Origin of the sequence: Streptomyces sp. NPDC059582 (genome assembly GCF_042735715.1) — a bacterium.
Classification (GTDB): Bacteria; Actinomycetota; Actinomycetes; order Streptomycetales; family Streptomycetaceae; genus Streptomyces.
In genome coordinates this window covers 1-57,671 of the sequence record NZ_JBHWCC010000017.1, presented here as the reverse complement: position 1 = coordinate 57,671, position 57,671 = coordinate 1, and the positions used below count along the sequence as shown (strand labels likewise).

The following is a 57,671-nucleotide window of genomic DNA, read 5'->3' as shown; positions in this document are numbered from 1 at the left end:
AGTTCCGCGAGCGGACGCCCTATCCGTCGGGTCTCAAGGGCTACCTGGTGCCGGAGACCGACGACGAGACACTCGCCGGTCTCGCCTCTCGCATCGAGGACCTGCTCGGCGACGGGGAGACCGACCGTTGCGTCGAACTCGCCCTGGCCACGACGGTCTGTGCACGGCAGATCGCGCCGCGCGCCGCGGAACTCGACCCCGAAGTCGACGACCTGGGCGAGCTGATGGACCACTGCCACCAGGACATCCAGGAGGCGGCGTCCGCCGAAGACCGGACCCAGGGCTGAGGCGCGGTCGCTCTCAGGCGGCGCGGGTGATGGTGACCTTGACGTGCTTCATGAGCGGCTGGTCGCTCTGGACGCTGTAGTCGCCGATCGCGCACAGCACGTTCATCTCCGGCATGTAGCCGGCCGCGCAGCCACGGGGGATGTCGTAGGGGATGGCGAGGTATCCGTCGAGGTGACGCCGGCTGCCGTCCTTGGCGGTGGCGGTGATGTCGACGGGGTCGAACTCGCCGACGCCGCGCTCGCGCATGTCGTCCTTGTTCATGAACACCAGGGTGCGCAGGCCCTTGACGCCCCGGTAGCGGTCGTCGTCGGAGTAGATGGTCGTGTTCCACTGGTCGTGGGAGCGCATGGTCTGCAGGGCCAGGGTGCCCGCGGCCGGGACGACGTCGGGCAGCGGGGCGGTGGAGAACTCGGCGAGCCCCGTGCCGGTCAGGAAGACCAGTTCGCGGGCCGGCTGCTTGATACGGAAGCCGAGCGGCAGACGCACCCGGCGGTTGCAGTCCTCGAAACCGTCGAGGGCCTGGGCCATGGTGTCGCGGATGCGGTCGTAGTCCTCGACGTACCACTCCCACGGGGTGTCGCTCTCACGGAGGGTGGCGCGGGCCATCCCCGCGATGATGGCGGGCTCGGAGAGCAGGTGCCGCGAGGCGGGGCGCTTCATGCCGATGGAGAGGTGGACCATGCTCATCGAGTCCTCGACCGAGGTGCTCTGGATGCCGCCTCGCTGGTGGTCCTTCTCGGTCCGGCCCAGACACGGCAGGATGAGCGCCCGGCGGCCGTGGACGACGTGGCTGCGGTTGAGTTTGGTGCTCACCTGGACGGTGAGGTCGCAGGCTCGCAGCGCGTCGTAGGTGTACGGGGTGTCGGGCGCGGCGAGCGCGAAGTTGCCGCCCATGCCGACGAAGACCTTCACGTCGCCGCGGTGCATCGCCTGGATGGTGCCGACGGTGTCGAGGCCGTGCTCGCGCGGCGGGTCGATCCCGCAGACCTCGGCGAGCCGCGCGAGGAACGCCTCGGTGGGCCGGTGGTCGATACCGCAGGTCCGGTTGCCCTGGACGTTGCTGTGCCCGCGCACCGGCGACGGTCCGGCGCCCTCGCGGCCCAGATTCCCGCGCAGCAGAAGGAGGTTGACGATCTCGCGCACGGTGTCGACGCCGTGTTCGTGCTGGCTGACGCCCAGGCACCAGCTGATGATGCTGCGGTCGGCGTCGCCGTAGATCCGTGCCATTTTCAGGATGTCGGCCTGGCTGACCGCGGACTGCCGCTCGATCTCCTCCCAGGGGGTCTCCTCACACACCTCGCGGTACTCGTCGAAGTACGCCGTGTGGCGGTCGATGAACTCCTGGTCCAGCGCCTTCGGATCGTGTTTGGCCTGTTCCAGGACCGCCTTGGCCACACCGCGCAGGAGCGCCATGTCGCCGCCGATGCGGGGCTGGATGTTCAGGGTGCTGGTCCTGGTCGTCTTGAACAGAGCCATGTCCATGAAGTCGTGCGGCACGATGGTGCAGGTGGCGGCCGCCTCGACCAGCGGGTTGATGTGCACGATCTGGGCGCCGCGGCGGTACGCCTCGGCGAGCGCGGTGAGCATCCGGGGCGCGTTGGACGCCGCGTTGACGCCCATGATGAAGAGCGCGTCGGTGGCCTCCCAGTCCTTGAGGTCGACGGTCCCCTTTCCGGTGCCCAGGGACGCCTGGAGTGCGCGACCGCTGGCCTCGTGGCACATGTTGGAGCAGTCGGGCAGGTTGTTCGTGCCGTATTCGCGGGCGAACAACTGGTACAGGAACGTGGCCTCGTTGCCGAGCCGGCCCGAGGTGTAGAACGACGCCTGGTTCGGATCGTCCAGCTCGCGCAGGGTCCGGCCGACCAGTTCGAACGCGTCCTGCCAGCCGATCGGGACGTAGTGGTCCGACTCGGGGTCGTAGACCATGGGCTCGGTCAGCCGTCCCTGGTCCTCCAGGTCGAAATCGCTCCAGCCGAAGAGTTCCGCGACCGTGTGGCCGGCGAAGAACTCGCGGCCCACGCGTTTGGGGGTCATCTCCCAGGTGACGTGCTTGATCCCGTTCTCGCAGATGTCCAGATGCAGGCCCTTGATGTCGTCCGGCCAGGCGCATCCGGGACAGTCGAATCCGGTCCGCTCGTGATTCATCCGCATGATCGCCCGTGGCCCGTCCACGAGGGCGCGCTCCCGCGCCAGTACACGGGTCACGCTCTTGGCGGCGCCCCAGCCGGCCGCAGGGTGGTGGTACGGACGGAAGTGCGGTTCTTCGGTGGGAACGGGCCCTACACGGGGTTCCAGCCTCTCCTGGTCCTCGCGGGAGCTCACCTGGTCTCCGTGGGAGGCGTTGTCACCGTGGGAGGCATGGGAGGCGTTCAAGGCACTCACCCCTTCGCCCGTCCTGGGCTGGGTTCGACGGCCGTCGCCCCCTCAGGCTATGGCGGGTGATCCCATGGCGCACCGCGACGGTTGCCGACGGTCGCTACACCGTGTCACCACCTCGGCTACGATGCCCGAAAACGGGTGCTTTCCACCCTTTCTCGTGTCCCGCCCCGAGGAGCAGGAAATGACCAGCGAACCCGCGCCGATCAGTGACGCCGCCCGGCACGCCCTCGAGCAGGAGCTCGCCGACGTCCGCACGGAACGCGCGACGGTCGCGGCCGCCCTGCGGGACCCCGACACGGTCGGTGACCGCGCCGACGAGGCCGACGAGTTGCAGCGCGCCGACGAACTCGACCGGCTCGACGCCCGGATCGCGGACCTCACCCTGCGACTTGGCCAGGGAGCGGCGGCCGGGCCGCCCGCCACCGACCTGGTGGGCGTGGGCAGTACGGTCACCGTGCGCTTCGCGGGCGGCTCGGTGGAGACCTTCCAGATCGGCGAGGTGGCGTCGGCGTCGGACCAGACGCTGGTCACGTCCGACAGTCCCCTCGGGCGCGCGCTGCTCGGCCGCCGGGCCGGCGACTCGGTGCGGTACGCCACGCCCGCGGGAAAGGTGACGGCGGTGGTGGTGTCCCTCGGGACGCCTCCCGAGGGACAGGAGTGATCCCTGCTCGGCCCCGGGCTCAGCCCTGGTAGCGGGTCGGCGGGAAGGGGTCCCGGGCCCTGCGGGTGACCTTGCCCGTCGGGAGCTCGCCCGAGTCCGCCTCACGGTCGATCTCGTTCTGCTCCGCCCAGTACACGGCCTGCGGGTCCGGCGGGGTCCCGGCGGCCAGGTCGACGTCCCGGCGATCGCGCTCCGTCCGCCGTTCGAGCTCGTCCTGGTCGGGTCGCAGCGGCATGCCCCTGCCACGGCCGTAGTCCGGGTTGCCCTCTACCGCTCGGTTGGACTTGTGGTGGTGTCCCATGTGTCCGTCCTCCTCCGGTGCGCACCCGGGCCTCGATCACCCTCGGTACAGACCGAACGCGTGGCCGGCTCCTGCGGACCTATGTCTCCGCAAGGGGGAACAGCGTCTCCGCTCCCTGGTCGCGCACCATGCAACGAGGATAGTCGCGTCGCTCCGCCGGCACGCGGCAGGCGGTCGCGGCAGGCGGTCGCGGCAGGCGGTCGCGGCAGGCGGTCGCGGCAGGCGGTCGCGGCAGGCGGCTGACCGTAGGCCCGCGCCGTAGATCCTCGCCGTGCGCCTTCGCCGGATCCCACCCGCGGGATCAAGGCCGCGGCGTCACGCCGTCCCCGCGCTCGCGGCGGCGGACGGGTCGAGCACCACCACGGCTTCGTCCGTGTAGACCAGGAAGGTCAGGGTCTGGCGGAAGTACAGCTCGATGTCGGTGGCGTCGTGCGCCGTGTAACCGATGGCGAGATCCTCGCCGAGCCGCAGTTCGTAGTCGCCGCCCCGGGTGCTGAGCAGAAAGGCCCCTTCGATGGCCGGCGCCCAGACCGGCTGGCCGTCGAGGATCCGGCCCAGGTGCGCGACGACGGGATAGCCGTGGTCGGAGGTCTCGCTGACCGCCGTGTACGCCTCGGCGCCCAGCAGCAGCGAGTACGGACCCTGGACGCCGGCCAGCCGGAGCGTCGTCAGGGCGCGGCTGACCGCGTCCGGATAGTCGCGCGGCTCCGCCGGAAAGCGCAGCACGGGGTTGGAGGTGCGCCCGCGCAGTCCGTCGATGCGCGCGGCCGCGTACCCGTCGAAGACGGCCTGGTCCTCGGCGAACGCCATGGTGCGCGCGGCGTCCTTGACCGGCTGCCAGTCGGAGTCCTCGGCGCCCCGGTCGACGTCGTCGACGGCGGCCCGGCTCACCGTGAACGGCACCCGCAGTTCGACCAGCGGCTGGGCCTCGCGCAACCGTGCGCTGACGCCCTCCGGGCCGTCGATCCCGGTCAGATGGCCCGTCCCCACGGCCGCCAGCTCGGGGCCTTCGGGACCGGAGACGTCCACGACCCGTCGGCCCGCGAGGTTACGGCGGAAGGTTCGGCGCGCCTCGTCCTCGATCTCGGTCCAGGCCGCGGGGGTGATCGGGGCGAGTTCGCGATGCAGATTGCTGACGGTGTCGGGCGTGGTCATGTCCGAGCTCCTTTGAGGCTGCCGATGCCCAGTGAGCCACCCGTCCTCGCCGCGCCGACGGGCGCGTCGGGAAGATCGTCGAGGAAGGTGGCGGTCGGCACGTGGAACAGGCATCCGGTGATCGCGGTCGAGAAGTCGAGGATGCGGTCGTGCGCGCCTCGGCCGTCGCCGAGGAACATGTTCCTCAGCATCTGCTCGGTCACGTCCGGTGTTCGCGCGTAGCCGATGAAGTATGTGCCGAACTCGCCCTCTCCGATGGTGCCGAACGGCATGTTCTCGCGCACGATCTTTCGCTCGTTGCCGTCCTCGTCGGTGATGGTGTTGAGGGCCACGTGGGAGTCGGCGGGCTTGACGTCGTCGGGGAGTTCGACGTTGGCCGCCTTCGTCCGCCCGATGACCTCCTCCTGCTCCTGCGACGACAGGGCGTTCCACGCCGTCAGGTCGTGCAGGTACTTCTGCACGATCACATAGCTGCCCCCCGTGAAATCGGGGTCCTCGTCGCCGATGAACACCGCGTCGACCGCGCGCCGCCCCTCGGGGTTCTCACTGCCGTCGACGAAGCCGAGCAGGTCCCGCTCGTCGAAGTACTTGAAGGCATGGACCTCGTCGACCACCGTGACCGCGCCGCGCAGCCGCTCCCCGATCAGCCGGGCCAGTTCGAAACACAGGTCCATACGGCGGGCTCGCAGATGGAAGAGGAGGTCTCCCGGGGTCGCAGGGGCCCGGTGGCGTTCACCGGTCAACTCCACGAACGCGTGGAGTCCTTGTGGGCGCGGTCCGTCGAAGAGCCGGTCCCAGGCCGCCGATCCGACGCCGACGACACAGCTGAGCTGGTCGTCGGGGGCGCGGAAGGAGACCGAGCGGCGCAGGCCCGAGACGTCCTCCAACAGGTCACGGACCGTCTCCTCGCGCCCCGGGGTGATCGTGACCACCAGGAACACCGTGGCCCTGGCCGGTGGGGCGATCACGGTCTGCGGCTCCACCACGAGCGGCTCCTCGTCAGCTGTGTAAAGGGTCTTTCACGCACGAAAGGTCTGTCGCACACGAAACGGCCCGTCCCTCTTCCATCCTGCTGGGTCCCGGGCGAATCAGCACGGGGACCGTGGGACGGCCGCCCATGGGCGGCCGTCCCGGCGAAGCAACCCGACGCCATGACTGGGCATACCCCTTGCCGTACAGCCCTGGGGTATATACGGAGCATGCCGATTTCACGCCGGTTCGTCCCGTCCTGGCTTCGGCACGGCCGGCGGCACACGGTCGGCGGTGCGCGGCACGCGCTCTCCCTGCGCGGCGCGCTGACCCTGCACGACGTGGACGGGGCGGTGCCCTTCGCCGCGCGGGCCGCCCTGGCGATGGGGCTGGTCGGCGTGCCGATCGTGCAGGCGGGGCGGCCCGACCTCGCGGTCTACGCCATGCTGGGCTCCTTCACCAGCACGTTCGGCCGCAATCTGCCCTACTGGCGCCGGGCCCGCGTCCTCGCCCTGGTCGCCGTGGCGATGACCGCCTGCGTGGGAGGCGGTACGGCCCTCGCGGTGTGGGCCCGTCCGACGGCGGGCGGAGCCGGCGCCGCCGTGGTGGTCGCGGCCACGGCGCTCGTCGCGGGGCTCGCGAAGTTCGTCTGCGACGTCACCCGGCTGACCGGTCTGGGTGCGGTGCTGCTGCTGTTCGCGTTCGCGGTGGCGGCCAACAAGTCGCCCACGGGCGCCGATGTGCTCCCCTGCACCGCGCTCGCCGCCGCGGGAGCGGCATTCGCCTGGCTGCTGGCGGTGTCCGGCCGGCTGGTGCATCCGGACCGGCCGCAGCGGCTGGCGGTGACCACGGCCCTGCGCCGGCTCGCCGACATGCTGGAGGCGTCCGAGGGCGCGGCCGTGCCACGGCAGATCCGGCACCGGGCGACGGTCGCCGTGCTGCACGCCTACCACTCCCTCGGGCTGCCGCCCCCGCCGCGCGCACAGCCGACCGAGCCCGGCCGCGACACGGCCCTCGTCCAGCTGACCGACCTGTCCTGGACCCTGCTGATCGACTCCGCGCGGCGTCCGCCGGAGGATCCCGCCGCCACGGTCCGTGGCCTGCGCCGGCAGGCCCGCCTCCTCACCGACCGGTACCGCCGTACTCCCCCGGTCCTGCCCGAACTCCTGCTCCTCACCGGTGCGCCCACGCCACCGACGCCACCGACGGTCGCGCGGGACAATACGGCGGCCCGGCCCTCGACACGGACGTCCGCGGCGCCGACGTCCACAACGCGGCCGACCGCGGCACAACGGTCCGGGACACAGCCGCCCGGGGCACAGCCGCCCCCGGCGCAACCGTCCGGCGCACCACCGTCCGGGGCGTCGGGCGATCCCGCCGCCGCGCGCGCCACCGAACTGTTGATCGGGCGTCCGGGCGGCCCCGACCGTCTCGTGGCGCTGACCGTGCCCGCCCTGCGGATGACCGTCGGCACCGGCGTGGCGGGCGGGCTCGCCGTCCTGCTGCACCTGGAGCACGGCTACTGGGCGGCGATCTCGGCGGCCGCCGTCCTGCATTCGGTCAACCTCCGCACGACGGCCCAGCGTGCCGTCCAGCGGACCCTGGGCACGGCCGTGGGGCTGGTGCTCGCGCTCGGGGTGCTGGCCGCCGACCCGGAGCCGGTGGCGCTCGCGCTGGTCATCGTGGTCCTGGAGTTCCTGCTGGAGTACGTCGTGGTCCGCAACTACGGTCTGGCCGTCGTCTTCCTCACCCCGCTCGCCCTGCTGCTGAGCGACCTGTCCGCGCCCGCCCCGACCGGCGAGCTGGTCCTCGACCGGGTGCTGGGCAGCGTGGTGGGGATCGCGGTGGGGCTGGGGTGCGCGCTGCTGATCGTCCACGACCGTGCCGCGGTACGGGTGGAACGCGCGCTGGCCGCGTGCCGGAGGGCCGCCGACCAGGCCGAGCTGGCGCTCGGCGACCCCTTCGGACCGCCGCTCCCCGTGGCCCAGGTGAGTCTGGCGCTGTCGGTGGTGGAACTGCGCGAAGCCGACGACACCGCGGCCGGTGAACTGTGGCCGGCCGGCATCGACCCCACCGAACTCGCCGCCGCCGAACAACGCGCCTACCTCCTCCTGCACCGACTGCATCGTCCGGGGAGCTGACGGCACCCCTACCCCACGCGCGCCCCAACTGCCGTTCCCGGTAGCCGGTTTGTGGTCGACGCCGACGAACGGCACGCGGTGCGGAAACCGGGGGCCGACCGGTCAGCAGGAGCGGAAGGTGTAGGTCTCGGAGCCGCGTGCGGTGACGTCGAGGTCGCGCTGCACGACGCTCAGCGACTTGCCCCAGCGGGTACAGGCGCGCTGGTAGCCCGCCGATGTGTATTCGATGTCGAAGACGCGGTCGGCGTACGCCTCGGCGTACGCGCCGCATTCGTCGTACTGGCCGCACTCCTCGGCGACGGCGAAGTCGAAACCGATCCTCGCCCGGTCGGGAAGCAGTTCGGCGGTGTTCTTCTGTCCGACGGCCAGTCCACGGGCGTGGGCCTTCCTCGCGAGCAGCTTCGCGAAGTCGGCGTTGTGCGCACGGGTCAGGCGGCCGTGCGACCGCTGGTAGGAGTCGAGGTTGTCCGGTTCGACGGCCTGGAAGCCCTTCTCGGCGCACCCGTCGATCCACTCTCCGACGATCGTGGCCAACCGTGCACGTTTGTCGGCCGTGGAGGTGTCCAGGAGCGCCTCGCCCCAGTTCTCGTCGATGACCAGTCGCCTGCTCGTGTCCCGCAGGATCAGGTCCGGATGGGTCTCCTGCCACCAGCCGAGCGCGTCGGGCTGGGCCTGGAAGGCGTTGACGTAGCAGATGTTGTACAGGCCGGGCGCGGGCTTCGCGGAGCGGTCCCGGGACACGGCACGCACGCCGGCGGCCGGGGCGTACGGCCGGCCGATCTGGTAGTCGAAGGGTGCGCCGGCCGAGGGCAGGACGGGCTCGACGGCGTCCGGGGCGGGGTTCGGCGCGAAGGCGTGCGAGAACAGCAGGCCCGCGCCGAGGACGGCGACGGCGCCCACGGCGGCGGTGACAACCGTGCTCGTGCGTCGGTGGAACGGCGTGGCGGTGCGTCTCGACATACGTACTCCCGGGCAACGAACGTCCTTACGTCCGCCTCCTGCGACTCCTTCGCGTCGGTGTGGTCGCCGGGTGCCGGGGCAGGGCGTGTCGGACGGCGGAGACGGCATCGTACGCAGCGGGTGAGGCGCGGGGCGAGTTTCCGGCGCCGCGCCTCACCCGACGGAATAGACAGACCTGTCTGCTGGTTCGGAGACGTCGTAGAGGCGCTGCCCAGGCGTCCGGCGCACCGGACGCTCCCGACACCGAGGTGATCCCATGCCCACCACCGCACAGCGGATCCCCGCCCGCGAGCGCATCCTGACCACCGCCGGCGACCTGTTCTCGGCGCACGGGCTCCGCGGTGTGGGCGTGGACCGGATCATCGCGGAGTCCGGTGTCGCGAAGGCGACCCTGTACGCGCACTTCCCGTCGAAGGACGAGCTGGCGGCGGCCTACCTGCGCCGCACGGACGACTCCTGGCGGGGAAAGCTCCGCGGCGCCGCCCTCGCGGCGGGCGACGACCCCCGCGAGCAACTGGTGGGCATGTTCGACGCCGTCGCCGCCTCGTACGCACGCCACGGTTTCCACGGCTGCCCGTTCATCAACGCGGCGGCCGAGAGCGAGCCGGACAGCGCGCCCTACGCCGTTACGGTCGAGCACAAGCGGGCCGTACGGCGGTGGGTCCGCTCCCTGGCCGAGGCGGCCGGCGCGCCGGATCCGGACGAGCTGGCGCTCCAGCTCACCCTGCTGATCGACGGCACACTGGCCGCGGGCAAGCTGGAACAGGACCCGGCCATGCCCGCCGCCGCGAAAGCGGCCGCCCACGCGCTGGTCGAGCGCTCACTCACGACAGCCGACTGACCCCCACCACTCCCCGGGCAACTCCGGGGAGCGGCCACAGCCCACATGAAGACAGACCTGTCTGTCCGGAAGAAGAAGGGATCCATTCCATGCCGACGCGCACCCTGGTCCTGCTCGCCCACCCGCATCTGGACCGCTCCCGCATCAACTCGGCCCTCGCCGACGCCGTACGCGACCTGGACGACGTCACCGTGCACGACCTGTACGCGGCCTATCCGGACCAGGTCCTCGACATCGCGGCGGAGCAGCGGCTCGTACGCGAACACGACGTGATCGTCTTCCAGTTCCCGTTCCACTGGTACTCGATCCCCGGGTTCCTCAAGCAGTGGCTCGACGAAGTGATGCTGCGCGACTTCGCGTACGACAACGGCCCGCTCCTGGCGGGCAAGACACTCCAGCTCGTCACGTCGACCGGCGGAGTGGAGGAGGCGTACCGCCCCGGAGGCTTCCACGGCTTCACGGTGACCGAACTGCTCCGCCCGCTGGAGCAGACGGCCCGCCGTACGGGCCTCGCTTACAACGAGCCGCTCGTCCTGCACGACGCCCGGGGCACCAGTGACGAGGAACTGGCCCTGCACGCGAAGCGCTACCGCGAGCTCCTGGCCGGGTTCTAGGCTGCCGCACCCATGCATCTGGGGGGCCATACGCCTGGCACCCATGCACGCACCCACGCAGCCATGCACCCATGCATCCGAGGGAGCTCGCCAGTCGCCCGGTGCCGCCCGGTCTGCCACTCCGGGAGTCGCGACGCCCCCGAGACGCGAGCAGGTTACTGCTAATATCGAAGCGACCTGCTCGCGGGGCGCTTCGCAACCATTCCGCGCAGCCCCCGCCCCCCACTCGACTTCCGTCGAGCCCACCGAGGGCGGAGACGTCGAAACGTGAAACCGTGAAAACGTGAAAACGTGAGGACAAGGAGCGTCGCGTGCCGTTGGCCGAGGAACTGCTGGGAAGGGCAGCCGTGGCGGACCTCGCCGGCTGCCTCGAGCGGGCCGGCCGGCCGAAGGGTGCGCAGGCCGTGCGCGAGTGCGGGCCGGCTGTCGACGGACTGGCCCTACGCGAACGCTGCGACCTGCTGCGGGACGCGCTCACGGCGACGCTCCCCGAGAGGTACGCCACGACGGACGAGATCATCCGCGTCGCCCTGACGGATCCCGAGTTCACCGGCTGGATGATCTGGCCGGTGACGGAGGCGGTCGTCACCCGCGCCCTGGACGCCGATGATCCGGACGCCTTCGAGGCAGCCCTCCAGCTGCTGGCGGACCTCACTCCTCGGCTGACCGCCGAGTTCGCCATCCGGCGCATGCTCAGGTCCGACCCGTCCCGGACCCTCCGTGCGGCCCAGCGATGGACGAGTCATCCGGACGAGCACGTACGGCGCCTGGCCAGCGAGGGCACCCGCCCGCGTCTGCCGTGGGCGATCCGGGTGCCCGCGCTCCTGGAACGCCCCGAGCTCACCGTCCCGCTCCTCGACGCGCTCTTCCGGGACCCGTCCGAGTACGTACGCCGGTCCGTGGCCAACCATGTCAACGACATCAGCCACGCCGCACCGGACCTGGCCGTCGAGATCGCGACCGGGTGGACGGCCTCCCCCGACGCCCACACACCGCGCGTCGTACGACACGCCCTGCGCACGGCGGTGAAGAAGGGCCACCCCGGAGCCCTCGCTCTGATGGGGTTCGAACCGGCGACCTCGGTGTCCGTGGCCGAACTGCGCCTGGGATCGGACGAGGTGGCCGTGGGCGACGAGATCACCTTCGCGTTCGACGTCGTCAACGAGGGAAGCGCGCCGGCCAAGCTGGCGATCGACTACGTGATCCACTACCAGAAGGCCAACGGCCGTACCGCGCCGAAGGTCTTCAAGCTGACCACCCGAACACTGGAGGCGGGCGAGCGGGTCTCGCTCAGCCGTCGCCACTCCTTCAAGCGGATCACCACCCGGGTCTTCCATCCCGGCGACCACGCCCTGGAACTCCAGGTCAACGGAGAGGTGCGCGGCCGAGCGGAGTTCACCCTGCTGGCGGCTCCCTGACCGGCGATCCACCGGCGGTGGATCGACCGGCGATCGGCGGCCCATTGACCGGCGACCGGCGGACCGGGGAAGGCGATCGGCCAGGAGGGCGTCAATCTCCGCCCACCGTGTCCGCGTACCGGGTACGCATCGCCTCGCTCGCCGCCGGGCCCGCCGTGAACACGAACTCGTCGGTGTCGACGCGCCGTCCCGTCGTCCGGTCGACGACGACGGGGTCGACCTCGTCGCCGGTCCGCGCGTCGACGAGGATCATGCTCCGCTGGTCCGCGTCGAGCCGGGAGTTGCCCCAGGCGGCCAGCGCGACGATGACCGAGCGCAGCGAACGGCCGTACTCGGTGAGGACGTACTCGTGGCGATCCGGACGGGTCTGATAGCGACGCCGTTCCAACAGCCCTTCGGCCACCAGGGACTTGAGCCTGCTGGTCAGCATGCTGGAGGAGATCCCCAGGTTCTCCTGGAACTGATCGAACCTGGTGAAACCATCAAAGGCGTCGTGCAGGATCAGCAGCGTCCACCACTCCCCCACGTGCTGGATGGTCTGCGACAGCGGACACTCACGGTCTTCCAACCGAACACGGGCCGGCATCCACGCGCCCTTCCGTCAGTGGCGGACATCTGGCGACTTCTACCTTAGCAGTAACTGTAGGTCACATCTTCTTCGGCGCCATCGACGTCGCGGCGGTCGGGCGCCGAACCCGGGCCCTTCAGGCTGCTGAACATGCACCTCACATCGGATCTTCCGTGAGGCGGAAGCGGTGTTGCGCCCCACCGGAGGACCTCCCGACCATGTCGTCACCACGAGAGACACGGGAGCCGCCCCATGCCGCACACCACCGCCTTCGCCAGGAACCAGTGGTACGTCGTCGCCTACGGTCACGAGGTCGGGCGCGAGCAGTTGCTCGGTCGGACCGTGCTCGGGGAGCCGCTGGTCCTCTATCGGACCGAGGCGGACGGGACGCCCGTCGCGCTGCACGACCGGTGTGTGCACCGGCGCTTCCCGCTCTCGCGGAGCCGACTCGACGGGGACCGCATCGTGTGCGGATACCACGGGTTCACGTACGACACGACCGGCACGTGCGTGTACGTGCCCGGGCAGAAGCGGGTCCCGCGCACGGCCCGCGTCGCCTCCTACCCGGTGGCCGAACTGGACTCCCTGGTGTGGGTGTGGATCGGCGACCCGGCGCGGGCCGACCCGCGGACGATACCGCGGGCCCGCCACCTCGACTCCCCCGGCTGGACCACGGTCCGCGGCATGGAACCGATCGACGCCGACTACGGGCTGCTGGTCGACAACCTCCTCGACCTCTCCCACGAGACGTATCTGCACGGCGGCTACATCGGCACGCCCGAGGTGGCGGAGACGCCCATCACCACCGAGGTCGACGAGGGCGCTGGAATCGTGCGGGTGAGCCGGCGCATGGACGACGCCGAGTGCCCGCCGTTCTACGCCCGTTCCACCGGCATCGAGGGCCGGATCACGCGCTGGCAGGACATCGAGTACCACGCCCCGTGCCTGTATCTGCTGCACAGCCGGATCGCGCCGGTGGGCGTGCTGCCGGACGCCGACGGCGGCGATCCGAACGGCTTCCACACCGAGATCACATACGCGATCACCCCGTCTTCCGACGGCGGGGTGTACGACTTCTGGATGGTCTCGCGGGACTGGGCGACGGACGACGAGGAGGTCACCGAGTTCCTGCGGGCCAACAACCACACCGTGGTGATGCAGGACGTGGACGCCCTCAACCTGTTGCAGCGCGCCCTCGGCACCGAACGCACCGGCTACCAGGAGCTGAGCATCAACATCGACACCGGTGGTCTGGCCGCCCGCCGTATCCTCGCCCGGCTGGTCGAGGAGGGCGACAAGCCGCTGGAGGGGGTGCTGTGAGCAGGCTGCTTTCCGAAGGCCTCGCAGGTCCCGACGGCTCCGAGGGGCGCGACGCCTACGAAGGGCCCGAGGCCTCCGAAGGGCCCGACGTTCGTGAAGAGCCGCGCGAGATCTATCGCGTCGACTGGCTGCCGGGCACCGACACCCTGCGCGGTACCTGCCACTGCGGTGCCGAGCACACCGCGCAGGACCCGGTCCAGATGTGGGAGTGGATGCTCGGCCACCCCGAGGGACACCAGCCGCCAGGACACGGATCGTGACCGGACACGAGGCCGAACTCGTCGTGGCCCGCACGGAGTTGGTCGCCGACGGCGTGCTCGCTCTCACCCTGCGCCATCCGCTCGGCGAGGCGCTCCCGCCGTGGGAGCCCGGCGCCCATGTCGACGTCCTGCTCGGCCCGGAGCTGGAACGGCAGTACTCGCTGTGCGGCGACCCGGCGGACCGCACCTCCTGGCGGATCGCGGTGCTGCGGGAGCCCGCCGGACGGGGTGGATCCGCCTATGTGCACACCCAGTTGGCGCAGGGAGCCAAGGTTCGGGTACGCGGTCCCCGCAACCACTTCACCCTGCGGCCCGCCGCCCGCTACCGCTTCGTCGCGGGTGGCATCGGGATCACTCCCCTGCTGCCGATGCTCGCGGCGGCGCAGGCGGGGGGCGCGGAGTGGTCCCTGCTGTACGGCGGTCGCAGTCGCCACTCCATGGCTTTCGCCGACGAGTTGGCCGAGTACGGGGAGCGGGTCACGCTCGCGCCCCAGGACGAGTGCGGGCTGCTGGATCTCGGCCCGGTGCTCGACGAGCTGCCCGAGGACACCCTGGTCTACTGCTGCGGGCCAGGCCCGCTGCTCGACGCGGTCGAGGCGCGGTGCCCGTCCGGCGCCCTGGAGGTCGAGCGGTTCCGACCCAGGGAGCGACCGCCGGGCGGCGACACCGCGTTCGAGGTCGAACTGGTTCGCGCCAGGCGGACGTTGACGGTGGCGCCGGGTGTCTCCGTGCTGGACACCGTCCGCGCCGCCGGCGTCGAGGTGCTGTTCTCCTGCACCGAGGGCACGTGCGGGACCTGTGAGACGGACGTGCTCGAAGGCGTGCCGGACCACCGGGACTCCGTACTCACGCCCGCCGAACGGGAGGCGGGCGAGACGATGATGATCTGCGTGTCCCGGTGCCGGGGGAAGCGGCTGCTCCTGGATCTTTGACCCACGGCCCTTTCCGCGCCGTCGCCCGGTCCCGGACACGCTTGAAGCGCGGTTCGGTAACTGTCAACAATTTTGTCAGCCAAGCCATTGACCCGGCCGGACGGCGACATCTACGTTCCGCTGAGCACCAACAGAGCACTACTGTGCGGTGAGCGCACAGCCTGTCGGAACACCGTTGTCTGCACAGGAGGAGCCATGCGTCGTCTGCTCGCCGGTCTCGCGGCCGGTACTTTCCTGCTCGCCACTGCGGCCTGTGGCTCGTCCGGGGACTCCGGCACATCGGACAAGGACACCTCGTCCGGCGGTACCACCACGGTCAAGCTGGGTCTCATCCCCATCGTCGACGTGGCGCCCGTCTACCTCGGCGTGAAGAAGGGCTTCTACACCGAACACGGCCTGAAACTCTCCGTGTCGACCGCGCAGGGCGGCGCGGCGATCGTGCCGGGCGTCGTCAGCGGCCAGTTCCAGTTCGGGTTCTCCAACATGACCTCGCTGATGGTCGCCCAGTCCAACAACGTACCGGTGCAGGCCATCGCCAACGGCATCGCCTCGACCGGCGCGCAGGGCAAGGACTTCGGGGCCATCGTGGTGAAGAAGGGCAGCTCCCTCACCTTCCCGAAGCAGCTGGAGGGCAAGAAGGTCGCCATCAACACCCTGAAGAACATCAACGAGACCGCGGTGCGCGAATCGGTGCGCAAGGCGGGCGGCGACCCGGACCAGGTGAAGTTCGTCGAGCTCGCCTTCGACCAGATGCCCGCCGCCCTCGACAGCGGTCAGATCGACGCCGCCATGGTGGTCGAACCGGCGCTCGCCACCGTCAAGAGCCAGGGCGGGACGGAGATCGCCTCGCCCCTCGTCGACATCGCCCCGAACCTCACCGTCGCCATGTACTTCACCTCGACGCAGTACGCGCAGCAGAACCCGGAGGTGGTGAAGAAGTTCCAGGAGGCCACCGCCGAGTCCCTCGCCTACGCCGACTCCCACCCGGACGAGGTCCGCGAGATCGTCACCACCTACACCAAGATCCCGGCCTCGGTGCTCGCGCAGGTCACCCTGCCGAAGTGGCCGGCCGACGCCAACCGCTCCTCCATCGAGGCGTTGGAGAAGCTGGGCGAGCAGGACGGTCTCTTCAAGGCGGCTCCCGACCTGGACAAGCTGCTTCCGTGAAGGGCCTGAACCTCGCGCTCGGCGCGGCCGGACTCGCGGCCTTCCTCGCCCTCGGCGAGGCGGTGCCGCGATTCGGCCTGGTCAAGGAAGCCTACTTTCCGCCCACCAGCCGTATCGCCGGCGCGTTCGCCGACGAACTCGCCGAGGGCGCCTTCTGGACGGCCCTCGGCGACACCCTCACCGGCTGGGCACTGGGCCTGGCGCTGGCGGTGGGCGCGGGCATCGTGGTCGGCGTCGTCGTCTCGGTCGTCCCGCACCTGCGTCAGGCCACGGCCTCGACGATCGAGTTCCTGCGCCCGATCCCCTCGATCGCGCTCATCCCCCTGGCCGTCCTGCTCTACGGCACCGAACTGCGCTCGGTGCTGCTGCTGGTGGTGTACGCCTCCTTCTGGCAGATACTGATCCAGGTCCTGTACGGCGTCCAGGACGTCGACCCGGTCGCGGAGGAGACGGCACGGTCGTACGGCCTCGGCACCTGGGCCCGGGTCCGGCACGTGCTGTGGCCGACCGCCCTGCCGTACGTCATGACCGGTGTGCGACTCGCCGCGGCCGTCGCGCTGATCCTCGCCATCACCGCCGAACTGGTCATCGGGGCGCCGGGGTTGGGCGCGCGCATCGCCGTCGCCCAGACCTCGCAGGCGGTGCCCGAGATGTACGCGCTGATCGTGGTCACCGGGCTGCTGGGGCTGCTGATCAACGTCGGCGCCCGGACGGTGGAACGGCGGGCGCTGGCGTGGCACCAGTCGGTGCGCGGAGAGGTGGCGGTGTGAGGCGCGCGCTGCTGCGGCTGCTGTTCGCGTTCGCCCTGCCGGCCGTGCTGATCGCCCTGTGGTGGGCGGCCTCCGACGGCAGCACGAACGTGTACTGGCCGCCCCTGCGGACCATCCTGAGGACCTTCCCGGACGTGTGGACCGCCGACCGGCTGCGCACGGACGTCCTGCCCAGCGTGGAACGGCTGGCCGCCGGGTACGCGCTGGCGGCCGTGACCGGGGTCGCGCTGGGCACGGTCATCGGCTCCTACCGGCGGGTGCGCGCGGTGTGCGAACCGGTCCTGGAGTTCCTGCGCGCGGTGCCGCCGCCCGTGCTCGTCCCGGTCATCATGCTGTTCGCCGGCATCGGCGACACCATGAAGATCGTGGTGATCGCGAGCGGCTGCGTGTGGCCGGTCCTGCTCAACACGGTCGAGGGCGTACGGGCGGTGGACCCGGTGATGACGGAGACCGCCCGCTCCTACGGCGTCACGGGCGCCGCCCGCCTGCGGCACCTGGTGCTGCGGTCGGCGAGCCCGCAGATCTTCGCGGGTCTGCGGCAGGCACTGTCGATCGGCATCATCCTGATGGTCATCAGCGAGATGTTCGCGGCCAGCAACGGCCTCGGCTTCACCATCGTGCAGTTCCAGCGGGGTTTCGCCATCCCCGACATGTGGACCGGGATCCTGGTGCTCGGTCTGCTCGGTTTCGTGCTGTCCGTCCTCTTCCAGGTGGTCGAGCGGCGGGCGCTCGCCTGGTACCACGGGCTGCGCGCCTCCGCCCGGCGGTCCCCGTGAACTCCGTGAAAGGTCGGTCCATGCTCGACGTACGCGGCTTGCAGAAGGTCTACGAGGGGTCCGGGCGCCGGGTCGAGGCGGTGCGCGACCTGACCTTCACCGTCGAGGCCGGTGAACTCGTCTGCCTCGTGGGCCCGTCGGGGTGCGGCAAGACGACCTTGTTGAAGTGCATCGGCGGACTGCTGACGCCGACCGCGGGCGAGGTGCTGCTGGCCGGTCGCAGGGTGACCGGGCCACCGCCCGGGATGGCGTTCGTCTTCCAGGAGTACGGACGCAGTCTGTTCCCCTGGATGCGTGTCGGCGAGAACGTCGAACTGCCCCTGAAGCAGAAGGATGTGAGCAAGGCGCGTCGGCGGGAGCTGGTCGCCGACGCGCTGCGGTCGGTGGGGCTCGCGGACGCCGCCGGGGCGTATCCGTGGCAGCTGTCCGGCGGTATGCAGCAGCGGGTCGCGATCGCGCGGGCGCTGGCGTACGAGCCCGCCGTGCTGCTGATGGACGAGCCGTTCGCGGCGGTGGACGCGCAGACCCGCGCCGACCTGGAGGATCTGGTGCGGGGGCTGTGGCGGGAGCGCGGGATGACGATCCTGTTCGTCACGCACGACATCGACGAGGCCGTCTACCTCGGCGAGCGCGTGGTCGTCCTGTCCGCCTCCCCCACCGTCGTACAGGAGCAGCTGAAGGTCGATCTGCCGGGCGAGCGGGACCAGTTGCACACGCGGGTGGCCCCGCGCTTCGCCGAACTGCGCACCCATGTCTACGCGCAGATCCAGGCGGCGAAGCGCGGGGTCCCCCAGGACTCGGCCGGGCCGGACCTGGTCAAGACAGATACGCCTCCACCTCACTGAACTGGGCCGCCGGCCAGCCGGTGTTGGCGGTGACGTTCAGCCGCAGATAGCGCAGGGCGGTGCCGGCGGGCAGGGTGACGGTCGCCGTGTTGCCGGACGCCGGGTCGAAGCGGTAGCCCCGCGCGGCGGCGACCGTGGAGTACGCCGAGCCGTCACCGCTGCCCAGCACGGACAGGGTCTGGGTGCGGGCGCCCCACGCCGCGGACGGCGGCAGCTTGAGCACCACCCTGCGGACGGCCTGCGACGAGCTCAGGTCGACCGTCCAGGACTGCGGGAAGGCGTTGTTGGCGGACTCCCAGTAGCTGTTCGCGTCGCCGTCGACCGCCCTGCCGGGGGTGTAGACGTCCTGCGACCCGGTGGCGGTGGCCGGGCGGCCCTTGGCGAGATTGCGGGTCGGATCGGGGTCGGGGTTGCCCTGACCGGGCTGCGGCCAGGTCGAGCAGTCCGACCAGGTGCTGCTCCAGCCGGAGTTGCCGCCGCCGTCGCCGAGGGCGAAGGTGCCGGAGTTGGTCGGGTAGGGGCAGTTGTAGACGCCCGCGACGCCGACCGAGGTGGCCGTGACGTTGCGGAAGGTGGCGGCGCCCTGGGCCTCCGCCTGGACGACGACCGTACCGGTGGTGCGCACGGTCGCGCCGGCCACGGTGACGTTGCGGACGGGGTGGCCCTGCCCGCCGCCCGACACGAACTCGAAGGCGCTGTAAGGGCTGTCGGTGATCGTCGTGTTGGTGATGTTCACGGTGGCGTTGATCGCGCTGTCGTAGGAGTCGACGCGCAGCGCGCCCATCGGGTGGTTCCAGTTGGGGTTCATCGCGCCGGTGCGTACCAGGGTGTTGCCGTCGACGGTGATGGTGCCGGCCAGCGGGGAGAACGGGTCGAGGAACTTCTGGTTGGAGATCGCGATGCCGCTGCCCAGGGCGTTGGTGTCGGAGACCAGGTTGTTGCGGACCGCGATGTTCGTACCGCCGTAGATCGCGATGCCGTTGGCGAGGTTCGGCTGCGAGATGGTGTTGTTCTCGAAGCTGCTGTCGGTGTCCGGCGCGTACAGCGACCACATGGCGAGGGAGTCGTCGCCCTGGTTGCGCAGGAAGTTGTTGCGGACCCGGACGCCGCGTGCGTTGCCGTTGAGGTTGAGGCCGTCGGCGGTGGTGTCGAGGATGCGGTTGTTCTCGACGACCAGGTTGTCGTTGTTGCCGGTCAGCCAGAGGCCGACCTTGAGGTGCTGGATCCACATGCCGGAGACGCTCGAGTTCGGGCCGAGCGAGCCGTTGACGAAGTTGTCGGGGTTGGAGTCGACGCGTTCGGTGACCTCGCCGAGCACCGCGAAGTCCTTGATGTGGACGCCTCCGGAGGAGCCGGACTGGTCGATGAAGCGGGAGGTGTGCACGACGGTGTACCAGCTGCCGGCGCCCTGGAGGGTGACGTTCTGGACGCCGTTGAGGGAGGACGTGAGGCGGTAGTCGCCCGGCGGGATCCAGACCACACCGCCCTGGGCGGCGGCGATGGCGTCCCGGAAGGCCTGGGTGGAATCGCCCTGGCCGCTGGGGTCGGCGCCCTTGGAGGTGACGGAGACGGATCCGGCGGGCTGCGCGGCCGCCGCGGGCACCTGCTCGAAGTCGGCGACGTCCACGGTGACCTGGGTGCCGGTCGACTCGACGGCGATCCGGTCGCCCGCCTGGACGTTCTGCCCCAGCAGCAGCCGGGCGTTGTCGTAGAAGTGGTGGGTGCGGGCGCCGGCGATCCAGCCGGTGTCGATGTAGGAGTACTTGGCGGTGACCGGCACGGTCTTCGCCAGTCTGGTGCCGTTGACATAGACGTTGAGGCTGCCGGTCTGACCGTCCGGAACGCTGTAGGCGATGTTCACGCTGTTGGACGCGCGCGGCACGGTGAATTCGACGCGCTGGCCGCCGGTGAGGCGTACGGCCTGGCGCCCCGACGCCTCGGAGGCGAGGGAGCCCTGGGTGTAGTCGGGGCCGACCTTGGTGCCGGTGGTGGTCGCCGACTCGGCCTCGACCGACGTCAGGGGCAGGGTGGCGCCGGCCGCCGCGTGGGCCGGAGCCGTGCCGAGGGTGACGAGCATGCCGGCCGTCAGTGCCACCATGGCCCCGATGGCCAGCATGGGCCTGACAGATCTGTGCGCGGTTCCGTGCATGTGCTGATCCCTTCGTTGTGGGGGTACGGGGATAGCGCGTTGCGACGACGGCTCAGGCGCGCAGCCAGGCCGCCGTGTCCTTCGGGAGGCGGCCCCGCTGGTCCAGGGGCCCGCTGGCGAGCAGGAGCGCCGTGTGCGCGGGCAGTTCGGCGGGTGCGTCGGCGAGGTTCACCACGCACAGGACGCCCCCCTCACGGGCGAAGGCGAGAACGCCCTCGGGGGCCGGCAGCCAGGTCAGGGGGCCGTCGCCGAACACCGGCCGGAGACGGATCCCCTCGCGGTAGAGGGTGAGCATCGAGTCGGCGTCGTCCCGTTGCCGGTCGACCGCGTACGACGCCCAGTCGGCAGGCTGCGGCAGCCACGGTTCCTCGCGGGACCCGAAGCCCGCGTGCGGCGCCCCGGCCACCCACGGCAGCGGCACCCGGCAACCGTCGCGGCCCGGGTCGGTGCCGCCGGACCGGAAGTACATGGGATCTTGGATCCGGTCGGCGGGGACGTCGGCCTCGGGCAGGCCCAGTTCCTCCCCCTGGTACAGGTAGACCACGCCCGGCAGGGCCAGTGACAGCAGCGCTGCCGCCCGGGCGCGCCGGTTGCCCAGGGCGAGGTCGGTGGGCGTGCCGAAGGCCTTGGCGGCGAAGTCGAAGCCGGTGTCGGCCCGGCCGTAGCGGGTGACCGTGCGGGTCACGTCGTGGTTGCACAGCACCCAGGTCGCGGGCGCGCCGACGGGTGCGTGTTCGGCGAGCGTCTCGTCGATCGACGTGCGCAGCCGCGCCGGCTCCCAGGGGCAGGACAGGAACGAGAAGTTGAAGGCGGTGTGCAGCTCGTCGGGGCGCAGGTAGCGGGCGAAGCGTTCGGCGTCGGGCAGCCAGACCTCGCCGACGAAGACGCCGCCGTAGCCGTCGGCCACCCGGCGCCAGGAGCGGTAGATGTCGTGGAGTTCGTCGCGGTCGACGAACGGGTGCGGGCCGCCGTCCTCGACGAGGTCGGGCAGGGCCGCGTCCTTGGCGAGGAGGGCCGCGGAGTCGATACGCACGCCCGCGACACCGCGCTCGAACCAGAAGCGCAGGATGTCCTCGTGTTCCTGCCGTACGGCCGGATGGTCCCAGTTCAGGTCGGGCTGTTCGGGGGTGAACAGATGGAGGTACCAGTCGCCGTCGGGCACCCGGGTCCAGACCGGTTCGGTGGAGCCGAGGAACTGGGAGGGCCAGTCGTTGGGCGGCAGTTCGCCGTGCTCGCCACGCCCCGGGCGGAAGTGGAACAGTTCGCGCTCGGGGCCGCCGGCCAGGGCGGCCCGGAACCACGGGTGCTGGTCGGAGACGTGGTTGGGCACGATGTCGATGATCGTGCGGATGCCCGCCTCCCGCGCCTCGGCGATGAGCTTCTCGGCCTCGGCGAGGGTGCCGAAAGCCGGGTCGATGGCCCGGTAGTCGGCGACGTCGTAGCCGCCGTCCTTCATCGGCGAGAGGTACCAGGGGCTGAACCACAGCGCGTCCACGCCGAGTTCGGCGAGATACGGCAGCCGGGCGCGGACACCCGCGAGGTCGCCGGTGCCGTCGCCGTCACCGTCGGCGAAGCTGCGGACGTAGACCTGGTAGATGACGGCGGAGCGCCACCAGTCGGTCTTCGGGGTGCGGGCAGGGGTGGGCTGTCCCACGGTGCTGGCCTTTCTGTCGGGGGGAGGGCGTCAGCCCTTCGTGCTGCCCGCGCTGATCCCGGCGATGATGTGCCGCTGGAAGACCAGGAACAGCGCGACCATGGGGATGCTGGCGATCACCATCGCCGCGATCAGCACGGTCAGCTGGATGTTCTGCGACAGCTGGACGAGTGCCACGCTGATCGGCTGTTTGTCGGTGTCGGAGAAGACCATCAGCGGCCACAGGAAGTCCTGCCAGACCGCGACCAGTGCGAAGATCGACACCACGCCCAGGACCGGCCGGGACATCGGCAGCACGATCGACCACAGGATGCGCAGTTTCCCGGCGCCGTCGATCTCGGCGGCCTCCAGCACATCCCGAGGGAGCTGGTCGAAGAACCGCTTCAGCAGGTACAGGTTGAAGGCGTTGGCGACGGCCGGCAGCCAGATCCCGAGCGGGTCGTTGAGCAGGCTGGTGTGGATCAGCGGCAGGTCGGCGACGGTCAGGTATTTGGGCACGACCAGTGCCTGGGCCGGGACCATGAGGGTGGCGAGGATGCCGCCGAGGATCACCTTGCCGAAGGCGGGCCGCAGTCTGGACAGCGCGTAGGCGGCGGCGGTGCAGAACACCAGCTGGAACAGCCAGGCGCCGGCCGCCTGGACGACGGTGTTCCACAGGTGCTGCGGCAGTTGCATCAGGTCCCAGGCGTCGGTGTAACCGCTGAGGTGCCAGTGGTTCGGGATCAGGGTGGGCGGCGTCTGCGCCACCTCGTCAGGCGACTTCGTCGCGCCGGTCACCATCCAGTAGACCGGGAAGAGGAAGGCGATGGCGAAGAGCACGAGGACGCCGGTGAAGACGGTCCAGTAGACGGCCCGGCCGCGGGGGCGGGCCAGGGTCGCCGGGGAGACCAGGGTTCGGGTGTCGCTCACGCGCCCTCCTCTCCGGAGCGGGTCAGGCGCAGGTAGACGGCGGAGAAGAGGCCGAGGAGCACCAGGAGCATGACGCTCAGGGCGCAGGCGCCGCCGAAGTCGTTGTAGAGGAAGGCGTACTTGTAGATCAGGTAGAGGACGGTGACGGTGGCGTTCTCCGGGCCGCCTCCCGTGATCACGAACGGTTCGGTGAACACCTGCATCGTGGCGATGATCTGAAGGAGCATCAGCATCAGGATGACGAACCTGGTCTGCGGGATCGTCACATGCCGGATGCGCTGGAGGAGGCTCGCGCCGTCGAGTTCGGCGGCCTCGTACAGTTCGCCCGGGATGGACTGGAGCGCGGCCAGGTAGATCAGGACGGTGCCGCCCATGTTGGCCCAGGTGGCGACGAGGACCAGCGAGACGAGGGCGGTGTCGGCGCCGTTGGACCAGTTCGAGGTGGGCAGGTGGAGAAAGCGCAGCGCCTCGTTGGCGAGACCGGCTCCGGGGTCGTAGAACCACTTCCACAGCAGGGCGGTGACCACGGGCGGGATCATCACCGGCAGATAGACCACGACCCGGAAGAAGGCCTTCGCGTGCCGCAACTCGTTGAGGACGAGGGCGAGTACGAACGGGACGGCGAAGCCGATCAGCAGGGCGAGCAGGGTGAAGGTGAGCGTGTTGCGCCAGGCGGCGCTGAACTCGGGGTCGTGCAGGACGCGGGTGAAGTTGGCGGTGCCGACCCACTCCGGCGATGAGCCGGGCGTGTACTTCTGGAAGGCGATCACGACGGCGCGGATCGCCGGGTACCAGGAGAAGAGGGCGAAGCAGACGAGTCCGCCGAGGAGGAAGGCGTAGGCGCGGACCTGGTCGGCGAGGCGGCGCCGCCTCCGGTCCCCTGCCGGTGGCGGCGCCTTCACCGGGCGTACGGGGACCGCCCCGGGGGCGGTCCGCCGCGCAGCGGTGGTTCTGGTCATCTCGGCTCAGCCTCGGGCCAGGATGCCGTCGATCTTGCCGGACGCGTCCTTCAGGAGCTGGTCGATGTCCGCGTCCTTCTTGGTGAGGACGGCGGAGACGACGCCGTCGAGGACGGAGTAGATCTGCTGGGCGTTGGGCGGCTCGATCTTCATCTTCAGGCTCTGGTTGCCGTCGAGGAAGGCCTGGTAGTTCTCCACCGGGACGTTGGCGTTGGCCTTCTTGACCTGCTGGTCCTTGGCGTCGGCGGCACCGGTGAACAGGCGCGGCTCGGGCAGGCCGACCGGGGCGTCGTTCTTCTTGGCGCGGGCGTAGTCGCCGAGGAAGCCGTCTCCGGGGGTGAGGAACATGTGGTCGAGCCACTTCAGGCCGGCCCGGATCTGGGCGGGCGTGTCCTTCTTGTTGAACATGTAGCCGTCGCCGCCGATCAGCGTGCCCTGGCCGCCGGGCATGGGGGCGAGGGCCAGGTCCTTGTAGTTGCCGCCCTTCTCCTTCACCAGGATCGGGATGTTGTCGGGGGCGGAGAGGTACATGCCGAGCTTGCCGGAGCCCATCAGCTGCTGGACGTCGTTGATGACGAGGAGCTGCTTGCTGCCCATCGCGTTGTCCGTCCAGCGCAGGTCGTGCAGGTTCTGGAGGACCGCGTGGCCCTGGGCCGTGTCCACGGTGGCCTTCTTGCCGTCCTCGCTGACGACGTCGCCGCCCTGGGAGTAGAGCTCGGCGGTGAAGTGCCAGCCGCCCTGGTTCTGCGCGCTGTAGTCGGCGTACCCGATGGTGCCGTTGCCGAGCGCGGCGATCTTCTTGGCGTCGGCGCGCAGTTCGTCCCAGGTCGCCGGGGGCTGGTCGGGGTCGAGGCCGGCCTTCTCGAAGAGCGCGCGGTTGTAGATGAGCCCCATCGAGTAGCCGGTACGCGGCACACCGTAGATCTTGCCGTCGACGGTGTAGATGTCGCGCAGCTGCTGCTGGATGGTGTCGTAGCTCTTCAACTCCTTGACGTACGGAGTGAGATCGGCCGCCTGGCTGATGTCGACGACGTGCTTGGCGTCGGTGAAGTACGTGTAGAAGACGTCCTCCATCTGGCCGCCGGCGAGCTTGGCGTCGAACGTCTTCGGGTCCTGACAGGGGAACGCGTCGTGCGCGACGACGTCGATGTCCGGGTTCTTCTTCTCGAAGGCGGCGATGTCCGCCTCGAAGAACTTCCGGTCGACCTTGGCGCTCTTGGGCGGCATGCAGTTGACGGTGATGCGGGTCTTGCCGCTCGCCGAGTCGTCGTCGTTCGACCCGCAGGCGGTGAGGGCAAGGGAGCAGACGCTGAGCGCGACGAAGGTACGACGGAACCCGGTGCGTGTCATCGGTGGACCCCTCATGGCAGGAGCAGGAAACCCCACGGCGGCGGGCTGCGCACACCACCGTGCTGGCGCCGCACACTCAAGCACCGGCGACATCTCTTCGCAAGATGTCGCGCAGAGTCTGTAATTATTTGACAGCGTCGCGGTTCTTCTGGATCTCAGTCCCGGGGCGCTTGCGCGGTCGAGCCCCGCACCACCAGCTCCGGCTCGAACAGGAGCTCCTCGGCCGGGACCGGACTGCCGCCGATCTGCGCGTTCAGCACCTCCACAGCCGCCCTCCCCATGGCCTCGATGGGCTGCCGGACGGTGGTCAGGGGCGGCTCGGTGCAGTTCATGAAGGCCGAGTCGTCGTAGCCGACCACGGAGATCTGGGACGGGACCTGGAGTCCCCGGCGGCGGGCCGCGCGCACCGCGCCGAGGGCGATCGGGTCGCTGGCGCAGACGATGCCGGTCACCCCGCGCTCGATGAGCCGGCTGGCGGCGGCCTGGCCGCCTTCGAGGGAGAACATGGCGCGCGCGACATGTTCGTCGGGGAGTTCCGCGAGCGCCCGGGCGGCGGCCAGCTTGCGGGCCGAGGGGACGTGGTCCTCCGGTCCGAGCACCAGCCCGATCCGCTCGTGCCCCAGCGAGGCCAGATGCCGCCAGGCCTGCTCCACGGCCACGGCGTCGTCACAGGAGACGCCCGGGAAGCCGAGGTGTTCGATGGCCGCGTTGACCAGGACCACCGGGATGTTGCGTTCGGCGAGCAGCCGGTAGTGGTCGTGGGGCGCGTCGGCCTGCGCGTAGAGGCCGCCGGCGAAGACGACGCCGGAGACCTGCTGTTGCAGCAGCAGCGAGACGTAGTCGGCCTCCGAGACCCCGCCCTTGGTCTGGGTGCACAGCACGGGCGTCAGGCCGAGCTGGGCGAGCGCGCCGCCGATCACCTCGGCGAACGCGGGGAAGATGGGGTTCTGCAGCTCGGGCAGGACGAGACCGACGAGCCGCGCGCGCTCACCGCGCAGTTGGGTGGGTCGCTCGTAGCCGAGGACGTCCAGGGCGGAGAGCACCGCCTGCCGGGTGGGTTCGGAGACGCCGGGCTTGCCGTTGAGCACCCGGCTGACCGTGGCCTCGCTGACCCCGACCTTCTTCGCCACTTCAGCAAGTCGTCGCGTCATGAGCGCAAGTTTAGCGCAAGTGTATGCAAGTGGCTTGCGTGGGGCGGGGGGACTTGGGCCTGTGGGGGTGGGACGGGGTCTGCGGGAGTCCTGCGCCGACCGACCCTGCGGACGCCCAGGACCGGCGGGCAACGCTGAGCGGCGCACGGCCCAGGCCCCCTGGAAGGCCGGGCCTGGGGGCCGACCCTGACCGGAGCCCGGACCCGTGGCCGGAGCGACACCCTGCGGTCCGCCGGACCTGGCGCGGGAGCGAATCCCCGCGGGCGGTCCGGATCCGGCACAGGAGCGAAGCCCCGCGGGCGGCCCCTGGCCCGGATCCGGCACAGGAGCCAAGCCCCGCGGGCGGCCCCGACCAGGCGGAGAAGCTCGGCCCTGCGGGGGCGCAGCTCCAACCCGACCCGGCGGAGAAACCCACCTGCGGGAGCCCAGCCCCGACCCGGCGAAGAAGCCCGACCTGCGGGAGCCCAGCCCCGACCCGGCGAAGAAACCCACCTGCGGGAGCCCAGCCCCGACCCGGCGAAGAAACCCACCTGCGGGAGCCCAGCCCCAACCCGGCGAAGAAGCCCGACCTGCGGGAGCCCAGCCCCGACCCGGCACCGGCACCGGCACCGGCACCGGCACCGGCACCGGCAAGGAAGCTCACCCCTCTGCGGGGGCGCGGCCCGGATTCGGCGGAGACACCCGCCCCTACGTGGGCGCGGCCCGGGCTCGGCGGTCGGGTCCGGCCTTACGCGCAGCCCGGATCCCGGGCGGCCCTACGCGCAGCCCGGATCCCGGAGGAAGGGCGCGGTCGCGGGCAGGCCCGACCCCGCGGCGACGCGCGAGGGTGCGGGAAGCTCACTGACCGAAGCGCCGTCGGCGACCTGAACGCCGGCGGTGCCCGGTCAGGACTCGGGGGACGGCACCACGGTGAGGTGGGCCGCCGTGCGGCGCGGACGCCGGGGCGCGGGCGTCGCACGGCGGCTCTCCCGCAGGACCATCGTCAGGCGGCTGTAGCCCATGTCGTGGAGGCTCTTGGGCGTCTCGCCGACGATGCGGCAGTCGGTGGCGCCCCAGCGCGGATCGGGGTGCAGCAGCGGGCGGACCGCACCGTCGTGCTCCAGCGCCCCCTCACCCACCGCGCGGATCCAGTGCGGCAGACCCTGCCGATAGGCCGCGTCCATGATCGGGTCCTGGGCGATGTCCCTGCGGATCGCCTGGAGGGCGAGATCGTGGCCGTGCCGCTGCACTGCGGCCTCGAAGTGCGCCAGCATCGGCAGGCACCAGCTCGACTCGTGGTCGCCGAGGACCAGGCCCGCGTCCGGGTGGAACAGCACGAACCTGAGGAAGTTGTCGCCCGGCATCGCCGTCGGGTGCGGGCCGACGTCACGGAAAAGTGACTCGAAAGCGGCGTTGGCCAGGACCACGTCCCATGCATGGTCGACGACCAGGGACGGAAAAGGGGTCGCCTCCAGGAGCACGGCGTAGTCCTGGAGATACGCCCGGGCCTCGGGACTCTCGGGGACGGGCCGCGGCGCCGACCGCTGCCCTCCTGCCTGATACGCCATCGGGAGGTCACCCCTCTTGCCTCTGCGGCCTTCACGCGGCGCCCTGATCCTGCTGCCCGGACGCGAGGCGTGTCAACTATCGTGGCATTTCATGCTCGTTGACGGCTGAAATTGGCCACAGTTGTGGCGAGACCTGGATGCGAGTTCGAACGACGGGCTAATCTCCGGGCAGTTCACGGCGACCGTCGGGAGAGACGCGCACGCTCGTGAAAGGTCTGTGAGAGACGTAGGAGAACTGTCGGTGTCGGATGGCTTCGAGGTTCCGGACGCCGCGGCGACGTCTGTGCTGCCCGGCGTCGTCGCCCGTGTCGCCGCGCTCGCCGACCGGCTCGGCGTGGCGCATGCGGAGGTATTCCGCACCGGCCGCCTGTCGGTGGCCTCCGGCGTACCCGAGGTCGTCGTCAAGGCGCTGCTGAGCGGCCGGCCCGCCGGCGAGCCGGATGTTCAGGCGCGATTCCTGCAACGGCTGGACCTGCTGCGCCGCACCCGGCTGAAGCCCAACGGCCGCAGGTACACCCAACAGGAAATAGCCGACGGGGCCGGCATGTCCCGTCAGCAGGCGGGCGCCCTCATCAACGGCGACCGGCGGCCCACCATGGAGCACTGCGACGCCCTCCAGCGCTTCTTCCGCGTGCACGCGGGCTTCCTCACGGCCGAGGACCCCGAGGCGCTCGCGGGCGCCCTCCAGCACACCGAGCAGGACCTCCTCCAGAAGCTCGCCGACCGTGAACGGGAGGCCTCCGTCGCGAGCGAGGCCGACGACCCGCTGGAGAGGCTCCTGCAGGACCACGGCGTCCGCGGCATCGCCTGGCGGGCCGCGCAGCTGCCCACCGATCAGCACCGCGACAAGGTCGCCGAGTGGCTGGACATGCTCCTGGAGAGCGTCAAGCGGCCCGAGTCGTGATCCGGGGGAGAACTGTGGGCATCGCCAGGGACATGCGCCGCCTCTGCGGCGAGCTGGTCGCGGAGCTGTCGCCCGCCGCGCCGCTACCGCCCGCCGACCTGTACGCCACGCTGTGCGACGCGATGAGCCGGCGCCGCGGCCGCCCGGTGCGGTTCCGTACGGCCGCCTTCCCGGCCGGCACGGCGAGCGGCCTGTGGGTCGACCTGTCCGACCAGGACCTGGTCGTCGTCGAGGAACGCACCGCTCCCGACCACCAGTTGGTGATCCTGGGGCACGAGCTGTGGCACATGCAGGCCGGCCACTGCGGCCACCACGTCGACGGCACGGTGGTCGCGGCGCGGCTGCTCGGCGACGGCGCCGACCTCCGGGCGACCGTCCGGGCGGTCGCCGCGCGCACCCGCTTCGACCAGGCCGAGGAGCGCGACGCCGAGGCCTTCGGTCTGCTGCTCGCCAGCAAATGCCGTACCTGGCTGGCGGGTTCGGCGCTGCGTGGACCGGTGCCGAGGGATCACCTCGCGGGCCGGATCGAGGCGTCGCTCGGGTACCTGGGGCCACAGGGCTGACCTGGCCGGGGCCGGGTCAGTGGGGTGCCGGAGAGACCGCGAGCGCTGTCGTGGCGGCCTGCGTGCCCCGGTCCTTTCTGCATCGTGCAAGAAGCGGCGGGCGGGCTCGCTCACTTGCTCTGCAGCTTCCCCAGCGGCTGGGGGTCTTCCTCCAGGGCGGCGGCCGTCGCCCGCCAGCCGCTGTCATCGCCCTCGGGGGAGAGAGCCGAACGGAGGAAGGCCGAGCTGAGGCGCTGGATCAGGGCCACGCGCGCGGGGCTCTCGTCCGTCGTCTCGGCGACCTCGTGGCCGGTGACACCGCCGAGCGAGTGCTCCGCCTCGAACAGCGTGAGCAGGCTCTTGCTCCCCGGGCTGTGGGTGTACGGGTCGGTGAACCAGTCCGGCCCGCGGGTGGACAGCGGGGAGTGGTCGTTGTCTCCGGCGACGATGAGGGCCGGCGCGGTCATGGTGGCGAAGGACGGCTTCATGAACGGGAAGTGCTCGGCGGCGAACGGGGTCAGGCCGTCGCCCAGGCCGGTCAGGGCGAGCAGCACCCCCGCCTTGACGCGGGGGTCGGACAGGTCCTCGCCGGGAACACCGTCGGGGTCGAGGATGCGCGCGCCCAGCAGGGTGCTCGCGGTCTGGGCCCCCCAGGAGTGGCCGGCCACGGCGACGCGGCCGCGGTCGACGCGCCCGCCGAGGCCCGGCAGGGCGGCTTCCAGGACGTCGAGGCCGTCCAGTACACGCGTAAGGTCCTCGATGCGCAGGCGCCAGATCCGGGGCGTGCGGGGGTCCTCGGGGGGAAGGCCAAGGGTCCGTGAGTCGAGGTGGGTGGGCTGCACGACCACGAAACCGTGCGCGGCCCAGTGGTCCGCCAGTGGGGCGTAACCGTTCATCGACCAGCCGAAGCCGTGCGAGAAGACGATGACGGGCAGGTCGCCGCCGGTCGCGGGCGCGGACACGCGGACCTGGAGGTCCTCGCCGCGGCCGGGGGCGGGCAGCACGACCGGCTTCGCGGAGATCACCGTGGTGGGCAGGTCCGCGTCGTGCTGCGCGTTCGAGGGGTTCGAGCCGGACATGGAGGGGTCCTCCCTTTCGGGGTCTTCACACGCTTGGTTCGGCGGGCCCGGCCGTAGGTGGCGCCGTGGTCGGCGGCCCCTCGGTCTGCCATCATGGGCAAAACGGAACCTCGTTCCGGCAACAATACGGAACGCTGTTCCGCTTTGCAACACCACGGAAGGAGCGTCACGGTGAACGACGGCAACGGGCAGGCGGACGCGGCCGGATCCCAGCGCGGGAACGCCCAGGCCACTGACTCCCAGGCCACTGACTCCCAGGCCGATGACTCCCCGGGCGAGGACGCCCAGGGCGAAAACGCCAGGCCCGAGGACGTCCGCCCCAAGGGCGCCCGGCGCAAGGATGTCCGGCGCAACCAGCAGACCCTGCTGGAGGCGGCCGCGGAAGCCTTCGTCGCCTCGGGTGTGGACGCGCCGGTACGGGACATCGCGGCCAGGGCCGGCGTCGGGGTGGGCACGGTCTACCGCCACTTCCCCACCCGGGCGGACCTCGTCATCGCCGTCTACCGCCACCAGGTCGACGCCTGCGCCGAGGCGGGGCCGGCCCTGCTGGCGGCCGGCCCGACACCCCATGCCGCCCTGGAACGGTGGGTCGACCTCTTCGTCGACTTCCTGGTCACCAAACACGGCCTGGCCGCCGCGATGCAGTCCGACGGCACCGGCTTCGAGGCGCTGCACGCCTACTTCCTCGACCGCCTTCTGCCGGTGTGCGCCGAGCTCCTCGACGCCGCCGTCGCCTCCGGCGAGATCCACTCCGGCCTCGACGCCTATCACCTCATGCGCGGCATCGGAAACCTCTGCATCGGCGCCGAGAGCGACCCCCGCTACGACGCACGCAGGCTGGTCGCGCTCCTCGTCGCGGGCCTACGCCGACCGTGACAGCCGCGAGGAACAGGGCCGGGCCGGGAATCCCCGACGCACGGCCATGACCGGTCCCGGCGACCTCAGGTGGCGCTGCGTTCGCTCGCCTCGCGCAGGTCGCGCTGCGTGGCGCGGTCCGGCCCGGCGTCGCCGGGGCCGGTTCCGGCGCCCGGGGCGTGCCGTCCGTCGATCAGGAGTTCGCGCCAGTGCTCCCGGCTCCAGTGGGCCGGGGTGGTCGTCCGGGTGAACTCCTCCACCAGGGCGAGGAAGCGGGCCGGGTCGGTGTGGAAGGGAAAGTGACCGGCGCCCTCGAAGACCTCAAGCCGGCTGCCCGGCATCGCCTCGTGGGCGCCGTACGCGTGCCGTACCGGCACCACACTGTCCCGGTCGCCCCACAGCAGCATGGTCGGCATGCCGGCGGTCAGATAGCACCGGTCGAGCATGGTCACCACCTGGCCGCGCCAGTCGACGACCGCGCGCAGGGTGCGGATGAAGGCGTTGCGCGAGGTGCCGTCGGGCAGCGCGTCGACCAGGGTCAGGAGTTCGGGGGCGTCCTTGCCGAGGTCGGCGCCCAGCAGGCGCATCAGGCGCACCGCGAGGCCGACTTGGAGCCGCATGCCGGGCAGGCGCAGCGACGACAGCATCAGGTCGGCGCCGGGCAGCGAGACCAGCCGCAGCACGGGGTTGACCTCGCGGCCCACGCCACCGGCGCTGACCAGGATCAGCCGCTCGGTGCGCTCGGGGAACTGGTAGGCGAACTGCATCGCCACTCCCCCGCCGAGCGAGTGCCCGACCAGGGTCGCCGACTCGATGCCGAGGGTGGTGAGCAGATCGCGTACGCCGTTGGCGTAGGCGGCGACCGAGTAGTCGGCGCGCGGCTTGTCCGAGGCGCCGTGACCGAGCAGGTCGGGGGCGATCACCGTGTGGGTGCGGGCGAGGTCGGGGATCAGCCCGGCCCAGGTGGCCGAGGAGTCCCCGATGCCGTGGACGAGGACCAGCGCGGGCCCCTCGCCGGCCATGCGGAAGGCCCGGCGGTAGCCGTGCACCACCCGGTACTGCAGTTCCAGTTCCCGGTCGCCCACCGAACGCAGCCGTGCGGTGCGCGCCGGACGCGGCCGTGAGGTGTCGGTCATTCGCCCACCTCCTCGATTCACCGACCGCGCACCGGCGGCGGACCATTCTGAGAAAGCACTTCCTCCCAGCTTAGAGCGGCCGTGCGTCGTTGGATTTCCGGGAGGTTTCACCTCCGCTAAGCGGGCGAACCGACTTGCGCTCCGACCGGATTGTCAGTGGCGGGCGGCAAGCTGGAGTTGCGCCGCCGTGCGGGGGCGTACGCGCCGACGGGGCGCGGGAGAGACGACGCCGACGCGGGGAGAGCCGACCGATGCGCACTGCCGTACTGACCGACCAAGAGCGCACGGCCGTACAGGCCTATCTGCGGCTGCTGCACACCGTGCGGGCCGCTTTCGACGACACGGGTGCGAGTCCACCGGACGGCCGACGGCCGTCCGTGGTGCCGCCCGCGGTTCTCGCCGAGGCGGAGCGGGCGCTGGCGGACGCGGGACTCGCGGGGAACGAGGAGGAGTTCTTCCGGCTGCTGCACACCTGGTGCCCGCGGCCGTGAGGGTGCTCAGGGGTGCGGCACGCTGATCGCCGTGGCCACGAGACCGCGCTGGACCGTCCACCGGCCCTCGAAGTGCCGCAGCCGGTGGCCGCCCAGTACCGGCCCGGGGACGAGGAGTTCGGCGCGCAAGGTGCCGCGCGACCGCTCGCCGGGGTCGATGCGCAGGTCGATGTCGGCCTCCGCGAACTCCAGCCACTGTCCGGTGAGGGGGAACCATGCTTTGTACACGGATTCCTTGGCGCTGAACAGGAGCCGGTCCCAGTGGATCTCGGGGTGGTCCGCGGTCAGCCGCCGCAGCCGCTCCGCCTCCGTGGGCAGCGACACGGCGGGCAGGACACCCTCCGGCAGCGGCTGGTGCGGCTCGGCGTCGATGCCGAGAGAGGCCAGGTCACCGGCGCGGACCAGGGCGGCGGCGCAGTAGCCGTCGCAGTGGGTCATGCTGCCGGTCAGGCCGGCCGGCCAGCGCGGCGCTCCGCGCTCGCCGGGCAGCACGGACTGCGGCGGCACGCCGAGCTTCTCCATGGCGCGGCGGGCGCAGGAGCGTACGACGGCGAACTCGCGGCGGCGCTTGGCGACGGCCTGCACCACGACCGCGGCCTCCTCGGGGTACAGCGCCGCCTCCTCGGACCCGTCAGTGCCCTCGTCGCCGTGCGCCTCCACGACGACCACCGACTGCGGCAGCAGCTCCTCGATCACCGGGCCACGACCTCCTCCGGAAGAATGCGGCGCAGCCGTCCCGGCGGCTGCGGGCGTTTGCGCCACTCGCGGGGGTACCCCACGGACACCTCCTCGAAGCGGACGCCCTCGTGCCGGGTGGTCCGCGGGATGTGGAGATGGCCGTACACCATGGTCGCCACACGGAAGCGGCGATGCCAGTCGGCGGTCAGCCGGGTGCCGCACCACATGGCGAACTCGGGGTGCCACAGGACGTCCGTGGGGTGCCGGTCCAGCGGGTAGTGGTTGACCAGGACCGTGGGCAGGTCGGACGGGATCTCGGCGAGTCTGCGCTCGGTCTCGGCGACCCGGGCCCGGCACCAGGCCTCACGGCTCGGGTAGGGGTCGGGGTGCAGCAGGTACTCGTCGTTGCAGACGATCCCGGTGCCGTGCGCGTACGCCAGCCCCGCCTCCTTGGTGGTGCAGCCGGCCGGCAGGAAGGAGTAGTCGTACAGCAGGAACAGGGGCGCCACGGCGACCGGGCCGCCGGGGCCGTCCCAGACGGGGTACGGGTCCTCGGGGGTGCTCACGCCCAGTTCGCGGCACGCCTCGACCAGGTGCTGGTAGCGGGCGACCCCGCGCAGGGTGACGGGATCCTTCGGGTGGGTCCACAGTTCGTGGTTGCCGGGGGCCCAGAGGACCTTGCGGAAGCGGCTCGCGAGGGTCTTGAGGGCCCAGCGGATGTCGGAGACGGTCTCCGAGACGTCGCCGGCGACCAGCAGCCAGTCGGCGTCGGAGCCGGGGCGCATCTCCTCGACGAGCGCGCGGTTCTCCGCATAGCCGATGTGCAGATCGCTGATGGCCAGCAGTTGTCCGGCACCGCCGACCGTCGACGTCACCTTTCGCCTCCCCGTCGCCCGCGCCCGCGTCTGCGCCCGCGCACGCCACACCAACGGCACCACGAGATCACATCCGTGTCCGGGGGACAAGAGCGGCCCGCCGGTGCCGGGGACAGCACCGGGATACCGGATGACACCTCCTGGCCGCACATCATCGGAAAATCCGTAACACGCACGTTGCACGCGAGGGCCTCGGCAAGCCGTATGATCGCCCCAACACCACCGCCACGAACTTCCCTTCGCACAGGGCGGTTTGGTGTACCTCCAACCATCTTGCCCGGGCGCGGGCTGCTCCGCCCTGCCCGAAAAGCCTCGAAAGGCGGCCTGCATGCTCTCTCGCGTACGCGTCTGGCTCAACCGCACGTACGCGGAGAACGTGTTCTTCATGGATCAGCTGCGGAGAAATCCCAGCGACCGGGCCGTCGAAATCCATGCCACGCACGGCGACGCGGACTCGCCCGTGCTGGCGGCCGCCGACACCGCCGATCTGGAGCCGGAGGGCCTGTCCCCGGCCGCCTACGTCGAGTACGCCCTGGACCAGTGCCAGCGCCGCAGCATCGACGTGTTCGTGCCCCGGCTGCACCAGTCGGAGATCGTGGCGCACCGCGCCGACTTCGCGGCGGTCGGCACGGCGCTGCTCGCGCCGACGCCCGAGGCCGTCGCCGTCTTCCACGACAAGGTGATCGCCTACGAGGCGGTCCAGGCGATCGGCGTGCCCGTTCCGCCGTGGTGGCGAGTGCGCACGGCGGACGAACTCGTGGCCGCCGTGGAGGAGTTGGAGGCCGGCGGGCACAGGGCGTGCTTCAAGCCGGCGTCCGGCGCGGGCGGGGTGGGCTTCCGCGTCATCACGCGCGCCCCCTTCTCGCTCGTCCACCTCAATGGTTTCCCGAGCCCCTATGTGCCGCTCGACCTGGTCGAGGACGCGCTGCGGCGGGCCGAGGAGCAGGTCGACTGGCTGGTGATGCCACGTCTGGAGGAGCCGGAGGTCTCGGTCGACTGCCTCACCGGCACCGACAACCGCGTCCGGCTGGCTGTGGGGCGCACCAAGAACGGCCGCCGCCGGGGCTTCACCCTGCACGAGCAGTGGCTGGAGCCGGCGCGACGGATCGCGGAGGGCTTCGGGCTGCACTACCTGTCCAACATCCAGTTCCGGATGTTCGGCGAGCAGCCGGTCCTCATGGACGTCAACACCCGTCCGGCCGGCGGGCTGCACCAGCTGTCCCTGTGCGGTGTCAACGCGCCCTGGGCCGCCGTCCAGCTGGCGCTCGGCGAGGACCAGGGCGAGGTCGTGCCGCCGTTCCTGGGCCAGGACTACACGGTGGTGTCGGGTCCGCGCCCGCTGCGGCCGGTGTCGCTGCCGCAGCAGCGGATCGAGGAGACCGAGCACCTCCTGCCGGCCGTCCCTGCCCAGACGGTCGAGCAGGTCTCGCCGGTCGCCTCGGAGGCCGGGGCCACGGCCAACGCGCGGGCGTAGTCACGGGCCTTCGTCCCGCCGCCTCGCCCCGCCACATCTTCATACCGGTCTGGACCAATCATGGCGTCGCATCTTGACACCGCGATTGGTCCATACCAACTTGGGTCGCGCACCTCTCAGCACTTCTCTGCACACCTGTGCACTCCCGAACACCCCCATTTCTTCAGGGAGATCGCGTGCGCCCCACTCTTCTCGTACGTTCCAGACGTCGCCTTCTCGCACTGCTCGGCACCGTGGCGCTCGCCGTCACCGGAGCCGTCGCCCTCCCCGGCACCGCCCAGGCGGCCAACATCCTGACCAACCCCGGCCTCGAATCGGGCAGTCTGTCGCCCTGGTCCTGCACCGGAAACCTCGGCTCGGTCGTCTCCTCCCCCGTACATGGCGGCTCCAAAGCCCTCGCGGGGGCCGTGAGTTCGAGCGACAACGCCAAGTGCAGCCAGACCGTCGCCGTCAAGCCGAACACCGCGTACACCCTCAGCGGCTGGGTGCGCGGCTCCTACGTCTACCTCGGCGTGGAAGGCGGCGCCTCCACCTGGACGACGTCGCCGTCGGCGTACAGCCAGCTGTCCGTGCCCTTCACCACCGGCGCCTCCCAGACGAGCGCCACGATCTACGTGAACGGCTGGTACGCGCAGGGCACCTACTACGCCGACGACATCAACCTGGACGGACCGGGCGGCGGAGGCGGCGGCGACACCCAGGCGCCGACCACGCCGACGAACCTGACGTCCACCGGCAAGACCTCCTCGAGCGTCTCCCTGTCCTGGGGCGCCTCGAGCGACAACACCGGCGTCACGGCGTACGACGTGTACAGCGGCTCCAGCCAGGTGCTGAGCGTCTCCGGGACGACCGCCACGGTCGGCGGCCTCTCCCCGAGCACCGCGTACACCTTCACCGTCAAGGCACGGGACGCGGCCGGGAACACCTCCGGCGCCTCCAACTCCGTGAGCGTCACCACCAACGCGGGCGGTGGCGGCGGCACCGGCTTCAAGCAGGCCGCGCCCTACCTCTACCTGGGCTGGGGCGACCCGCCGAGCGCGACCTCGGTGATGAGCTCGACCGGGATCAAGTGGTACACGATGGCGTTCATGCTGGACGGCGGCGGCTGCAATCCGATGTGGGACAGCGCCCGTCCGCTCACCGGCGGCAACGACCAGACCGTCATCAACCAGATCCGGTCCGCGGGCGGTGACATCGTCCCGTCCTTCGGTGGCTGGTCGGGCAGCAAGCTCGGCGCCAACTGCTCCTCCGCGAGCGCGCTCGCCGGGGCCCTGCAGAAGGTGATCAACGCCTACTCGCTCAAGGCGATCGACATGGACGTCGAGAACACGGACGAGTTCGAGAACGAGGCCGTGCAGGCGAAGATCCTCACCGCGCTGAAGACCGTCAAGACCAACAACCCCGGTCTGAAGACGATCGTCACCTTCGGCACCACGACCACCGGCCCGTCCTACTACGGCAACCGGCTGATCGAGCAGGCCAAGGCGCTGAACGCCGACATCGACGTCTTCACGATCATGCCGTTCGACTTCGGCGGCGGCTCCGACATGTACGGCAACACCGTCAACGCCGCCGAGGGGCTCAAGACCAAGCTGAAGTCCACCTTCGGGTGGGACGACGCCACGGCCTACTCCCACATCGGCATCTCGGGCATGAACGGACTGTCCGACCAGCAGGAGAACACGACCCCGGCGATCTGGTCCCAGATCCGTGACTGGGGCAACTCGCACCACATCGCCCGTCTCGCCTACTGGGCGGTCAACCGCGACCGGCCGTGTGCGGGTGGCGGAGTGGTCAGCAACTGCTCCGGGATCAACCAGACCAACTGGCAGTTCACCTCCATCACGGCCGGTTTCACCGGCTGAGCGCGCCCGCACGACACGCGTCCCCCCGGGCCTTCGGGTCCGGGGGGACTCTTTTTCCGCGCGGGGTGTATCAGGGAGCGGGCCGCGGGCTCTTAAGAGTGAAGGACACGGGGGAGCACGGGGGTACGGGGGAGCACGGGGGCTCGGGTCGGTCGGCCGCGTCACGGGGGGCGACCGGCCGACCCGAAGGGGAAGACCTCAGAAGCGCCCCGACCCTCGGTACAGCTCCAGCTCCCCGTCCAGTTCCACGGCGAGCACGGTGGCATGCGGGTCGAGGTCCGCCGCGGCGGGCGGTTCGATCCACAGCACACCGGGTGTCTCGTGCAGACCACCGGTGATCCGGTGGGCGAGTTCGGCTCCGCTGCCGAGCACCGTGACCCGCCGCACCGAGCCGAGCAGACCGCGTACGTTGATCTCCGCCCGGGGGGCGTCGAAGAGGATCAGGTACAGCGTGCGCCGGTCCGCCGACAGGGTGCTGGGACCGTAGTGGTGGCCCGCGGGCAGCCCGCGCCCGGTCCCGTACACCGCCTCCTCGTGCCGGGCGATCCAGTCGCCGAGGCCCTCCAGCCGCTCGGCGTGTTCGGCCGGGATCGTGCCGTCCTCCCGTGGTCCGACGCTGAGCAGCAGGTTGCCACCGCCGCCGATCGTCTCGGCGAAGTAGCGGATCAGCTGGTCGACCGACTTGTGGTGGTGGTCGTGGTGCTGGTGACCCCACGAGTCGTTGATCGTCAGACACAGCTCCCAGGGGCCCTCGGGCGGGACGACGGGGGCGCCCTGTTCAGGGGTCGCGTAGTCGCCCTCGCTCAGCATGCGGGCGTTGAACACGACGTCCGGCACCTCGGCGCGGATGATCGCGGCGAGCCGCGGGATGCGCCACTGCTCCGCGCTGCGGTCCCATTCGCCGTCGAACCACATCAGGTCGGGCCGGTAGCGGGAGGCGAGTTCGCGGATCTGGCCGTCCCGGTAGGCGAGGAACCGCTCCCAGGCGTCCGGGTCCTCGAACTCGGCCGCGACCTCGGAGTACCGGTTGTCCGCGAGTTCCGGCGGCCGGCCGGGCTTGCGCGTGGAGGCGTAGTCGGGGTGGCTCCAGTCGGAGTGCGAGTAGTAGAGGCCGACCTTGATGCCCCGCTCGCGCAAGGCGTCGGCATACCCGGATATCAGGTCGCGCCCCACGTTCAGGTCGCCGTGGGCGGTGTCCCACAGGGCGACACCGTCGTGGTGACGACTGGTGAGCACGGCGTACCGCGCGCCCGCGCGGGCGAACAGGGCGGCCCACTCGCGCGGCTCGTAGCGGGCGGCGGTGAAGCGGTCCAGCTGGGACATGTACCGGTCGTACGGGACGATGTCGTCGTAGAACGACCAGGACTCCTGGACGCCGTCGACGGCGTAGATCCCCCAGTGGATGAAGATCCCCAACTTGGCGTCGGTGAACCAGGGTTGCATGGGCACGTCTGCTGCGCTCCTATCGGCCGGTGTCGGCGCGCCGCAGGCGGAGGGTCAGGATCTGGAAGGGCCGCAGCTCGACCGGGACGCCGTCGGCGCCGTCGGTGGCCGCTTCCTCCAGGGGGCGCTCCAGCAGGTCGGTGACCTGGGCGCCGGTGAGCGGGAATCCGGTGCGCAGGGTCGCCCGGGCCCGGCCGCCGCGGGACTCGTAGAGACGGACGACGACGTCGCCGGAGGCGTCGTCGGCGAGCTTGACCGCCTCGACGGTCACGCCGACGCCGTCCACGCCCCGGCCTTCCACGGAGACGACCGGACGCGGCGCGCCCGCCGCGTCCGCCACCCGCAGCGGGAGGTTGAGGGCGTAGCCCTCGGCGACCGCGTCCTCGATGCTCGCGCCGGGCAGCAGCGCGTAGGTGAAGCGGTGCCTGCCCTGGTCGGCCCCCGGGTCCGGGACGCGCGGGGCGCGGACCAGGCTGAGGCGGACCGTGGTCGTCGTACCGCCGTCCTCGCGGACCGTGCGGGTCACATCGTGGCCGTACGTCGAGTCGTTGATGACCGCGACGCCGTAGCCGGGCTCGCCGATGTGTACCCAGCGGTGGCCGGAGACCTCGAAACGGGCCGCCTCCCAGCTGGTGTTGGTGTGGGTGGGCCGCTGGACGTGGCCGAACTGGATCTCCGCGGACGAGTGCGGCGCCCGGACGTCCACCGGGAAGGCCGCCTTGAGGATCTTCTCGGCCTCGTGCCAGTCGATGTCGGTCTCGATGTCGATGCGCGGGCTGCCGGCCCGGACGGTGATCGTCTGGACGATCCTCGACCCCTTGCCGAAGCTCCGCTCCACCCGGATCGCGCCGAGCAGCGGGTCCGCCTCGAGAACCGTGACGGAGTCGGCGTCGAGCAGGTCGGTGTAGCGGTTGCGGTAGTGCTTGTCGATGTCCCAGGCGTCCCAGTAGTTCGGGAGGTCGGTGTGCAGGCGGAGCAGGTTGCCCGGCTCGGCCAGGACCTCACGGCGCGCCCGTAGGTCGTACACGGACGACAGTGTGCCGTCGTCCGCCACTTCGACCCGGACCAGCCCGTTGTCGAGGACCCGGCCCGTGACCGTCACGGGCTGCGGGGGCTCGGCGTCGGTGACCGGCGCGCTGCCGCTCGCGGGTACCTCCACGTACGCGGGCGTGCCGCCGGCCGTGCGCACCACCTCGGCGCGGTCGTACGGGCTCGTGTTGAACACGCGCGTCCCGCCGCCGCCCAGCGCCGCGACCGCCTCGGCCGTCAGCACCTCCAGCTCCTGGGCCACTCGGGCGTACTCGGCCTCCGCCTCCCGGTGCACCCAGGCGATCGACGACCCCGGCAGGATGTCGTGGAACTGGTGCAGCAGCACCGTCTTCCACAGCCGGTCCAGCTTCTCGTACGGGTACGCGTACCCCGGCGCGTGCAGCGCGGCGGTCGTCGCCCACAGCTCGGCCTCACGCAGCTTGTGCTCGCTGCGCCGGTTGCCCTGCTTGGTGCGGGCCTGGGAGGTGTAGGTGGCGCGGTGCAGCTCCAGGTAGAGCTCGCCGACCCAGACGGGCGCGTCGGCGTACTCGGCGCGGGCGTCCGCGAAGAACTTGTCGGGGTGTTCGACGACGACCTTCGCCGAGCCCTCCAGGTCGGCGAGCCTGCGTGCCCGTTCCATGATCTCGCGGGTGGGGCCGCCACCGCCGTCGCCCCAGCCGAAGGGGGCGAGGGAACGCGTGGCGCCGCCCTTCTCGCTGTAGTTGCGCACCGCGTGCGCCATCTCCTCGCCGCTGAAACCGGCGTTGTAGGTGTCCATCGGCGGGAAGTGGGTGAAGATGCGGGTGCCGTCGATGCCCTCCCACCAGAAGGTGTGGTGGGGGAACTTGTTGGTCTGGTTCCAGGAGATCTTCTGGGTGAGGAACCACTCGTTGCCGGCGAGCTTGGCGAGCTGCGGGTAGGCGGCGTTGTAGCCGAAGGAGTCCGGCAGCCAGACCCCCTTGGTCTCGATGCCGAAGTGCTCGATGAAGAACCGCTTGCCGTGGATGAGCTGACGGGCCACGGCCTCGCCGCCGGGCAGGTTGCCGTCGGCCTCGACCCACATCCCGCCGACCGGCACCCACTGGCCCTTCTTCACCGACTCCTGGATCCGGGCCCAGACCTGCGGGTAGTTGTCGCGTACCCACTCGTACTGCTGGGCCTGGGAGCAGGCGAAGACGAAGTCCTCGTACTCGTCGGCGAGCGCGGTGACGTTGGAGAAGGTGCGCGAGGTCTTGCGCTTGGTCTCGCGGATCGGCCACAGCCAGGCGGAGTCGATGTGCGCGTGGCCGACGCCGGAGACGGTGTGGGCGCTGGCGTGCGCGGGCTTGCTCAGGGCGGGCTTCAGCGCGGCCCGGACCGCGGCCGCCGAAGCGGCGACGTCGTCCAGGTCGAGCAGGTCCAGCGCGCGGTCGAGGGCGTGCGCGATCTCGTGCCGGCGCGGGTCGTGCTCGCCGAGCTCCAGCATCAGTTCGCGCAGCACCTGGATGTCGAGGTCGAGGTGGAAGACCTCCTCGTCCAGGACGGCGAGGTCGGCGCGGCGGAAAGTGTAGAGGGGCTTGTCGCCGGCGGTCAGGACATCGCCGAGCGGGGTCGGGGCGGCGAAGTCGTTGGCCAGGATGTCCGGGTTGGAGGCCGCCTCGACGAGGTAGTGGATCTCCTCGCCGCCGGTAGCCGGGTTGGCGATCGGGACGTACTGGTTGAGCGGGTTGACCGCCTTCAGGGGCGTGCCGTCGATCCGGTGGACGAGGGCCTCGGCCTGGTTGCCGGGCCAGTCGCCCACGAAGCCGAGGTCGATGACCGCCTCGACGCGCCGCCCGGCGAAGGCGGCGGGCACCTGTCCGCGCATCCGGAACCAGGTCGTGCCCCAGGGCGGGCCCCAGAGGGTGTCCATCGCGAAGGGCTCGTACGGCGCGGCGGCGGCCTCCTCGAAGGGGACCGGCTCCCCCGGCGCCTGCCAGGCCTCGACCTCGAAGGGGACGGTGGCCGCGTAGAGGGCGGGCTTGATGCGCTGGTTGTGGACGCGCTCTACGCGCTCCTCGATCCGGCGGCGTTCGTCGTGCATGGAAGTCTCCAGGAAACAGCGGCGGGCCGGCGGCCCGGAGGCCGAAGGGCCGGGAGGTCAGGGGGGAGCCGAACGGCCGGAGGTCCGGTACGTCGGACGGCCGGACGGTCGGAAGGGCGGGAGGCCGACAAGAGGGGAAGGGGAGAGGAGAGAAAAGAGGAGCGAGAGGCGGGGGAAGAGCGCTTACCCGAGGTACGCCAGGCCCGGATGGACCTCGGCATAACCCTCCATCAGCCGTCGGGCGACGTTCACGGAGTCGACGAGCGGGTGCAGCGCGAAGGCCTTGACCGCCGTGGCACGGGAGCCCGACTCGGCCGCGGACAGCACCTCCCGCTCGACGCCCTTCACCGCGCACACCAGACCGGTGGCGTGCTCGGGCAGCGGGGCGACGGCCACGGGGTGGGCGCCGTTGGCGTCGACGAGGCACGGCACCTCGATCACGGCGTCGGCGTCCAGGGCGGAGAGGGTGCCCTGGTTGCGCACGTTGAGGATCAGCGTGGTGCGCTCGTCGCGCGCGATGGCCCGCATCAGGGCGAGGGCCACCTTCTCGTACCCGCCGGACAGGTCGTCGGCCGCACGCTCGCCGGCGCCGGCCGTCTCCCGGTTCTCGGCCATGTACGTGGCCTCGCGCTCGGCACGGGTGCGGTCCCAGGCCAGCAGGGCCGAGCCGTCCGCGCCCCGGGCCTCCTCGTAGAACCGGGCCTGCTGGTCGCGCAGGAAGGCGCCGCGGGTCTTCTCCGCCTGCTGGTAGGCGCGTACGGCTTCCCGGTTGAAGTAGTAGTAGTGCAGGTACTCGTTGGGGATCGCGCCCAGGGAGCGCAGCCAGTCGACGCCGAAGAGTTTGCCCTCCTCGAAGGAGCCGAGCAGGTCGGGGTCGGCGAGCAGGCGCGGGAGTTCGTCGCGGCCCGCGACGCGCAGCCCGCGCACCCAGCCGAGGTGGTTGAGGCCGACGTAGTCGATCCACGCCTCGCCCGGGTCGGCGCCGAGGACCCGGGCGATCCGGCGGCCGAGGCCGACCGGGGAGTCGCAGATGCCGATGACCCGGTCGCCGAGGTGGCGGGACATGGCCTCGGTGACCAGGCCCGCGGGGTTGGTGAAGTTGATGACCCAGGCGTCGGGGGCCAGCCGGGCCACCCGTCGGGCGATGTCGACGGCGACGGGGACCGTCCGCAGGCCGTAGGCGATCCCGCCCGCGCCGACCGTCTCCTGGCCGAGGACGCCCTCGGCGAGCGCCACCCGTTCGTCGTTCGCGCGGCCCTCCAGGCCGCCGACGCGGATCGCGGAGAACACGAAGTCGGCGCCGCGCAGGGCCTCGTCGAGGTCGGTCGTCACCGTCACCCGGGGGGCCTCGGACCCGGTCGACGCCTGTTCGGCCAGCACCCGGGCGACCGCGTACAGCCGACTGTCGTCCAGGTCGTGCAGGACGACCTCCGTCACCCGCCCCTCGCCACGGTCCGTCAGGAGCGCCCCGTACACCAGCGGCACGCGGAACCCGCCGCCGCCCAGAATCGTCAGCTTCACGCTGTTCCCGCCTTTCCTGCCAGGACCACCTGTACGCCCGCCTCCTCCAGGGAGGAGCGGGTCACCGCGTCCAGCGGCGCGTCGGTCACCACCACGTCCAGGTCCTCGGGACCGCAGACCTTCGCCATGCCCGTACCCGGAAACTTCGCCGCGTCGGCGAGCAGGACGACCTTCTCACCGGCCTTGATCATGGCCCGCTTGACCGGTACCTCGACGACCGTCGTGTCCATCACCTGGCCGCCCGGCCGCACTCCGCTGGTCCCGAGGAAGACCCAGTCGGCGTGCAGCTGGCGCAGGTTGTCCTCGGTGAGGAAGCCGACCAGGGAGCGGTACTCGCGGCGGACCATGCCGCCGAGCAGCACCAGTTCGATGCCCTCGTCGTCGGCGAGCTCCTCGTAGACCACCAGGTTGCTGGTGATCACGGTGAGCCGGCGGCCGTGCAGTTGCCGGGCCAGCCGGAAGGCGGTGGTGCCGATGTCGAGCAGCACCGACTGACCGTCCGCGACCATCGCCGCGCCGCGCGCCGCTATGGCGTCCTTCTGGGCCACGCGCACCTCGGCGACCTCGGCGAAGGGCTGATCGCCCTCGTCCGCGACGGCGCCGCCGTGCACCCGGGTGAGCAGGCCCTCCTCCTCCAGTCTGAGCAGGTCGCGCCGGATGGTGGCGGGGCTTACGCCGAGCTGTTCGGAAAGGTCCGTCACGGCCGCGGGACCGCCGGAGCGCAGGGCCCGCAGGATGAGTTGGTGTCGTCGTTCTGCCAGCACGCCGCGAACACTACTCGTCATCTTCAATCATTTCCATGCTCAGTTCTGCTCGGGTATTGACCAATCTCGTCGAGCGGCGCACGATTCCGGTCACCGAATTGAAGAGTTTTGATGACCTCCGGTACATGCCGACGAGAGGAAGCGCGCGTGGACGACGACCGGCCCGATGTGCTGCTGACCGGGCTGCTCTTCTACGACCTGGTCCTCACGGGGCTGGGCGGGCCGCCGACGCCGGGCCGGGAGATCTGGACGACGGGCATGGGCTGCGGACCCGGGGGCATCGCCAACCTGGCGGTCGCCGCCTCCCGGTTCGGCCTGCGGACCTCGCTGGCCACCGTCCTCGGGGACGACTTCTACGGCGCGTACTGCGAGGAGATCCTGGCCCGGCAGGAGGGCGTCGACCTGTCCCTCACCCGCCGCGCGGACGGCTGGCCGACCCCGGTCACGGTGGCGCTCGCGCACGGCCAGGACCGGGCACTGGTCACCCACGGCCAGGAACCCCCGTACACGCAGGACGCGTTGATGGGCGATCCGCCCGCGGCGCGCACGGCCCTCGTGCACCTGGAGGCCGAGCCGCGCGCCTGGCTGTCGAAGGCGGCCGCGAACGGCACGCTGATCTACGCCGACGTCGGCTGGGACCCCACCGAGCGGTGGTCCACCGACCTCCTCGACCAGCTCTCCCTGTGTCACGCCTTCCTCCCCAACGAGGAGGAAGCGATGGCCTACACCCGCACCGACAGCGCGATCGCGGCCCTGGGGCGGCTGACCGACCTGGTGCCGGTGGCCGTCGTCACGCGCGGCGGGCACGGCGCCGTCGCCGTGGACCAGACCACGGGCGAGTACGCCGAGGTCCCGGCTCTCGACATCGATGTCCTCGACGCGACGGGCGCCGGTGACGTCTTCGGCGCGAGCTTCGTCGCCGCCTCGCTGGGCGGCTGGCCGCTGGAGCAGCGGCTGCGGTTCGCCGTCCTCGCGGCGGGGCTGTCCGTGGGCCACCACGGCGGCGCGCTCGCGGCACCGGGCTGGTACGGCGTCGACCGATGGTGGCGCGCGGTCGAGGACCCCGCCCTGCGGCGCGCGTACGGCTTCCTCGACGACCGCCTGCCCGCGGACCCGGGCCCGCCCGTCCGCCACGCCCCCGTGACCCCACCCGTACGGCACTCCTGACCGACCCCGTCCGCACGACCCGTGCCGACCCCGTCCGCACGACCCGTGCCGACCCCGTCCGCACATCCCGTGCCGACCCCGTCCGCACGACCCGTGCCGACCCCTCGTATGCGACGACCCGAACAAATCCGAAAGGCGGTGGGAGCTGTGCGGCTCTCACGAAGAGGCCTGCTGCGCGCGGGCCTGGCCGGCACGGCCGCCACGGCGCTCGGCGGCCTGGCGACCGGCTGTGCCGTTCCGACCGGCTCGACCGGCCGGAACATGGTCCTGTGGTACTGGAGCGGCGGCCTGAGCGACACGGTCGTGAAGAACGCCAAGGCCCGGTACGACGGTTCCGTCGACCTCCAGGCCATCCAGATAGGCGGCTACTACCGCTCCAAACTGCTCACCACGATGACGGGCCGTGCCCACATCCCCGACATCGCGGGCCTCAAGGGCGAGGACATGGCGTCCTACCTGCCCAACGCCGACCAGTTCGTGGACCTGCGGACGCTCGGCGCGCAGAAGTACCGCAGCCGGTACCTGTCGTGGAAGTGGGACCAGGGCATCGCGGACGACGGCACCATGGTCGGCTTCCCCATCGACTGCGGCCCGGTGGCGCACTACTACATGCCGGACGTGTTCGAGAAGGCCGGACTGCCCTCCGAACCCGCCGACGTCTCGCGCGAACTGGGCACCTGGGACGCGTTCCTGGACGCGGGACAGCGGATGAAGAAGCGGCTTCCGGGCACCTACCTGCTCACCGACATCACCAGTGTGTTCACCATGTCGGTGAACCAGGGCACGAAGCAGTACGTCGACAAGGACCGCAACTTCATCGGCGACCAGGAGCACATCCGCACCGCCTGGGCACGGGCGGTGGACGCCAAGAGGCGCGGCATCGTGTCGGCCCTCGTCAGCGGCACCCCGGACCAGCTGTCGGCCACCGAGGCCGGCAAGCTGCCCAGCCAGCTCAACGCCTCCTGGAACACCAGCGACATGAAGCTCGGCGTCCCGAGGACCAAGGGCCGCTGGCGGGTGGCGAGTTGTCCGGGCGGCCCGTCCAACATCGGCGGCTCGTTCCTGGCGATCACCAAGGCGTGCCGGGAGCCCGAGCGGGCCTTCGAGATCATCACCTGGCTGCTGGACGCGTCCAACCAGGCCCAGGGCTTCGTCGACGCCGGGCTCTTCCCCTCGACGCCCGCCTCGTACGGCATGAAGCAGCTCCAGGAGCCGGACCCGTTCTTCGGCGGGCAGGTCACGATGGACGTCTTCGGGCCGGCCGCGCAGCAGATCCCGGTCGCCTACAACAGCCCGTACGACATCGCGCTCGGGCAGCCCGTCAAGGACGAGATCAAGAACGTCGGCGTCCTCGGCAAGGATCCGGACCACGCCTGGAAGGACGCCATGAGCAAATGCCGGCGCATCGCCGAACACCTGGGGGTGAGCCACTGATGGCCACCGTCCCCGCACTGGAGCAGCCCCCGGCCGTCGTGAGACCGGCGCCCGCGCCCGCGCCCCGCAGGGGTGTCGGCAGGTACTGGCACCTCTACGCCGCGATCTCCCCCTTCTACCTGCTCTTCCTCGCCTTCGGCCTGTTCCCGGTCGGCTTCTCGCTCTATCTGTCCTTCCACCGCTGGGACGGCCTCGGCCCGATGGAGTGGGCCGGGCTGTCGCAGTACCGGTACCTGCTGTCCGATGTCGACTTCTGGAACTCGATCGGGAACACGGTCATCATCTGGGTGCTGGCCACCTTCCCGATGATCTTCCTCGCGATGGTGACGGCCGTGATGCTCAACTCGGCGGTCCGATTCAAGAACTTCTACCGGTTCGCCTACTTCCTGCCGAACGTCACCTCGGTCGTCGCCGTCGCGATCATCTTCGGCTCGGTGTTCTCCACCAACTTCGGCCTGGTGAACGCGGTCCTGCGGGTCGTCGGCGTGGACCAGGTGGCCTGGCTGAACACGCCGTGGGGCATCAAGGTCGCCGTCGCGATGCTGATGACCTGGCAGTGGACCGGCTACAACGCGATCATCTTCCTCGCCGGGCTCCAGACCGTCCCCGGCGAGCTGTACGAGGCGGCGCGGATGGACGGCGCGGGTCCCGTCCAGACCTTCTTCCGGATCACGCTGCCGCTGCTGCGCCCGGTACTGCTGTTCGTGCTCGTCGTCTCGACGGTCACCGGTCTGCAGAGCTTCTCCGAGCCGCAGGTACTGCTCCAGACGACCTCCAACGACTCGACGTTCGCGGGCGGCCCGGGACACGCGGGCCAGACGATGGTCCTCTACTTCTTCCAGCAGACCTTCGACAACAACGACTTCGGCTACGGCGCCGCCGTGGCGTGGGGCATCTTCCTCGTCGTCGTCCTCTTCTCGATCGTCAACTGGCGCCTGGTGCAGCGCCGGGGCGAAGAATAGGAAGGCCGGTCACCATGGCATCCATCAAGGGCTCCCGCCGCAGGGGCATAGCGCTGCACGCCGTCCTCGTGGCCGGTCTGCTGCTGTCGGCCTTCCCGTTCTACTGGGCCGTGATCATGTCGACGCACACGTCGTCGGAGATCTTCTCGTACCCTCCGAAGCTGCTGCCCGGCACCCACTTCCTGGAGAACCTCCGTCATCTCTTCGACGCCGTCGACTTCTTCGGGTCGATGGGGAACTCGCTGCTGGTCGCGCTGACGGTGACGTTCCTGGTGCTGTTCTTCGACTCGCTGGCGGCGTTCGTCTTCGCCAAGTTCGCCTTCCCGGGAAAGCGGGTGCTGTTCGTGCTGATGATGGCGATCTTCATGGTGCCGGCCCAGCTGGCGGCCATCCCGCAGTTCGTCGTCATGGCGAAGCTGGGCTGGATCGGCTCGATGACCGCGTTGATCGTCCCGGCGGCGGCCAACGCGTTCGGCATCTTCTGGATGCGCCAGTACATGAAGGGCGCCATCCACGACGAGCTCCTCGACGCCTCCCGGATCGACGGGGCGAACTTCCTGCGCCAGTACTGGCACGTGGCGCTCCCGGTGGTCCGGCCGGGTCTCGCCTTCCTCGGCATCTTCACCTTCATGGGCCAGTGGAACGACTACGCCTGGCCGCTGATCGCCCTCACCAACCCGGACAACGTGACCCTTCAGGTCGCGCTGTCCCAGCTCAACGGCACCCACGGCACCACCGACTACGGAATGGTCATGACCGGCGCGCTCCTCGCCCTCGTCCCGCTGCTGATCGTGTTCGCGATCGGCGCCCGCCAGATCATCGGCGACCTCGCCAAGGGCGCCATCCGGTGACGGATCCCCTGCTGGCGCTCCGCCCCTGGGAGGCACCCGAGGTGACCTCCTGGGGGCGGCTGCCCATGAACGCCGTGGACCGTCGCGCGTCGGCGTTGTCCCTGGACGGCGAGTGGCGCTTCCAGCTGCTCCCGGCGCCGGACGCGCCCGTCACGGACGACTGGTCGTCATCGCTGGTGCCCGGTGCCTGGACCATGCAGGACACGGACGACCTTCCGCAGTACACGAACGTCCGTATGCCGTACGCGGAATTCCCTCCGCGGTCGCCCGCCGCCAACCCGACGGGTGTGTACGAGCGTGAGGTGGACGTCCCGGCCGAGTGGGCGGGGCGCCGGATCGTGCTCCAGGTGGGTGCCGCCGAGAGCGTGCTGCTCGTGCACGTCGACGGGCGGCCGGTCGGCGTCTCCAAGGACTCCCATCTGGCCGCCGAGTTCGACCTGTCGGACGTCGTGCGTCCCGGGGAGCGCTCCACCGTCCGGCTGACCGTGGTGAAGTGGTCGGACGCCTCGCACATCGAGGACCAGGACCAGTGGTGGCACGGCGGGATCACCCGTTCGGTGCTGCTGCACGCGACGGACCCGCTGTATCTCGCCGACGTCACCGTGCGCGCGGCGCGGGACGGCTCCCTGCGGGTCGACTGTCTGATGCGCCGCTCCGGCGGCCGGGCGCTGCCCGAGGGGTGGCACGTCAGTGGGGAGCTGGACGACGGCGGTCCCCTCCCCCGGCCGCTCCCCCAGGACGCGGGGTTCGACCGGGCCAACACCGAGGACGACCGGGTCTCCGACTTCCTCGGTGAGGCGCGGCTGACGACGACCGTGCCCGAGGTGCGCACCTGGACCTCCGAGACGCCCGACCTGTACGGCCTGACCGTCCGGCTGCACCGCGCCGACGGAACGATCGCCGACACCTCGCACCACCGCGTCGGCTTCCGTGACGTCGAGATCGTCGGCCGGGACCTGCTGATCAACGGCGAGCGCGTCTTCATCAGGGGCGTCAACCGGCACGACTTCCATCCGCTGACCGGGCGGACCGTGTCGCACGACGACATGCGCGCGGACCTGGTCCTGCTCAAGCGCTTCGGCTTCAACGCGATCCGCACCGCCCACTACCCCAACGACCCGACGCTGTACGACCTCGCCGACGAGCTCGGCCTCTACGTCGTCGACGAGGCGGACATCGAGGCGCACGACCACGCCCACGAGATCGCCGACGACCCGCGTCACCTGGCCGCGTTCGTGGACCGGGTCTCGCGGATGGTGCTGCGCGACAAGAACCACCCGTCGGTGATCATCTGGTCGCTGGGCAACGAGTCCGACTACGGCGCGAACCACGACGCGGCGGCCGGCTGGGTGCGCCGCCACGATCCGGCCCGGCCGGTCCAGTACGAGGGCGCGGCCAAGCGCGGCTGGGCGGACCCGGACCTGGCCTCCGACATCGCGTGCCCGATGTACGCGCCGCTGGAGGACTGTGTGGCGCACGCCCTGTCGGGCGAGCAGACCAAGCCGCTCATCCAGTGCGAGTACTCGCACGCCATGGGCAACAGCAACGGCACACTCGCGGACCACTGGGCTGCCATCGAGGCCACCCCAGGACTTCAGGGCGGCTTCATCTGGGAGTTCTGGGACCACGGCATCCTCCAGCGTGTGAGCGACGGAAGACCGGCAGGACGTGGGGGCGCCGGCCTCTACGACAACGGTGTCGCCGGGCCCGGCCATCGCTGGGCGTACGGCGGCGACTTCGGCGAGACGATCCACGACGGCGCGTTCATCGCCGACGGGGTCGTCCTCCCCGACCGCACCCCCAAACCCGTGATGTACGAGCACCGGGAGATCGCCGCCCCGGTGCGCCTGGAGCTCTTCCCGCACGAGGGGCTCGTGGTCTCCAACCACCAGCACTTCCGGAGCCTGGACTGGCTGGCCGCCGAATGGGAACTGTCCCTCGCCGACGGCGGCACGCTGCGGGCCCCTGCCGAGCTGCCCGACCTGCGGCCGGGGCAGGCGGCGCCGGTGCCGCTGCCGTTCGAGCTGCCGCGGGACGGCGGCGAGGCGTGGCTGACGCTGCGCGTGACGACGGCCGAGGACCAGCCGTGGGCGCCGACCGGCACGGAGGTGTGCGCACGGCAGATCCGGCTGCGCGCGGCCCCGGAGCCCGCGCGGGTGCCCGCGGCGGGCCGCCCGGTCGAGGTCGACGCCGACGGGCTGCTGGTCCACCCGCTGCTCACGGCCGCTCCGGCGCTGTCGCTGTGGCGGGCCCCCACCGACAACGACGAGCTGGGCGGCACGGCGCTGCGCTGGCGGTCCTGGGGGCTCGACGCGCTCGTGCGCAAGATGGTCTCCGTGCGGCACGAGGAGAGCCGCATGAGCGTGCTCGCCGAGTACGCCGGCGCGGTCGGCGTGGTCCGCCACCGGCAGGTGTTCACGCCGGTCGAGGGCGGGGTCCGGGTCGACGAGGAGGCCGAGCTGCCGGACGCGTTCGACGACGTCGCACGGGTCGGCACGGTGTTCGAGACGGTGGCGGGGCTCGATCTGCTGGAGTGGTTCGGCCAGGGTCCGTGGGAGTCGTACCCTGACCGCAGCTCGGGCGCGCCCGTCGGCCATCACGCGCTGGCCGTCGACGCGTTGTTCACGCCTTATCTGCGTCCGCAGGAGAGCGGCGGCCGGCACGGCGTGCGGCGCTTCACGCTGTCCGCGGCGGACGCCACCGGACTCGCGGTCGCGCTGGACGAGCCCCGCCAGGTCTCCGTCACCCGCTACCGCGCCGAGGACCTGACCGCCGCCACTCACCACGACGAACTGGTGCCGCGCCCCGGCTGCGTGGTGCACATCGACGCGGCGCACCGGGGGCTCGGCACGGCCTCCTGCGGCCCCGACACCTTCCCCTCCTACCTCGTCGCACCGGGCGTCCACCGCTGGAGCTGGACCCTGCGCGTTCTCTGAATCCCAGGTTCTCACCGCAACTCCACGGAGCACACGTGTGCACTTCGCATGCCCATGACCAGGGCGAGGCCGCGCAGGCCTGCGCCGGACGCCGAGGCTTCCTGAGAGCCACGGCGCTGCTCGGCGCCGCCGCCACGGCCGGGATCACGCTGCCGACGGCCGCCGAGGCCGCGCCGGCCTCGGCGGCGCGGTGGCGGCCAGACCCGGACAGCCGTCGCTTCACGCTGGCCGTCATGCCCGACACGCAGTACCTCTTCGACGGGCCGAGCATCGACCGGGCGCCCGTGGAGGCGTCCCTGCGCTATCTGCTGGAGCACGGCGAGGAGGACAACATCGTCTTCCTGTCCCACCTCGGCGACCTCACGGAGAACGGCGCGCCGGCCGAGATCGCCGCGATCGGCGAGGCGTTCGGGCTGCTGGACCGGCGGGGCGTCGGCTACAGCGTGGTGGCGGGCAACCACGACGTGCGGTCGTCGACCGACGACCAGCGCGGCCCGACACCGTACCTGGAGACCTTCGGGCCGGACCGGTTCGAGGGCAGGCCGACGTTCGGCGGGGCCTCCCCCGACGGCTACAACACCTTCCACCTCTTCGAGGCCGCCGGACGCGCCTGGATGGTCCTCGCGCTGGACTGGCGACTGTCGCCGAAGGGGTACGCGTGGGCGCGGGACGTCCTCGCCGCGCACCCGGGCACCCCGGTGATCCTCACCACGCACGAGCTGGTCGTCGGCGACGACACCCTGTCCTCGTACGGGCAGCAACTGTGGGACCGGCTGATCGCCGACCACGACCAGATCTTCCTCACCCTCAACGGGCACTACTGGCCGGCCGCCCGCGCGACCCGCAAGAACGCGGCCGGACACGACGTCCATCTGCATCTGACGAACTACCAGAACCGCTATTTCGGCGGCGCGGCCATGATCCGCCTGTACCACTTCGACCTGGACCGGAACACCATCGACGTGGAGACGGTCTCCCCGTGGATCCTCGGCCGGGCCGCGCGGGGCCTCAACGAGCTGGAGCGGCAGGAGATCGAACTGAGCGGCGACGCCGACCGGTTCTCGGTCGACATCGACTTCGCGGACCGCTTCTCCGGCTTCGCCCCGGTGCCCGCGCGCCCGGCCCGGCCCGCCTCCCGGATGCTCGTCCGCGGTACGGCCGCCTACTGGCGCTTCGACGGGCACGAGGACGGCGCGGCCGTCACGGGCACGGTCCGTGACCTGTCCGGGCAGGGCAACGACCTCACGGTCGTCCCGGTGGGCGGCGGCACGCTCACCTGGTCGGCCGACCACCACCCGGACCAGCCCGGGCACGGCTCGCTGGAGTTCCACGGCTTCAAGTCCCCGCTGACCGGCGCCTATCTGCGCACGGTGGACGGCGCGCCGATCAACAAGGCGACCTTCAGGTCCGGTTACACCATCGAGGCCTTCTACCGCACGCCCGCGGACTGGGACGCGTCCCACCACGCCTGGGCCGGTCTCGTCAGCCGCGCCGGCACCGGCGGCGCCGCGGGCAGGACCGACGGCGACCCGGACGAGCCGCTCGCCACGCTGTCCCTGTCCGACGGCCCCGGCCCGCAGTGGGCGGTCCGTCCGCTCAACCAGCAGGGTATCGCCACCAACTGGGGCGACGAGACCGCGCGGGAGCGGTGGTGGCACGTCGCGGTCGTCAACGACGGCTCGCACACCACGCTGTACGTCCAGGGCTGCCCGGTCGCCCGCAATCCGCACGCCGCCGCGGTCGGCCTCACCACACTCGGCCTGTCCTGGCTGCTGGGCGGTTACGAGTACGCCGGGAAGATCGACCAGATCCTGTACGGCCGTCTCGGCGATGTCCGCATCGTCGAACGGGCGTTGCCCGTCACGTCGTTCATGAACCACTGACCGCCCGCTCCCGGCTTCCGAGGATCCTCATGACCGAGCAGCAGCTGCCCTCCTGGGCGGACCCGTCCGTCCCGCCCGCCGGCCTCGACGCCCAGGGCGTCTCCCGGCGGGCTCTCCTGCGCCGCGCCGGACTGTTCGGAGCCGCGTTCACCCTGAGCTCGGCGGCCGTACCGGCGGCGGCCCATTCCGGCCAAGGCCACGGCGACGACCCGCACCTCGCCTACCTCGTCGGTGACCACCACATCCACTCCGTCTACAGCCACGACGCGAAGTACACGTTCTCCCAGCTGGCCGCCGCGGGCGAGAAGTACGGCCTCGACTGGATGGTGTTCACCGAGCACTCCAACTTCGGGCACGCCGCGTACGGTGCGCCGCTGGAGCACGACGAGATCCGCCGGGCCCGCGCCGAGAACCCGCGCCAGCTGATCTTCCAGGGCCTGGAGTGGTACATCCCGGCAGCCGAGCACGCCACGGTCTTCGCCGCCCCGGGCCCGCACGAGGTGGACCTGCTCACCCGGTTCGAGAGCGGCTACGACGGCAAGCTGCTCGGTTACACGGAGGGCGCGGCCGGCGCCGCGGACACCGCCCGCAACGAGGCCCACGCCCTCAAGGCGATCCGCTGGCTGGCCGAGCAGCGCCGCACGGGCTACGTCGACGACGTGCTGGTCCTCGCCAACCACCCGCTGCGCCTGGGCATCGACTCCCCGCACGAGATGCGCAACTGGCGGGACGCGGCACGCGAGATCGTGATCGGTATGGAGGGCGCGCCGGGCGCCCAGGGCGCGGCCCTCCCCGGCCTGCGCGGTGCCACGTCGATCCGCGGCGAGTACGAGAACAAGCCGTCCGCGCAGTCGTGGGCGGGGTATCCGGCCGAGGCGTACGTGACGTACGGCGGCTTCGACTGGGCGACCGCGACGGTCGGCGGCCTGTGGGACTCGATGCTCGCCGAGGGCCGGCTGTTCTCCGTCACCACCAACTCCGACGCCCACCGGATCGTCTTCGACACCTGGCGGAACGGCGACTGGCCGGCCGGGCGGAACTTCGACAACACCGGCAGGCTGCCCGACCCGGTGAACACCGACACCCCGCAGCCGGGCAGCGACTTCTGGCCCGGCCAGTTCAGCCGCACCCACGTCGGTGTCACCCGCTACGGCTACCGCGCGGTGATGGAAGGTCTGCGCGCGGGCCGGGTCTGGCTCGACCACGGGCACCTGCTCGACGGGCTGGACGTCCGGCTGAAGCGGGACCGCGACCACGGCCGGGGCGTCACGCTGGGCGGCCGGCTGCGCGTGCGCAAGGGCGACCGGCTCACGCTGGACGTGACGGTGACCACCGCGTCCCGTCCCAACGCCCGGGGAATCGTCCCCGAGTTGGCGCACGTGGACGTGATCCGGGGCGCGGTGCGCGGCGCGGTCTCCGACCGTGACACCTGGCGGGCGCCGGACACCCGGGTGGTCCGCACCGCGGACGTGCACGGCCGCAAGGGGACGTACACCCTGCGCATTCCGCTGACCGCGGGCGACGAGTCCTTCTACGTCCGGCTGCGCGGCAGCGACGGCAAGCGGCACGGGGCCGGCCCCCTCGGGGTGTCGGTCGACCCGCACGGGCCGATCGCGCACGAGCCCGGCGACGGTGATCCGTGGGCCGACACATGGTTCTATTCCAACCCCATCTTCGTCGACCTGGCGGGAGCCTGAATCTGATGAAGCGTCAACTGCTTCTCTTCGCCGCCTTATTGGGAGCCGTCTCGATCGGCACCAGCTCGGCGTTCGCCGCCGGTGCCCCGCACTGGGCGGAGACCGGCACGGCGTACACGGACACGCTGGGCGGCGGCCAGGGCCTGGCGAGCCGGGCCGACGGCTCCCTGCTGCACCGCGGCCTGGCCTCCATCCCCCTCGATCTGCGGATCAAGGGCTGGAACCACGTCGGTGACCCGGACATCGCGCGCGGCCACACCTTCGACGCCTACCAGGGCGCCGACACGGCCACGTCGAAGATGTTCGCGGTCACCACGCCGGCCGGGAAGCGCTACGACTACGTGCACCCGCTCGACCCGGGCGAGAAGCTGAACAACTCCTTCGCCACCGTCTCGCCCGACGGGCAGTGGCTGGTGTCGGGCGAGTGGGGCGACCAGAACAGACTCCAGGTCTTCCCCGCGCCGCTGCTCAACCCGGCCACCCCGGCGACGGGCGGCGCGCTGCCACAAGCCCCGCAGATCACCCTGGACAAGCCGGTACGCGACATCCAGGGCTGCGACTTCGTCACCGAAACCCGCCTGGTGTGCGCCTCGGACGACGCCTCCGGCACGCTGTTCCCGCAGGTCCGGCCCCTGCTCCAGATCGACCTGCCGCACGCGCTCGACGGCGGGCCGGTCACCGGCTCGGTGACGAGCCTGTTCGCCCTGCCACAGCGCAGCCTGTGCACGGACGGCACGTTCGAGGCGGAGGGCGTCGACTACGACATGACCAGCGCCACCTTGCGCGCGGAGGTGATCCCACCGGGGGTCTGCGCGCTGGCGACGACCGTCTACGCGTACCGCCAGGTCACGGACTGACGGCCGCCGCACCCCGGCCGGCGATCGTCGGCCGGGGTCGGCGGGGTCGGCCACGCCGATTCCGCCACGGCCGGCCCTGGCCGGAGTCGGCTACGTCCGCGTGGGCGGCGGCGGCCTCCGCAGCCGGGCCGACAGCGACGATCGCCGGCGTCAGCGGGTGTCGCCGGCCGCCGGGGTGCGTCAGACTGGGGACGGCCCGGACAACCGTTCCCGCCCGAGGCCTCGGCCCCAGAGCACGCCCGGCGGAGAGACCCGGACATGACCGCCACCCGTTCCGCGCCCGACCGGCTGTTGGCGGTGCTGGCCGCGTTCGACCACGAGCACCCGGCGCTGTCCCTGTCGGACATCAGCCGCCGGGCCGGACTGACGCTGACCACGGCGCACCGGCTGGTGGGCGCGCTCGCCGAGTGGGGCGCGCTGGAACGGGACGGGACGGGCGTCTACCACGTCGGACTCAGGCTCTGGGAGCTCGCGGCCCTCGCCCCGCGCGGCCTCGCGCTGCGCCAGGTCGCCCTGCCGTACCTGGAGGACCTGTACGAGGCGACGCACGAGAACGTGCAGTTGGCGGTGCGGGACGGAACGGACGTCGTCTACATCGAGTGGCTGGCCGGGCGCTCGTCGGTCGGCGTGCACATCCGGGTCGGCGCGCGCTGGCCGTTGCACGCCACCGGCGTCGGGCTCGCGCTGCTGGCCCACGGCGAGCCCGAGTTCCAGGAGCGCTACTGCGCGGGCGACTTGGCGGCCTTCACGCCGTACACCCTCACCGATCCGGCGCGGCTGCGCCGCGAGCTGGCCGAAGTGCGGCGCGTGGGAGTCGCCGTGAGTGTCCGTCAAGTGACGGACGACGCGTTGTCGGTGGCGGCGCCGGTGCGCGGAGCGGACGGCACGGTGGTTGCCGCCGCGTCGGTCGTCGTGCCCGAGGCGCACGCGCAGGTACCGGTGTTGATACCGGCGGTCCGCCTCGCGGCACGCGGCATCTCCCGCGCGCTGGGCTGGCGCCCGCAGCACCGGCGACAGCTCTGACCGAACGGGCGTCTGTCGCCGGGCTCCCCCCCCGCCCGACGCCCCGTCGCCCCCCCCCG

At 71.2% G+C, this 57,671-nt stretch carries 49 protein-coding genes (1 of these 49 running past the window's edge); 28 read left to right on the top strand and 21 right to left on the bottom strand.

The features are described 5' to 3' along the window. A protein-coding gene (locus ACFV0T_RS16950) for a hypothetical protein (protein ID WP_385779188.1) crosses the window boundary here: on the top strand, positions 1-287 show its final stretch. The gene continues 388 nt to the left of window position 1, outside the view; 287 of the gene's 675 nt are visible here — the last part of the coding sequence; its start codon lies off the left edge, out of view; it ends in the stop codon at positions 285-287. Positions 288-300: 13 nt separating this feature from the next. Here ACFV0T_RS16950 and ACFV0T_RS16945 read toward each other — a convergent pair whose 3' ends face one another. Then, a complete protein-coding gene (locus tag ACFV0T_RS16945; RefSeq protein WP_385779341.1) occupies positions 301-2,583 on the bottom strand; it encodes an FdhF/YdeP family oxidoreductase in 2,283 nt (760 codons plus the stop codon). A gap of 265 nt (positions 2,584-2,848) precedes the next feature. Here ACFV0T_RS16945 and ACFV0T_RS16940 point away from each other — a divergent pair, with 265 nt between their 5' ends. Then, entirely contained in the window at positions 2,849-3,328 is a 480-nt protein-coding gene (locus ACFV0T_RS16940; protein WP_385779187.1) for a GreA/GreB family elongation factor, read from the top strand. A gap of 19 nt (positions 3,329-3,347) precedes the next feature. Here ACFV0T_RS16940 and ACFV0T_RS16935 read toward each other — a convergent pair whose 3' ends face one another. The 3 genes from ACFV0T_RS16935 to ACFV0T_RS16925 all read right to left on the bottom strand — a co-directional run bounded on the left by ACFV0T_RS16935 (position 3,348) and on the right by ACFV0T_RS16925 (position 5,770). Beyond that, on the bottom strand, positions 3,348-3,629 hold the full coding sequence (locus ACFV0T_RS16935; RefSeq protein WP_385779185.1) for a hypothetical protein: 282 nt from the start codon (positions 3,627-3,629) through the stop codon (positions 3,348-3,350). A 315-nt stretch (positions 3,630-3,944) separates the two neighbouring features. After that, on the bottom strand, positions 3,945-4,784 hold the full coding sequence (locus tag ACFV0T_RS16930; RefSeq protein ID WP_385779183.1) for a family 1 encapsulin nanocompartment shell protein: 840 nt from the start codon (positions 4,782-4,784) through the stop codon (positions 3,945-3,947). Then, complete coding sequence (locus tag ACFV0T_RS16925; protein WP_385779182.1) at positions 4,781-5,770, bottom strand: Dyp-type peroxidase; 990 nt, start codon at positions 5,768-5,770, stop codon at positions 4,781-4,783. The genes ACFV0T_RS16930 and ACFV0T_RS16925 overlap by 4 nt, the downstream gene beginning before the upstream one ends. A 213-nt stretch (positions 5,771-5,983) precedes the next feature. Between ACFV0T_RS16925 and ACFV0T_RS16920 the strand changes: the two genes are divergently transcribed. Next, positions 5,984-7,894 (top strand): FUSC family protein, encoded by a 1,911-nt coding sequence (locus ACFV0T_RS16920; RefSeq protein ID WP_385779180.1) that lies wholly within the window; start codon positions 5,984-5,986, stop codon positions 7,892-7,894. A 102-nt stretch (positions 7,895-7,996) separates the two neighbouring features. On the opposite strand, the gene ACFV0T_RS16915 is transcribed toward ACFV0T_RS16920, so the two are convergent. Beyond that, the gene (locus ACFV0T_RS16915; RefSeq protein ID WP_385779178.1) at positions 7,997-8,854 is read right to left on the bottom strand and encodes an endo alpha-1,4 polygalactosaminidase; all 858 of its coding nucleotides are present in this window, start codon (positions 8,852-8,854) and stop codon (positions 7,997-7,999) included. A gap of 256 nt (positions 8,855-9,110) precedes the next feature. Here ACFV0T_RS16915 and ACFV0T_RS16910 point away from each other — a divergent pair, with 256 nt between their 5' ends. The 3 genes from ACFV0T_RS16910 to ACFV0T_RS16900 all read left to right on the top strand — a co-directional run bounded on the left by ACFV0T_RS16910 (position 9,111) and on the right by ACFV0T_RS16900 (position 11,727). Continuing rightward, on the top strand, positions 9,111-9,695 hold the full coding sequence (locus ACFV0T_RS16910) for a TetR/AcrR family transcriptional regulator (RefSeq protein ID WP_385779176.1): 585 nt from the start codon (positions 9,111-9,113) through the stop codon (positions 9,693-9,695). A gap of 89 nt (positions 9,696-9,784) precedes the next feature. Then, on the top strand, positions 9,785-10,309 hold the full coding sequence (locus ACFV0T_RS16905) for an NAD(P)H-dependent oxidoreductase (RefSeq protein ID WP_385779174.1): 525 nt from the start codon (positions 9,785-9,787) through the stop codon (positions 10,307-10,309). Positions 10,310-10,620: 311 nt separating this feature from the next. Beyond that, entirely contained in the window at positions 10,621-11,727 is a 1,107-nt protein-coding gene (locus ACFV0T_RS16900; RefSeq protein WP_385779172.1) for a DNA alkylation repair protein, read from the top strand. A gap of 91 nt (positions 11,728-11,818) precedes the next feature. Here the strand turns inward: ACFV0T_RS16900 and ACFV0T_RS16895 are convergent, their stop codons facing one another. Beyond that, on the bottom strand, positions 11,819-12,313 hold the full coding sequence (locus ACFV0T_RS16895) for a winged helix-turn-helix transcriptional regulator (protein WP_385779170.1): 495 nt from the start codon (positions 12,311-12,313) through the stop codon (positions 11,819-11,821). Positions 12,314-12,547: 234 nt separating this feature from the next. On the opposite strand from ACFV0T_RS16895, the gene ACFV0T_RS16890 reads away from it, so the two are divergent. From ACFV0T_RS16890 to ACFV0T_RS16860, 7 genes are all read left to right on the top strand, one after another. After that, positions 12,548-13,615, top strand: a complete 1,068-nt coding sequence (locus tag ACFV0T_RS16890; protein WP_385779169.1) for a Rieske 2Fe-2S domain-containing protein — start codon at positions 12,548-12,550, stop codon at positions 13,613-13,615. Continuing rightward, positions 13,612-13,875: a hypothetical protein gene (locus tag ACFV0T_RS16885; RefSeq protein WP_385779352.1), complete on the top strand. Its 264-nt coding sequence runs from the start codon at positions 13,612-13,614 to the stop codon at positions 13,873-13,875. Before ACFV0T_RS16890 ends, ACFV0T_RS16885 begins: the two co-directional genes overlap by 4 nt. Then, positions 13,872-14,807: a PDR/VanB family oxidoreductase gene (locus ACFV0T_RS16880; RefSeq protein WP_385779167.1), complete on the top strand. Its 936-nt coding sequence runs from the start codon at positions 13,872-13,874 to the stop codon at positions 14,805-14,807. The genes ACFV0T_RS16885 and ACFV0T_RS16880 overlap by 4 nt, the downstream gene beginning before the upstream one ends. Before the next feature lie 195 nt (positions 14,808-15,002). Further along, positions 15,003-15,974 carry an ABC transporter substrate-binding protein gene (locus ACFV0T_RS16875; protein WP_385779165.1) on the top strand — a complete coding sequence of 324 codons (972 nt, stop codon included), beginning with the start codon at positions 15,003-15,005 and terminating at the stop codon, positions 15,972-15,974. Beyond that, positions 15,971-16,744, top strand: a complete 774-nt coding sequence (locus tag ACFV0T_RS16870; RefSeq protein WP_385779163.1) for an ABC transporter permease — start codon at positions 15,971-15,973, stop codon at positions 16,742-16,744. Before ACFV0T_RS16875 ends, ACFV0T_RS16870 begins: the two co-directional genes overlap by 4 nt. Further along, positions 16,741-17,520 carry an ABC transporter permease gene (locus ACFV0T_RS16865; protein ID WP_385779161.1) on the top strand — a complete coding sequence of 260 codons (780 nt, stop codon included), beginning with the start codon at positions 16,741-16,743 and terminating at the stop codon, positions 17,518-17,520. Before ACFV0T_RS16870 ends, ACFV0T_RS16865 begins: the two co-directional genes overlap by 4 nt. Before the next feature lie 20 nt (positions 17,521-17,540). Next, entirely contained in the window at positions 17,541-18,365 is an 825-nt protein-coding gene (locus ACFV0T_RS16860; RefSeq protein ID WP_385779159.1) for an ABC transporter ATP-binding protein, read from the top strand. Here ACFV0T_RS16860 and ACFV0T_RS16855 read toward each other — a convergent pair. The 7 genes from ACFV0T_RS16855 to ACFV0T_RS16825 all read right to left on the bottom strand — a co-directional run bounded on the left by ACFV0T_RS16855 (position 18,337) and on the right by ACFV0T_RS16825 (position 28,084). Then, a complete protein-coding gene (locus tag ACFV0T_RS16855) occupies positions 18,337-20,514 on the bottom strand; it encodes a discoidin domain-containing protein (RefSeq protein WP_385779157.1) in 2,178 nt (725 codons plus the stop codon). The genes ACFV0T_RS16860 and ACFV0T_RS16855 overlap by 29 nt on opposite strands. Before the next feature lie 52 nt (positions 20,515-20,566). Further along, positions 20,567-22,168, bottom strand: coding sequence for an alpha-amylase family glycosyl hydrolase (locus ACFV0T_RS16850; protein ID WP_385779155.1), 1,602 nt, complete (start codon positions 22,166-22,168; stop codon positions 20,567-20,569). Positions 22,169-22,198: 30 nt separating this feature from the next. Beyond that, on the bottom strand, positions 22,199-23,077 hold the full coding sequence (locus tag ACFV0T_RS16845) for a carbohydrate ABC transporter permease (RefSeq protein ID WP_385779153.1): 879 nt from the start codon (positions 23,075-23,077) through the stop codon (positions 22,199-22,201). Continuing rightward, positions 23,074-24,036: a carbohydrate ABC transporter permease gene (locus tag ACFV0T_RS16840; protein WP_385779151.1), complete on the bottom strand. Its 963-nt coding sequence runs from the start codon at positions 24,034-24,036 to the stop codon at positions 23,074-23,076. Before ACFV0T_RS16840 ends, ACFV0T_RS16845 begins: the two co-directional genes overlap by 4 nt. Before the next feature lie 6 nt (positions 24,037-24,042). After that, positions 24,043-25,386 carry an ABC transporter substrate-binding protein gene (locus ACFV0T_RS16835; RefSeq protein ID WP_385779149.1) on the bottom strand — a complete coding sequence of 448 codons (1,344 nt, stop codon included), beginning with the start codon at positions 25,384-25,386 and terminating at the stop codon, positions 24,043-24,045. A gap of 155 nt (positions 25,387-25,541) precedes the next feature. Further along, on the bottom strand, positions 25,542-26,537 hold the full coding sequence (locus ACFV0T_RS16830) for a LacI family DNA-binding transcriptional regulator (protein WP_385779147.1): 996 nt from the start codon (positions 26,535-26,537) through the stop codon (positions 25,542-25,544). 884 nt (positions 26,538-27,421) lie between these two features. Then, positions 27,422-28,084, bottom strand: a complete 663-nt coding sequence (locus tag ACFV0T_RS16825) for a hypothetical protein (RefSeq protein ID WP_385779145.1) — start codon at positions 28,082-28,084, stop codon at positions 27,422-27,424. A 241-nt stretch (positions 28,085-28,325) separates the two neighbouring features. On the opposite strand from ACFV0T_RS16825, the gene ACFV0T_RS16820 reads away from it, so the two are divergent. After that, complete coding sequence (locus tag ACFV0T_RS16820) at positions 28,326-28,988, top strand: helix-turn-helix domain-containing protein (protein WP_385779143.1); 663 nt, start codon at positions 28,326-28,328, stop codon at positions 28,986-28,988. A gap of 32 nt (positions 28,989-29,020) precedes the next feature. Beyond that, a complete protein-coding gene (locus ACFV0T_RS16815; RefSeq protein ID WP_385779339.1) occupies positions 29,021-29,551 on the top strand; it encodes a toxin-antitoxin system, toxin component in 531 nt (176 codons plus the stop codon). A 110-nt stretch (positions 29,552-29,661) separates the two neighbouring features. Here ACFV0T_RS16815 and ACFV0T_RS16810 read toward each other — a convergent pair whose 3' ends face one another. Continuing rightward, the gene (locus tag ACFV0T_RS16810) at positions 29,662-30,609 is read right to left on the bottom strand and encodes an alpha/beta hydrolase family protein (protein WP_385779141.1); all 948 of its coding nucleotides are present in this window, start codon (positions 30,607-30,609) and stop codon (positions 29,662-29,664) included. A 171-nt stretch (positions 30,610-30,780) separates the two neighbouring features. On the opposite strand from ACFV0T_RS16810, the gene ACFV0T_RS16805 reads away from it, so the two are divergent. Then, positions 30,781-31,485 carry a TetR/AcrR family transcriptional regulator gene (locus ACFV0T_RS16805; protein WP_385779139.1) on the top strand — a complete coding sequence of 235 codons (705 nt, stop codon included), beginning with the start codon at positions 30,781-30,783 and terminating at the stop codon, positions 31,483-31,485. A 65-nt stretch (positions 31,486-31,550) separates the two neighbouring features. Here the strand turns inward: ACFV0T_RS16805 and ACFV0T_RS16800 are convergent, their stop codons facing one another. Next, entirely contained in the window at positions 31,551-32,600 is a 1,050-nt protein-coding gene (locus tag ACFV0T_RS16800; protein WP_385779137.1) for an alpha/beta fold hydrolase, read from the bottom strand. Between the two features lie 251 nt (positions 32,601-32,851). Between ACFV0T_RS16800 and ACFV0T_RS16795 the strand changes: the two genes are divergently transcribed. After that, on the top strand, positions 32,852-33,091 hold the full coding sequence (locus ACFV0T_RS16795; protein ID WP_385779136.1) for a hypothetical protein: 240 nt from the start codon (positions 32,852-32,854) through the stop codon (positions 33,089-33,091). A gap of 6 nt (positions 33,092-33,097) precedes the next feature. Here ACFV0T_RS16795 and ACFV0T_RS16790 read toward each other — a convergent pair whose 3' ends face one another. Further along, positions 33,098-33,787, bottom strand: a complete 690-nt coding sequence (locus ACFV0T_RS16790; protein ID WP_385779134.1) for a 4'-phosphopantetheinyl transferase — start codon at positions 33,785-33,787, stop codon at positions 33,098-33,100. Further along, the gene (locus tag ACFV0T_RS16785) at positions 33,784-34,644 is read right to left on the bottom strand and encodes a metallophosphoesterase family protein (RefSeq protein ID WP_385779132.1); all 861 of its coding nucleotides are present in this window, start codon (positions 34,642-34,644) and stop codon (positions 33,784-33,786) included. The genes ACFV0T_RS16790 and ACFV0T_RS16785 overlap by 4 nt, the downstream gene beginning before the upstream one ends. Before the next feature lie 328 nt (positions 34,645-34,972). Here ACFV0T_RS16785 and ACFV0T_RS16780 point away from each other — a divergent pair, with 328 nt between their 5' ends. After that, a complete protein-coding gene (locus ACFV0T_RS16780; RefSeq protein WP_385779130.1) occupies positions 34,973-36,118 on the top strand; it encodes an ATP-grasp domain-containing protein in 1,146 nt (381 codons plus the stop codon). A gap of 176 nt (positions 36,119-36,294) precedes the next feature. Further along, positions 36,295-37,983, top strand: coding sequence for a carbohydrate binding domain-containing protein (locus ACFV0T_RS16775; protein WP_385779128.1), 1,689 nt, complete (start codon positions 36,295-36,297; stop codon positions 37,981-37,983). 198 nt (positions 37,984-38,181) lie between these two features. Here ACFV0T_RS16775 and ACFV0T_RS16770 read toward each other — a convergent pair whose 3' ends face one another. The 4 genes from ACFV0T_RS16770 to ACFV0T_RS16755 form a co-directional block, all read right to left on the bottom strand. After that, the gene (locus tag ACFV0T_RS16770) at positions 38,182-39,432 is read right to left on the bottom strand and encodes an alpha-L-fucosidase (protein ID WP_385779126.1); all 1,251 of its coding nucleotides are present in this window, start codon (positions 39,430-39,432) and stop codon (positions 38,182-38,184) included. A gap of 13 nt (positions 39,433-39,445) precedes the next feature. Beyond that, positions 39,446-42,517, bottom strand: coding sequence for an alpha-mannosidase (locus ACFV0T_RS16765; protein WP_385779124.1), 3,072 nt, complete (start codon positions 42,515-42,517; stop codon positions 39,446-39,448). Between the two features lie 183 nt (positions 42,518-42,700). After that, positions 42,701-44,038: a 6-phospho-beta-glucosidase gene (locus ACFV0T_RS16760; protein ID WP_385779122.1), complete on the bottom strand. Its 1,338-nt coding sequence runs from the start codon at positions 44,036-44,038 to the stop codon at positions 42,701-42,703. Beyond that, positions 44,035-44,802, bottom strand: coding sequence for a DeoR/GlpR family DNA-binding transcription regulator (locus ACFV0T_RS16755; RefSeq protein WP_385779120.1), 768 nt, complete (start codon positions 44,800-44,802; stop codon positions 44,035-44,037). Before ACFV0T_RS16755 ends, ACFV0T_RS16760 begins: the two co-directional genes overlap by 4 nt. Positions 44,803-44,949: 147 nt before the next feature. Here ACFV0T_RS16755 and ACFV0T_RS16750 point away from each other — a divergent pair, with 147 nt between their 5' ends. From ACFV0T_RS16750 to ACFV0T_RS16710, 9 genes are all read left to right on the top strand, one after another. After that, positions 44,950-45,969 (top strand): carbohydrate kinase family protein, encoded by a 1,020-nt coding sequence (locus tag ACFV0T_RS16750; protein ID WP_385779118.1) that lies wholly within the window; start codon positions 44,950-44,952, stop codon positions 45,967-45,969. Positions 45,970-46,116: 147 nt separating this feature from the next. Further along, positions 46,117-47,403: an extracellular solute-binding protein gene (locus tag ACFV0T_RS16745; RefSeq protein WP_385779116.1), complete on the top strand. Its 1,287-nt coding sequence runs from the start codon at positions 46,117-46,119 to the stop codon at positions 47,401-47,403. After that, entirely contained in the window at positions 47,403-48,365 is a 963-nt protein-coding gene (locus ACFV0T_RS16740) for a carbohydrate ABC transporter permease (protein WP_385779114.1), read from the top strand. The genes ACFV0T_RS16745 and ACFV0T_RS16740 overlap by 1 nt, the downstream gene beginning before the upstream one ends. A 14-nt stretch (positions 48,366-48,379) precedes the next feature. Next, positions 48,380-49,216, top strand: coding sequence for a carbohydrate ABC transporter permease (locus tag ACFV0T_RS16735; RefSeq protein WP_385779112.1), 837 nt, complete (start codon positions 48,380-48,382; stop codon positions 49,214-49,216). Beyond that, on the top strand, positions 49,213-52,152 hold the full coding sequence (locus ACFV0T_RS16730) for a glycoside hydrolase family 2 TIM barrel-domain containing protein (RefSeq protein ID WP_385779110.1): 2,940 nt from the start codon (positions 49,213-49,215) through the stop codon (positions 52,150-52,152). Before ACFV0T_RS16735 ends, ACFV0T_RS16730 begins: the two co-directional genes overlap by 4 nt. Before the next feature lie 35 nt (positions 52,153-52,187). Then, positions 52,188-54,035 carry a LamG-like jellyroll fold domain-containing protein gene (locus ACFV0T_RS16725; RefSeq protein ID WP_385779108.1) on the top strand — a complete coding sequence of 616 codons (1,848 nt, stop codon included), beginning with the start codon at positions 52,188-52,190 and terminating at the stop codon, positions 54,033-54,035. Positions 54,036-54,064: 29 nt separating this feature from the next. Continuing rightward, the gene (locus ACFV0T_RS16720; RefSeq protein ID WP_385779106.1) at positions 54,065-55,732 is read left to right on the top strand and encodes a PHP domain-containing protein; all 1,668 of its coding nucleotides are present in this window, start codon (positions 54,065-54,067) and stop codon (positions 55,730-55,732) included. A gap of 5 nt (positions 55,733-55,737) precedes the next feature. Beyond that, positions 55,738-56,589, top strand: coding sequence for a hypothetical protein (locus ACFV0T_RS16715; RefSeq protein ID WP_385779104.1), 852 nt, complete (start codon positions 55,738-55,740; stop codon positions 56,587-56,589). Positions 56,590-56,847: 258 nt separating this feature from the next. Then, the gene (locus tag ACFV0T_RS16710) at positions 56,848-57,612 is read left to right on the top strand and encodes an IclR family transcriptional regulator (protein WP_385779102.1); all 765 of its coding nucleotides are present in this window, start codon (positions 56,848-56,850) and stop codon (positions 57,610-57,612) included. Positions 57,613-57,671: the final 59 nt, after the last annotated feature.

Coding starts and splice junctions, on each gene's coding strand:
- ACFV0T_RS16920 (WP_385779180.1), top strand. CDS start 5,984: ATGCCGATTTCACGCCGGTTCGTCCCGTCCTGGCTTCGGCACGGCCGG.
- ACFV0T_RS16905 (WP_385779174.1), top strand. CDS start 9,785: ATGCCGACGCGCACCCTGGTCCTGCTCGCCCACCCGCATCTGGACCGC.
- ACFV0T_RS16890 (WP_385779169.1), top strand. CDS start 12,548: ATGCCGCACACCACCGCCTTCGCCAGGAACCAGTGGTACGTCGTCGCC.
- ACFV0T_RS16780 (WP_385779130.1), top strand. CDS start 34,973: ATGCTCTCTCGCGTACGCGTCTGGCTCAACCGCACGTACGCGGAGAAC.
- ACFV0T_RS16810 (WP_385779141.1), bottom strand. CDS start 30,609: ATGTCCGGCTCGAACCCCTCGAACGCGCAGCACGACGCGGACCTGCCC.
- ACFV0T_RS16740 (WP_385779114.1), top strand. CDS start 47,403: ATGGCCACCGTCCCCGCACTGGAGCAGCCCCCGGCCGTCGTGAGACCG.
- ACFV0T_RS16835 (WP_385779149.1), bottom strand. CDS start 25,386: ATGACACGCACCGGGTTCCGTCGTACCTTCGTCGCGCTCAGCGTCTGC.
- ACFV0T_RS16710 (WP_385779102.1), top strand. CDS start 56,848: ATGACCGCCACCCGTTCCGCGCCCGACCGGCTGTTGGCGGTGCTGGCC.
- ACFV0T_RS16800 (WP_385779137.1), bottom strand. CDS start 32,600: ATGACCGACACCTCACGGCCGCGTCCGGCGCGCACCGCACGGCTGCGT.
- ACFV0T_RS16815 (WP_385779339.1), top strand. CDS start 29,021: ATGCGCCGCCTCTGCGGCGAGCTGGTCGCGGAGCTGTCGCCCGCCGCG.
- ACFV0T_RS16765 (WP_385779124.1), bottom strand. CDS start 42,517: ATGCACGACGAACGCCGCCGGATCGAGGAGCGCGTAGAGCGCGTCCAC.
- ACFV0T_RS16795 (WP_385779136.1), top strand. CDS start 32,852: ATGCGCACTGCCGTACTGACCGACCAAGAGCGCACGGCCGTACAGGCC.
- ACFV0T_RS16735 (WP_385779112.1), top strand. CDS start 48,380: ATGGCATCCATCAAGGGCTCCCGCCGCAGGGGCATAGCGCTGCACGCC.
- ACFV0T_RS16915 (WP_385779178.1), bottom strand. CDS start 8,854: ATGTCGAGACGCACCGCCACGCCGTTCCACCGACGCACGAGCACGGTT.
- ACFV0T_RS16720 (WP_385779106.1), top strand. CDS start 54,065: ATGACCGAGCAGCAGCTGCCCTCCTGGGCGGACCCGTCCGTCCCGCCC.
- ACFV0T_RS16940 (WP_385779187.1), top strand. CDS start 2,849: ATGACCAGCGAACCCGCGCCGATCAGTGACGCCGCCCGGCACGCCCTC.
- ACFV0T_RS16825 (WP_385779145.1), bottom strand. CDS start 28,084: ATGGCGTATCAGGCAGGAGGGCAGCGGTCGGCGCCGCGGCCCGTCCCC.
- ACFV0T_RS16715 (WP_385779104.1), top strand. CDS start 55,738: ATGAAGCGTCAACTGCTTCTCTTCGCCGCCTTATTGGGAGCCGTCTCG.
- ACFV0T_RS16830 (WP_385779147.1), bottom strand. CDS start 26,537: ATGACGCGACGACTTGCTGAAGTGGCGAAGAAGGTCGGGGTCAGCGAG.
- ACFV0T_RS16855 (WP_385779157.1), bottom strand. CDS start 20,514: ATGCACGGAACCGCGCACAGATCTGTCAGGCCCATGCTGGCCATCGGG.
- ACFV0T_RS16910 (WP_385779176.1), top strand. CDS start 9,111: ATGCCCACCACCGCACAGCGGATCCCCGCCCGCGAGCGCATCCTGACC.
- ACFV0T_RS16875 (WP_385779165.1), top strand. CDS start 15,003: ATGCGTCGTCTGCTCGCCGGTCTCGCGGCCGGTACTTTCCTGCTCGCC.
- ACFV0T_RS16860 (WP_385779159.1), top strand. CDS start 17,541: ATGCTCGACGTACGCGGCTTGCAGAAGGTCTACGAGGGGTCCGGGCGC.
- ACFV0T_RS16935 (WP_385779185.1), bottom strand. CDS start 3,629: ATGGGACACCACCACAAGTCCAACCGAGCGGTAGAGGGCAACCCGGAC.
- ACFV0T_RS16840 (WP_385779151.1), bottom strand. CDS start 24,036: ATGACCAGAACCACCGCTGCGCGGCGGACCGCCCCCGGGGCGGTCCCC.
- ACFV0T_RS16895 (WP_385779170.1), bottom strand. CDS start 12,313: ATGCCGGCCCGTGTTCGGTTGGAAGACCGTGAGTGTCCGCTGTCGCAG.
- ACFV0T_RS16930 (WP_385779183.1), bottom strand. CDS start 4,784: ATGACCACGCCCGACACCGTCAGCAATCTGCATCGCGAACTCGCCCCG.